At 44.6% G+C, this 56,840-nt stretch carries 59 protein-coding genes (1 of these 59 running past the window's edge); 20 read left to right on the top strand and 39 right to left on the bottom strand.

The annotated features are described in order from the left end of the window. From IE165_RS03335 to IE165_RS03290, 10 genes are all read right to left on the bottom strand, one after another. Positions 1–343 carry the 5' portion of an HYC_CC_PP family protein gene (locus IE165_RS03335; RefSeq protein WP_189625187.1) on the bottom strand. 98 nt of this gene lie to the left of the window's left edge, so 343 of the gene's 441 nt are visible here — the first part of the coding sequence; its start codon is at positions 341–343; the stop codon falls past the left edge of the window. Between the two features lie 117 nt (positions 344–460). Then, positions 461–1,231 (bottom strand): tryptophan synthase subunit alpha, encoded by a 771-nt coding sequence (gene trpA / locus IE165_RS03330; RefSeq protein ID WP_189625186.1) that lies wholly within the window; start codon positions 1,229–1,231, stop codon positions 461–463. 4 nt (positions 1,232–1,235) lie between these two features. Continuing rightward, positions 1,236–2,420, bottom strand: a complete 1,185-nt coding sequence (gene trpB, locus IE165_RS03325; RefSeq protein ID WP_189625185.1) for a tryptophan synthase subunit beta — start codon at positions 2,418–2,420, stop codon at positions 1,236–1,238. After that, the gene (locus tag IE165_RS03320; protein ID WP_189625184.1) at positions 2,401–3,036 is read right to left on the bottom strand and encodes a phosphoribosylanthranilate isomerase; all 636 of its coding nucleotides are present in this window, start codon (positions 3,034–3,036) and stop codon (positions 2,401–2,403) included. Before IE165_RS03320 ends, trpB begins: the two co-directional genes overlap by 20 nt. A 2-nt stretch (positions 3,037–3,038) precedes the next feature. Then, positions 3,039–4,028, bottom strand: coding sequence for an anthranilate phosphoribosyltransferase (gene trpD / locus IE165_RS03315; RefSeq protein ID WP_189625183.1), 990 nt, complete (start codon positions 4,026–4,028; stop codon positions 3,039–3,041). Between the two features lie 211 nt (positions 4,029–4,239). Continuing rightward, positions 4,240–4,704, bottom strand: coding sequence for a hypothetical protein (locus IE165_RS03310; RefSeq protein WP_189625182.1), 465 nt, complete (start codon positions 4,702–4,704; stop codon positions 4,240–4,242). Positions 4,705–4,793: 89 nt separating this feature from the next. Continuing rightward, complete coding sequence (locus IE165_RS03305) at positions 4,794–5,015, bottom strand: DUF2795 domain-containing protein (RefSeq protein WP_002996718.1); 222 nt, start codon at positions 5,013–5,015, stop codon at positions 4,794–4,796. 119 nt (positions 5,016–5,134) lie between these two features. Continuing rightward, complete coding sequence (locus tag IE165_RS03300; protein ID WP_189625181.1) at positions 5,135–5,893, bottom strand: ABC transporter ATP-binding protein; 759 nt, start codon at positions 5,891–5,893, stop codon at positions 5,135–5,137. A gap of 27 nt (positions 5,894–5,920) precedes the next feature. After that, entirely contained in the window at positions 5,921–6,664 is a 744-nt protein-coding gene (locus IE165_RS03295) for a lysophospholipid acyltransferase family protein (RefSeq protein WP_189625180.1), read from the bottom strand. Positions 6,665–6,783: 119 nt separating this feature from the next. Next, positions 6,784–8,154: a dipeptidase gene (locus IE165_RS03290; RefSeq protein WP_189625179.1), complete on the bottom strand. Its 1,371-nt coding sequence runs from the start codon at positions 8,152–8,154 to the stop codon at positions 6,784–6,786. 168 nt (positions 8,155–8,322) lie between these two features. Here IE165_RS03290 and IE165_RS03285 point away from each other — a divergent pair, with 168 nt between their 5' ends. Both IE165_RS03285 and IE165_RS03280 read left to right on the top strand, forming a co-directional pair. Then, the gene (locus tag IE165_RS03285; RefSeq protein ID WP_189625178.1) at positions 8,323–11,085 is read left to right on the top strand and encodes an outer membrane beta-barrel protein; all 2,763 of its coding nucleotides are present in this window, start codon (positions 8,323–8,325) and stop codon (positions 11,083–11,085) included. After that, positions 11,085–11,873: a GLPGLI family protein gene (locus IE165_RS03280; protein WP_189625177.1), complete on the top strand. Its 789-nt coding sequence runs from the start codon at positions 11,085–11,087 to the stop codon at positions 11,871–11,873. Before IE165_RS03285 ends, IE165_RS03280 begins: the two co-directional genes overlap by 1 nt. 78 nt (positions 11,874–11,951) lie before the next feature. Here the strand turns inward: IE165_RS03280 and IE165_RS03275 are convergent, their stop codons facing one another. Both IE165_RS03275 and IE165_RS03270 read right to left on the bottom strand, forming a co-directional pair. Then, complete coding sequence (locus tag IE165_RS03275; protein WP_189625176.1) at positions 11,952–12,134, bottom strand: BF3379 family histone-like protein; 183 nt, start codon at positions 12,132–12,134, stop codon at positions 11,952–11,954. Between the two features lie 122 nt (positions 12,135–12,256). After that, on the bottom strand, positions 12,257–14,395 hold the full coding sequence (locus tag IE165_RS03270; protein ID WP_189625175.1) for a S46 family peptidase: 2,139 nt from the start codon (positions 14,393–14,395) through the stop codon (positions 12,257–12,259). Positions 14,396–14,540: 145 nt separating this feature from the next. Between IE165_RS03270 and IE165_RS03265 the strand changes: the two genes are divergently transcribed. From IE165_RS03265 to IE165_RS03250, 4 genes are read left to right on the top strand one after another with little or no spacing between them, the layout of a single operon-like run. Continuing rightward, entirely contained in the window at positions 14,541–15,860 is a 1,320-nt protein-coding gene (locus IE165_RS03265; RefSeq protein WP_189625174.1) for a DEAD/DEAH box helicase, read from the top strand. Next, on the top strand, positions 15,857–16,099 hold the full coding sequence (locus tag IE165_RS03260; RefSeq protein WP_189625173.1) for a hypothetical protein: 243 nt from the start codon (positions 15,857–15,859) through the stop codon (positions 16,097–16,099). The genes IE165_RS03265 and IE165_RS03260 overlap by 4 nt, the downstream gene beginning before the upstream one ends. 1 nt (position 16,100) lies before the next feature. After that, positions 16,101–16,451, top strand: coding sequence for a gliding motility protein GldC (gene gldC, locus IE165_RS03255; RefSeq protein ID WP_189625172.1), 351 nt, complete (start codon positions 16,101–16,103; stop codon positions 16,449–16,451). 30 nt (positions 16,452–16,481) lie between these two features. Then, positions 16,482–16,889 (top strand): EVE domain-containing protein, encoded by a 408-nt coding sequence (locus tag IE165_RS03250; RefSeq protein ID WP_189625171.1) that lies wholly within the window; start codon positions 16,482–16,484, stop codon positions 16,887–16,889. A gap of 51 nt (positions 16,890–16,940) precedes the next feature. Here the strand turns inward: IE165_RS03250 and IE165_RS03245 are convergent, their stop codons facing one another. The 7 genes from IE165_RS03245 to IE165_RS03215 form a co-directional block, all read right to left on the bottom strand. Then, positions 16,941–17,465, bottom strand: a complete 525-nt coding sequence (locus IE165_RS03245) for an acyl-CoA thioesterase (RefSeq protein ID WP_189625170.1) — start codon at positions 17,463–17,465, stop codon at positions 16,941–16,943. A gap of 10 nt (positions 17,466–17,475) precedes the next feature. Next, positions 17,476–18,399, bottom strand: coding sequence for an SDR family oxidoreductase (locus IE165_RS03240; RefSeq protein WP_189625169.1), 924 nt, complete (start codon positions 18,397–18,399; stop codon positions 17,476–17,478). Next, on the bottom strand, positions 18,387–19,340 hold the full coding sequence (locus IE165_RS03235; protein ID WP_189625168.1) for a M20/M25/M40 family metallo-hydrolase: 954 nt from the start codon (positions 19,338–19,340) through the stop codon (positions 18,387–18,389). Before IE165_RS03235 ends, IE165_RS03240 begins: the two co-directional genes overlap by 13 nt. 143 nt (positions 19,341–19,483) lie before the next feature. After that, positions 19,484–20,134: a lipoprotein signal peptidase gene (locus tag IE165_RS03230; protein ID WP_189625167.1), complete on the bottom strand. Its 651-nt coding sequence runs from the start codon at positions 20,132–20,134 to the stop codon at positions 19,484–19,486. Between the two features lie 62 nt (positions 20,135–20,196). Then, positions 20,197–20,583, bottom strand: a complete 387-nt coding sequence (locus IE165_RS03225) for a TraR/DksA family transcriptional regulator (RefSeq protein WP_189625166.1) — start codon at positions 20,581–20,583, stop codon at positions 20,197–20,199. Positions 20,584–20,585: 2 nt separating this feature from the next. Beyond that, positions 20,586–23,999, bottom strand: a complete 3,414-nt coding sequence (ileS, locus tag IE165_RS03220) for an isoleucine--tRNA ligase (protein ID WP_189625165.1) — start codon at positions 23,997–23,999, stop codon at positions 20,586–20,588. A 197-nt stretch (positions 24,000–24,196) separates the two neighbouring features. Continuing rightward, positions 24,197–24,544, bottom strand: coding sequence for a HesB/IscA family protein (locus IE165_RS03215; protein WP_189625164.1), 348 nt, complete (start codon positions 24,542–24,544; stop codon positions 24,197–24,199). A gap of 113 nt (positions 24,545–24,657) precedes the next feature. Between IE165_RS03215 and IE165_RS03210 the strand changes: the two genes are divergently transcribed. The 9 genes from IE165_RS03210 (at position 24,658) to purE (ending at position 32,865) form a co-directional block, all read left to right on the top strand. Beyond that, positions 24,658–25,191, top strand: coding sequence for a DUF7935 family protein (locus tag IE165_RS03210; protein WP_189625163.1), 534 nt, complete (start codon positions 24,658–24,660; stop codon positions 25,189–25,191). A 103-nt stretch (positions 25,192–25,294) separates the two neighbouring features. After that, the gene (gene glyA, locus IE165_RS03205; protein WP_189625162.1) at positions 25,295–26,566 is read left to right on the top strand and encodes a serine hydroxymethyltransferase; all 1,272 of its coding nucleotides are present in this window, start codon (positions 25,295–25,297) and stop codon (positions 26,564–26,566) included. A 374-nt stretch (positions 26,567–26,940) separates the two neighbouring features. Then, complete coding sequence (locus tag IE165_RS03200; RefSeq protein WP_189625161.1) at positions 26,941–27,531, top strand: RNA polymerase sigma factor; 591 nt, start codon at positions 26,941–26,943, stop codon at positions 27,529–27,531. 214 nt (positions 27,532–27,745) lie between these two features. Further along, positions 27,746–28,432, top strand: coding sequence for a zinc metallopeptidase (locus tag IE165_RS03195; RefSeq protein WP_189625160.1), 687 nt, complete (start codon positions 27,746–27,748; stop codon positions 28,430–28,432). A 124-nt stretch (positions 28,433–28,556) separates the two neighbouring features. Next, positions 28,557–29,900: a signal recognition particle protein gene (gene ffh / locus IE165_RS03190; protein WP_189625159.1), complete on the top strand. Its 1,344-nt coding sequence runs from the start codon at positions 28,557–28,559 to the stop codon at positions 29,898–29,900. 180 nt (positions 29,901–30,080) lie between these two features. Continuing rightward, positions 30,081–30,677 carry an NADH-quinone oxidoreductase subunit A gene (locus tag IE165_RS03185; RefSeq protein ID WP_189625158.1) on the top strand — a complete coding sequence of 199 codons (597 nt, stop codon included), beginning with the start codon at positions 30,081–30,083 and terminating at the stop codon, positions 30,675–30,677. A 3-nt stretch (positions 30,678–30,680) separates the two neighbouring features. Then, positions 30,681–31,184: an NADH-quinone oxidoreductase subunit B gene (locus IE165_RS03180; RefSeq protein ID WP_189625157.1), complete on the top strand. Its 504-nt coding sequence runs from the start codon at positions 30,681–30,683 to the stop codon at positions 31,182–31,184. A 17-nt stretch (positions 31,185–31,201) separates the two neighbouring features. Further along, positions 31,202–32,344, top strand: coding sequence for a 5-(carboxyamino)imidazole ribonucleotide synthase (locus IE165_RS03175; protein ID WP_189625156.1), 1,143 nt, complete (start codon positions 31,202–31,204; stop codon positions 32,342–32,344). A gap of 11 nt (positions 32,345–32,355) precedes the next feature. After that, positions 32,356–32,865 (top strand): 5-(carboxyamino)imidazole ribonucleotide mutase, encoded by a 510-nt coding sequence (gene purE / locus IE165_RS03170; protein WP_189625155.1) that lies wholly within the window; start codon positions 32,356–32,358, stop codon positions 32,863–32,865. A gap of 51 nt (positions 32,866–32,916) precedes the next feature. Here purE and IE165_RS03165 read toward each other — a convergent pair whose 3' ends face one another. The 4 genes from IE165_RS03165 to bshA form a co-directional block, all read right to left on the bottom strand. Next, on the bottom strand, positions 32,917–33,891 hold the full coding sequence (locus IE165_RS03165) for a sugar phosphate isomerase/epimerase family protein (RefSeq protein WP_189625154.1): 975 nt from the start codon (positions 33,889–33,891) through the stop codon (positions 32,917–32,919). Positions 33,892–34,002: 111 nt separating this feature from the next. Then, positions 34,003–34,566 carry a ribosome recycling factor gene (frr, locus tag IE165_RS03160; RefSeq protein ID WP_189625153.1) on the bottom strand — a complete coding sequence of 188 codons (564 nt, stop codon included), beginning with the start codon at positions 34,564–34,566 and terminating at the stop codon, positions 34,003–34,005. A 25-nt stretch (positions 34,567–34,591) separates the two neighbouring features. Further along, entirely contained in the window at positions 34,592–35,296 is a 705-nt protein-coding gene (gene pyrH / locus IE165_RS03155) for a UMP kinase (protein WP_189625152.1), read from the bottom strand. Positions 35,297–35,363: 67 nt separating this feature from the next. Next, complete coding sequence (bshA, locus tag IE165_RS03150; RefSeq protein WP_189625151.1) at positions 35,364–36,500, bottom strand: N-acetyl-alpha-D-glucosaminyl L-malate synthase BshA; 1,137 nt, start codon at positions 36,498–36,500, stop codon at positions 35,364–35,366. 193 nt (positions 36,501–36,693) lie between these two features. On the opposite strand from bshA, the gene arfB reads away from it, so the two are divergent. The 4 genes from arfB (at position 36,694) to IE165_RS03130 (ending at position 39,817) form a co-directional block, all read left to right on the top strand. Continuing rightward, positions 36,694–37,104 (top strand): alternative ribosome rescue aminoacyl-tRNA hydrolase ArfB, encoded by a 411-nt coding sequence (gene arfB, locus IE165_RS03145; RefSeq protein WP_189625150.1) that lies wholly within the window; start codon positions 36,694–36,696, stop codon positions 37,102–37,104. A 137-nt stretch (positions 37,105–37,241) separates the two neighbouring features. Further along, positions 37,242–37,610: a BlaI/MecI/CopY family transcriptional regulator gene (locus IE165_RS03140; protein WP_189625149.1), complete on the top strand. Its 369-nt coding sequence runs from the start codon at positions 37,242–37,244 to the stop codon at positions 37,608–37,610. A 30-nt stretch (positions 37,611–37,640) separates the two neighbouring features. Next, complete coding sequence (locus tag IE165_RS03135) at positions 37,641–38,888, top strand: M56 family metallopeptidase (RefSeq protein WP_189625148.1); 1,248 nt, start codon at positions 37,641–37,643, stop codon at positions 38,886–38,888. Between the two features lie 110 nt (positions 38,889–38,998). Beyond that, entirely contained in the window at positions 38,999–39,817 is an 819-nt protein-coding gene (locus IE165_RS03130) for a hypothetical protein (protein WP_189625147.1), read from the top strand. Between the two features lie 87 nt (positions 39,818–39,904). On the opposite strand, the gene IE165_RS03125 is transcribed toward IE165_RS03130, so the two are convergent. The 12 genes from IE165_RS03125 to IE165_RS03070 form a co-directional block, all read right to left on the bottom strand. Further along, on the bottom strand, positions 39,905–40,171 hold the full coding sequence (locus tag IE165_RS03125; RefSeq protein ID WP_189625146.1) for a chaperone modulator CbpM: 267 nt from the start codon (positions 40,169–40,171) through the stop codon (positions 39,905–39,907). Positions 40,172–40,175: 4 nt separating this feature from the next. After that, a complete protein-coding gene (locus tag IE165_RS03120; RefSeq protein ID WP_189625145.1) occupies positions 40,176–41,093 on the bottom strand; it encodes a DnaJ C-terminal domain-containing protein in 918 nt (305 codons plus the stop codon). Between the two features lie 162 nt (positions 41,094–41,255). Next, on the bottom strand, positions 41,256–42,818 hold the full coding sequence (locus IE165_RS03115) for a M28 family peptidase (protein WP_189625144.1): 1,563 nt from the start codon (positions 42,816–42,818) through the stop codon (positions 41,256–41,258). Positions 42,819–42,830: 12 nt separating this feature from the next. Next, positions 42,831–43,268 carry a ribose 5-phosphate isomerase B gene (gene rpiB / locus IE165_RS03110; protein ID WP_189625143.1) on the bottom strand — a complete coding sequence of 146 codons (438 nt, stop codon included), beginning with the start codon at positions 43,266–43,268 and terminating at the stop codon, positions 42,831–42,833. Positions 43,269–43,275: 7 nt separating this feature from the next. Beyond that, positions 43,276–44,145, bottom strand: coding sequence for a twin-arginine translocase subunit TatC (gene tatC / locus IE165_RS03105; RefSeq protein ID WP_189625142.1), 870 nt, complete (start codon positions 44,143–44,145; stop codon positions 43,276–43,278). An 85-nt stretch (positions 44,146–44,230) separates the two neighbouring features. After that, positions 44,231–45,589, bottom strand: coding sequence for an acetyl-CoA carboxylase biotin carboxylase subunit (gene accC, locus IE165_RS03100; RefSeq protein WP_189625141.1), 1,359 nt, complete (start codon positions 45,587–45,589; stop codon positions 44,231–44,233). A 69-nt stretch (positions 45,590–45,658) separates the two neighbouring features. After that, the gene (accB, locus tag IE165_RS03095) at positions 45,659–46,147 is read right to left on the bottom strand and encodes an acetyl-CoA carboxylase biotin carboxyl carrier protein (RefSeq protein ID WP_189625140.1); all 489 of its coding nucleotides are present in this window, start codon (positions 46,145–46,147) and stop codon (positions 45,659–45,661) included. 59 nt (positions 46,148–46,206) lie between these two features. Beyond that, the gene (locus IE165_RS03090) at positions 46,207–47,205 is read right to left on the bottom strand and encodes a beta-ketoacyl-ACP synthase III (RefSeq protein ID WP_189625139.1); all 999 of its coding nucleotides are present in this window, start codon (positions 47,203–47,205) and stop codon (positions 46,207–46,209) included. A gap of 5 nt (positions 47,206–47,210) precedes the next feature. Beyond that, entirely contained in the window at positions 47,211–48,149 is a 939-nt protein-coding gene (plsX, locus tag IE165_RS03085) for a phosphate acyltransferase PlsX (RefSeq protein WP_189625138.1), read from the bottom strand. A gap of 105 nt (positions 48,150–48,254) precedes the next feature. Continuing rightward, positions 48,255–48,446 carry a 50S ribosomal protein L32 gene (rpmF, locus tag IE165_RS03080; RefSeq protein WP_189625137.1) on the bottom strand — a complete coding sequence of 64 codons (192 nt, stop codon included), beginning with the start codon at positions 48,444–48,446 and terminating at the stop codon, positions 48,255–48,257. A 14-nt stretch (positions 48,447–48,460) separates the two neighbouring features. Then, positions 48,461–49,009, bottom strand: coding sequence for a YceD family protein (locus IE165_RS03075; RefSeq protein WP_189625136.1), 549 nt, complete (start codon positions 49,007–49,009; stop codon positions 48,461–48,463). A gap of 55 nt (positions 49,010–49,064) precedes the next feature. Further along, on the bottom strand, positions 49,065–49,727 hold the full coding sequence (locus IE165_RS03070; RefSeq protein ID WP_189625135.1) for an epoxyqueuosine reductase QueH: 663 nt from the start codon (positions 49,725–49,727) through the stop codon (positions 49,065–49,067). 133 nt (positions 49,728–49,860) lie between these two features. Here IE165_RS03070 and IE165_RS03065 point away from each other — a divergent pair, with 133 nt between their 5' ends. After that, complete coding sequence (locus IE165_RS03065; protein WP_189625134.1) at positions 49,861–50,964, top strand: NHL repeat-containing protein; 1,104 nt, start codon at positions 49,861–49,863, stop codon at positions 50,962–50,964. Here IE165_RS03065 and IE165_RS03060 read toward each other — a convergent pair. The 4 genes from IE165_RS03060 to IE165_RS03045 all read right to left on the bottom strand — a co-directional run bounded on the left by IE165_RS03060 (position 50,948) and on the right by IE165_RS03045 (position 56,316). Next, on the bottom strand, positions 50,948–51,796 hold the full coding sequence (locus IE165_RS03060) for a transglutaminase-like domain-containing protein (protein WP_189625133.1): 849 nt from the start codon (positions 51,794–51,796) through the stop codon (positions 50,948–50,950). The two genes, IE165_RS03065 and IE165_RS03060, sit on opposite strands and share 17 nt — an antisense overlap. A 182-nt stretch (positions 51,797–51,978) precedes the next feature. After that, on the bottom strand, positions 51,979–52,644 hold the full coding sequence (locus IE165_RS03055) for an ABC transporter ATP-binding protein (protein ID WP_189625132.1): 666 nt from the start codon (positions 52,642–52,644) through the stop codon (positions 51,979–51,981). A gap of 138 nt (positions 52,645–52,782) precedes the next feature. Then, the gene (locus tag IE165_RS03050; protein WP_189625131.1) at positions 52,783–53,862 is read right to left on the bottom strand and encodes a hypothetical protein; all 1,080 of its coding nucleotides are present in this window, start codon (positions 53,860–53,862) and stop codon (positions 52,783–52,785) included. Between the two features lie 69 nt (positions 53,863–53,931). Further along, positions 53,932–56,316 carry an ABC transporter permease gene (locus IE165_RS03045; protein WP_189625130.1) on the bottom strand — a complete coding sequence of 795 codons (2,385 nt, stop codon included), beginning with the start codon at positions 56,314–56,316 and terminating at the stop codon, positions 53,932–53,934. Between the last annotated feature and the right edge of the window lie 524 nt (positions 56,317–56,840).

Genomic DNA, 56,840 nt, shown 5'->3' with positions numbered 1-56,840 from the left:
CGGCTGGAACAAGCAGTATCCAATGTAAGGTCGTAATTGCCGGAGACAGGGTTAGGAAAGACGGTGCGTTTGACGAATTTTCAATTTCCTGATTACCTTTCTTTAGGTCAATCCTTACATCTTTACAACAATCACTTTGGTCGCCACAACGGTGTTCTTTTCTCGTTTGGTTTTCGCTATGCTTGTCCGACTTATCGCAGAGCAGACAGCTGCCTTCAGTGCTGAGCTGTTCCGACTGTACGATCGCGATCGATCCATTTTTGCACAAGTGCATATATACGGAACTCCCTGTACATGTTAATGTATAGAGAAAAAGCAGCATATAAGACAAAAAGATCTTCATCGTTTTACAAAGATAGTAAATTAAAAAATGAACAGGCAACTTTAGCGATAATCTATCGGAACGCTTGTCGAGAAGAAACGCCCGTTCGTGCTATTCTTTGCACCAACGGGCGCCGTATTAGGATTTAATAGCCGCTATAAATCCGCGTATCTTCGATAGGTAATCGTCCTCGGCCAGCAGTTTAACAAAGGCTGTTCCAATGATAGCGCCCTTTGCATAATTCGTAGCTTGACCAAAGGTTTTTGCGTTAGATATGCCAAACCCGATCACCAGTGGGTTGCTAAGTTCCATGTCCTTCAGCCTTTTAAAATATGCGGAAGAGGACTCGCCAACCTCTAGGTTTTTGCCTGTTGTGGCGTTGGATGATAACAGGTAAATAAAGCTTTTTGACAGCTTATCTATTTTTCGTATTCTTTCAGTCGACGTTTGCGGCGTAACCAAAAAGATATTGCTTACACCATGTTTGTAGAATGTTTCCTGGTAGAGTTCTTCGTATTCGTACATCGGTAAGTCGGGGATGATTACACCATCAATGCCAACCGCTGCGCAAGATCGACAAAAGTTTTCCACGCCAAACTGTAATACAGGGTTGAAATAGCCCATCAAAAATACCGGGATCGACACCCGCGATCGTAAGGCTTTTAGCTGTTCAAAAAGTAAGGTAAGGGTCATGCCGTTACGTAAGGCCGTTTCCGAACTATGCTGTATGACAGGGCCATCGGCTACGGGATCTGAATAGGGAAAGCCAATTTCCAAAAAGTCTGCGCCGGATTTTTCGAGTTCCTCGGCGATGGTAACGGTGCTATCTAAATCGGGATAGCCCGCGGTAAAGTAAATAGAAAGCAGTTTGCGCTGCCCGTCTTGGAATATGTTTTTGTGTGCCAGCATCGTATTAAAATCCAAAATATTTCATGTAATTGTCAAGATCTTTATCCCCTCTTCCCGATAGGCATATCACCACATTCTCATCGCCTTTAAAAGACATCTTTTCCAAATAGGCTAATGCGTGCGAGCTTTCGATAGCGGGAATAATACCTTCTAATTTCGTTAAGAGCAGTCCGGCTTGCATGGCTTCATCGTCCGTAATGCTCACGTATTGCCCTCTTCCGCTTCTGAAAAGCCATGCGTGCTGCGGTCCAATGCCGGGATAATCTAACCCCGCGGAGATCGAGTAGGGCTCGATGACCTGTCCATCTTCAGTTTGCATAAGTATTGATCGGCTTCCGTGCAACACACCATCTTTTCCAAGCGCTGTCGTAGCTGCGCTTTCGCCGCTGTGTACACCATGTCCTGCTGCTTCTATGGCTATGAGCTTAACATCTTCCTCATCGAGGAAATGGTAAAACATACCCGCAGCATTAGAACCGCCTCCCACGCACGCCAATACGTAGTCAGGATTGCTCCGTCCTGTTTTTTCAATAAGTTGTCTCTTGGTCTCCTGGGAGATGATCGATTGGAAGCGTGCAACAAGATCAGGATAGGGGTGCGGGCCTACCACCGAACCGATGATGTAGTGGGTGTCAACGGGATTGTTTATCCAGTCGCGAAGGGCTTCGTTGGTTGCATCTTTCAAGGTTTTGCTGCCTGATTGTGCGGCCACAACGCTTGCTCCCATCATTTTCATCCGGGCTACGTTGGGTGCTTGGCGCTGTATATCCACTTCGCCCATGTAAACCACGCACTCCAACCCTTTCAATGCGCATACCGTGGCTGTCGCTACGCCGTGTTGGCCAGCACCGGTTTCTGCAATTATCCTTTTCTTACCTAAACGTTCGGCCAATAAAATCTGCCCGATGGTGTTATTTATCTTGTGTGCACCCGTGTGGTTCAGATCTTCTCTTTTTAGGAAAATATTGACGCCATATTTTTCTGAAAATCTTTTTGCATGATATAGCGGAGATGGACGCCCGACATAGTCTTTAAGCAAGTCGTGGAATTCCTTTTGGAAACTTTCTTCCTGCATTATTGCCAAGTATTTTTGTTGTAGCTCTTCCACGTTGGGGTAGAGCATCTCGGGCACATAGGCTCCGCCAAATGGGCCATAATACCCTTTTTCGTTAACGTGATATTTGCTCATCTTTAATGATTTTCAAAGCGTTTGTTATTTTGTGAATATCTTTCAATGCTGGGGCTATTTCAAAGCGTGAATTTAAGTCTAATCCGATCATACGCGGATCGGCAAGCGAGATTGCTTCTTGAATATTAGCTAACGATAAGCCTCCACTCAAAAAGTATGGCTTTTCAAAAGGGTAACTTGAAAGCTTACTCCAATCGAAGCTTTGCCCTGTCCCGCCGTGGCTACTACTTTTTGTGTCGAACAGAAAATAGTCCACGACATCAACATAGTCTACCAAGTGTTGCCAATCGAAATTGGCGTCAACGCCAAAGGCTTTGATCACAAACACATGCTGTTGTCGTATGGCCGCGCAGAACGACGGCCGCTCGTCGCCATGCAATTGCACACCATCCAGCCCTTCCTTGATTTTCTTTGTTACATATTCTTCTTCCGCATTTACGAATACACCAACTTTTTGGATATTCGCAGGAAGTTGTGGAAGCAAAGGTAGGTTTGCCGTGAAACGTGGCGATTTGGCGTAAAAAATAAAGCCTAAATAGTCTACAGGCAATGTGGATAGCTGTTGCACGTTGTCGATATCACGCATTCCGCAAACTTTAACTTGAAGGGCTGCCATAGCTATTGCTGCGTTAGTTTATTAAAACTCGCCAAAGCTTTTTTGCCGAGCAGCGCTGTCTCAGCCTCATAAAAGCAATCTCCAAATGTTTTCTCGGGGTGTATGGTTTTGATCGCAAACGCGGCATTGCTCAGCACAACGTTGTTCTGTGTCTCATTTCCGCGACCATGGATGATCTCGTTGAATATTTTTGCAGCCTCTTCGACATTGTTGCCTCCAGCAAGCTCGTTCCCGGAAATTTTTGCGAAACCGAGATCTTCGACTTGGTAATATTTTTCACCTTGGTTATCGATGATCTTGAAATCTCCAGTCATCGATATCTCATCGTATCCATCCAACGCATGCACAATGCTGTATTGTTTTTCTGTATGCTGATACAGGTAATTGTACAATCGCGCAAGCTCCAGACTAAAGACGCCCACGGCTTGGTATTTTGGATTCGCAGGATTGGTCAGTGGCCCTAGCATATTGAAAAATGTTTTAACACCTAAAGCCTTCCGGATCGGGGCAACGGTCTTCATGGCCGGATGGAACAATGGGGCATGTAGAAAGCAGATACCCGCTTCGTCTAGTTGCTGTTGCAGTTTCTGATGATCGTTGGTGAAACGATAACCTAGGTATTCCATAACATTGGAAGACCCGCACCCCGACGACACCCCGACGTTTCCGTGCTTGGCAACATGATATCCTGCACCGGCAACGACGAAAGACGCTAATGTGGAGATATTAAATGTGTTTTTTCCGTCTCCACCCGTGCCGCAGAGGTCAATCAAATCGTAACCGGAAAACTCCAGTTGTATACAAAGATCATACATGGCATTACGAAATCCACCTAATTCTTCGACACGAATGCTGCGCATGCCGTAGGCCGTCATAAAGGCAGCTATTTGGTGGCTGTCGTACTTGCCCGTCGCGATATTGGTCAGTATGGTGTAAGCCTCTTCCTTGGTAAATGTTTTGTATTCGAAAAGGTGCGTAAGGATATCTTTCATAGATATAGATAATATGCCGTATAATAAAAAAGGCTCGCCCATCTAGGCAAGCCACTATTTTTTGATGTAAAAAATTCAAGCAATAGGTTTTTGCCACAACTTTAATAGTTGTGCCACCACCATGCTTTATTTACTGTCGTTGAAATCATGTTAATTCGTTAAAAACAAATATCTATTATTTATTAGTGAACTGCAAATTTTTGTTGAAAAATTAATAGGTAACAAAATGAGCGGTCTTATTGCCCTTAGAAACGAGCGTGAACGACGCTATCTTGTTGTCCTCCAGATATAGGGCAAGCATTTGTCTATTTTTATACCGAAGGAAATACATGTTTTCTGTAGGTTTACCTTCTGGATCAATGTCGCGTATATCCTGTTTCGGTAAAGAGCGAAAAGGGATGTAAGCGATTTCGGCAATATTTTTTGTTTGGAGATTCAGCCTTATTTCGTTGATGCTTGCTTCAAGGTAGTCGTATTCTTCATTTGAGGACATCTCCTCGATGCGAACGTGCTTGCTTAATATCAGGTCTGGACGGATACTTTCGTCTGCGACATCCAGTAAGAAGGCTTTGATAATGGCTATGTCATGCTTTTGTTTTTCATGGTCGACTTGGGCAATACCCGATATCCAAGAAAGACTAAGGAGGAAGATAAAAAGGATAATTTTCTTTTGCATGCGATCACGTTATAATCCTAAGACGCTTATAGCGGCAAAAGGATTAATAAAAACATAAAAAACGCCCCAAGGGCGCTTTTTATGTTCAATTAGTACTCATCTTCATTGAAAAAGAAATCATCCTTTGTCGGATAATCGGGCCAAATCTCTTCGATGTTTTCGTATGGCTCGCCGTCGTCCTCTAACGCTTGAAGGTTTTCAATAACCTCTACCGGAGCTCCCGAACGAATAGCATAGTCAATTAACTCATCTTTAGTTGCTGGCCATGGCGCATCTTCCAAGTGCGATGCTAATTCTAGTGTCCAATACATATCTAATAATTTAAGTCGCTATTTTCCGCAAAAATAACATTATTATTAAGAAAAACAAGTCAAATGAGTGTTATCAATTAATTTACGTCTTAACTATCTTGTTTTCAGGTTTTTAATATTTAAATTTTCTCAAAATCTGTTCCTTTTTCTTTTAACGCGTCCAGTCTTGGGAGGACAGACTTGATATCCGGGTTGGTATAATCATCTTCAATAAGACCATCGCGCATCCGGACGATACGATGGGCATGCTGTGCAATGTCTTCTTCATGTGTTACCAAGATGATCGTGTTTCCCTTAGCGTGTATATTCTCCAAAAGACCCATAATCTCAATGGAGGTTTTCGTGTCCAAGTTTCCTGTCGGCTCATCAGCCAGGATAATGGATGGGTTGTTTATCAACGCCCGTGCTACGGCTACCCGCTGGCGCTGTCCGCCAGAAAGCTCATTGGGTTTATGGTCTACACGGTTTCCAAGACCCACATCTACCAACGCTTTTAGCGCTTGATCTTCGCGTTTTTTCTTGCTAAGGCCTGCATAAATCAAGGGAAGGGCAACGTTATCCAACGCCGTACTTTTCGGGAGCAGGTTAAATGTTTGGAATACAAATCCGATTTCTTTATTCCTCACCTCGGCAAGTTCGTTTTCACTCATGTCCGATACGTTGATGCCATTAAGGATATAGGTTCCTTTACTGGGCGTATCCAAACAGCCCAAAATATTCATTAGGGTCGACTTGCCGGAGCCAGAGGGGCCCATCAAGGCAACGAATTCTCCTTTATTGATGTTGAGTGACACGGATTTTAGCGCGTGGATTTCCTCTGAGCCGATGATATATGCTCGCCCGATGTCTTCTATTTGGATTAAAAAGTTATTTTCCATGCATGTTAGCTGTAGCGTGCCATGAAGTTACGATTTATTGTATAGATCCCAAGCGTCTTTCATTTTTCCGTACACCGTGGTTTCCAGTTGTTCTGCGTTTTCCTTTCCGTAATCTTGGGTATCGATCGGCGCCAGTACCGTCACCTGTATCACGCCTGGCTTTGTTCCGAACTTTCGCCCATCATCCCAAAAAACTTCCCAAGCATTTTGGATAATTACAGGTAATATCGGTATGTTGTGCTCTGTGGCAAGCCTGAATGCTCCCGATTTGAAGGGGTGGAGCGTGGGGGGGAAATTGTCATCTATCTTACCCTCCGGGAAAATAACCAATGATTTTTCCTCGGCCAAAAGTTCTAACGCTCTTTTATAGGCTTTAAAAGCCGAGACCTTACTGTCCCGTTTTACCGGGATATCAACAGTTTCGAAAAATATGCGGGTAACGGGATTGTCTAGCAGCTCTACTTTTCCCATAAAAGAAAATGGTTCACGGCAAAGAAACGTCAGAACGGTGATGTCAAGAAAAGATGTGTGGTTTGGGCAGATTACATAGTGTTTTCTCCAGTCTATCTCCCTTTCATAGGTCACTTTTATACGTATCCCCACGGCGTAAATTCCTGCCAAACTTATCCACCGCCGAAAAGATACTATTTTGTTATAGTTCTTTGTTGGTTTTTTGGCATAAAATAGGAGAAAGGGGTATGCCAAAGAAAAGAAAAAGAGAATGAACACAAAATACGCAGAGCGATGTAATTTTCTCAAGATCTTCAGCATGGTCAACTCTATATATTTATGTTAAGACACGACGGGTTAATTTACATTGCAGACACTCGGCCCGTAAAGGTTACACGTCGTCTGCGGCAAACAGAACCGTGACAGACGACGTGCACGCCTTACTTGCTAAGCTCGGCAAAATGTTTGAAAAATGAAGGAATGGTTTCAATACCCTTTAAGTAGTTTTCGATGCCGTACTTTTCATTTGGTGAATGCAGGTTATCACTATCCAAGCCAAAGCCCAGCAGCACCGTTTTCACACCAAGTTCCTTTTCGAACAATGCTACAATAGGAATGGACCCGCCGCCGCGCGTGGGAATAGGTTTTTTGCCAAAGGCCTCTTCTAGTGCTTTCTCTGCTGCTTTATATGCAATGCTGTCCGTCGGTGTGACCACCGGTTCACCGCCATGATGCGGTTTCACGGTTACCTGGACATAGCTAGGAGCTATTTTTTCAAAATGCTCCTTAAAAAGTGATGTGATTCGCTGCGAATCTTGGTTCGGTACCAACCGCATTGATATCTTCGCATGCGCTTTAGAAGGCAATACTGTTTTTGCGCCTTCACCGATATACCCCCCCCACATGCCGTTAACTTCCAATGTTGGACGGATACCGGTGCGTTCAATACTCGTATATCCCGCTTCTCCCCAAATTTCGGCTATGCCCAAGTCTTCTTTGTATGCTTCCACATCAAATGGTGCTTCATTTAAAGCCGCCCGTTCTTCGGCAGTCAAATCTACCACATCATCGTAAAAGCCAGGAATAGCAATATGGTTGTTTTCGTCGTGTAGGGAGGCAATCATCTTGGCTAAAATAGTCGCAGGGTTGGCTACCGCGCCGCCATATACGCCCGAATGCAGATCCCTGTTTGGACCGGTCACTTCTACTTCAACGTAGGATAGACCTCTCAATCCGGTCTCCAATGACGGTTGATCCATGCTAATCATTGACGTGTCCGAGATCACGATAACATCGTTTTGTAGTCTATCGGTGTTTGAACTGACGAAAGTACCCAAGTTAGCGGATCCCACTTCTTCCTCTCCTTCGATCATGAATTTGATGTTGCACGCCAATGCGTCATTTCTCATCATATACTCAAAAGCCTTGACATGCATGTAAAATTGTCCCTTATCGTCAGCGGATCCACGCGCATATATTTTACCATCACGTACTGTCGGCTCAAAAGGTGGTGTGTCCCAAAGCTCTAATGGGTCTGCAGGTTGTACATCATAATGCCCGTATACTAAGACAGTAGGCAAGCTGCTGTCGATGACTTTTTCACCATAAACAATCGGGTTGCCTGCAGTAGGGCATACTTCGACTTGGTCGGCGCCAGCCTCCCTTAACTTTTCCGCAACAAATTCGGCAGTTTTTACCACATCGTCTTTGTATTTCGGATCGGCACTGATCGAGGGAAAACGTAATAAAGCGAATAATTCTTCTAAGAATCTCTCTTGGTTGGATTGAACATATTCTTTTATTGTCTGCATATTTTTTGTTTTTTACAAAGCTACCAATTATAATGTTATTCCGTAGCTGGATATCTTTACTTAAGACATCTGGCAAGTTGTTAAATAAATGTTAAACATTTCAAATGCCTTTGAACGGTAGCTTAATTATGATATTTTCGTAGATATCTTGGATATTCAACCTATTTCATGAAAAAACTAACCGCATTTTGCACCTGTATGATCCTAATGTTTTTTATGGGTGCGTATGCGCAAACTAAAATTACGGGGGAGGTTGTCGATGAAACCGACCCAAAGATTAAACTCTCCAATGCCTCGGTCATGCTCTTGCGTGCTCAGGACTCTATTTTGATTCAGCATACACGTGCAGATCGACTGGGCAACTTTTCTGTGGTGCGACCGGATACCATTCCCTATCTATTGGTCATCACCTATCCGAAATATGGTGACTTTTACAAGGAAATCCTTCCGGAAAATGACCTGAGCCTTGGAACGATCCAACTGAGCAGCGTAAGCCAATTGCTGGAGGAAGTCATCGTCACAGGAAAGATTCCCGTAGTGATCAAAGGTGATACCACGGAGTACGATGCATCAAGTTTTGCTGTTGAAAAGAATGGCAAGGTAGAGGATTTGTTGAAAGTGCTGCCAGGCATATCGGTGGATGCCAGCGGTAAAATAACGGCGCAAGGCAAGACCGTGGAGAAAGTGCTGGTGGATGGAGAAGAGTTTTTCGGGAACGATCCTACGCTGGTGACGCGCAATGTGCGATCGGACATGGTGGACAAAGTACAGCTCTATGAAAAAAAGTCGGAAGAGGCGGAGCGCACCGGCGTCGACGATGGGCAACGTACACAGACAATAAATTTAAAGCTCAAGGAAGATGCGAAGAAGGGCATGTTTGGAAAAACGGAAGCTGGGAGTGGCGCCGATACCGATCGGGGATTTTATACCGGAACGTTAGCATTTAACAAATTTAATGGCAGCCAGAAAATCGGCGTGTTCGGCCTAACATCCAACGACGGTACAGTGTCGTTAAATTGGGAAGATCGCGACCGCTATGGTTTTTCGGATTTGAGTACAGACGTTTCCGACGATGGTTCGGTGTCCTTCTCTTGGCGAGGAGATGACATGGACTACTGGAACGGACGCGGACGTCCTCGGGCCCTTAGTACCGGAGCTTCTTTTTCCGATGCGTGGAAAGAATCCAGCCATAAGCTGAATGCAAGTTACAAATTTGGGATAATCGAAAATGAAGAAGAGAGTTCGCGCATTTCCCAGGAAAATTTGCCTAATTCCGTCCTGAATTCCAATGAGGAGACCTACAGTAAGGCGAAGAACCAAAAACACCGCTTCAACGGACGTTACGATCTAAAGATCGATTCCCTCACTACGTTGACCATGAGCGTTGGTGCTTCCAAAGGGGATACAGAAAGCAAACGCACGCAAGCGACCTCTACCTACGACGGAAGCGGTGATCAGATAAACGATAATAATGCCATGCAAGAAATGCAGTCTAACAATCAGTCTGTGGATTATAGTGCTTATTTAACGCGAAAGCTCAAGCGGGAAGGAAGGTCGTTATCCTTGCGTATCAATGGAAACCATAATAAAACAACGGGAGATGGCTGGCTGCAATCTACAGCCAACTTTTTTACCCTAGATAGTGTTTCCGAGATTGACCAACGTAAAGCCATGGAATCGCGCGGAGATAATTTCCGTACATCGCTTTCTTACACCGAGCCGCTGACAAAACGGTTAAACTCCAGTCTACAATATGAATTCAGCCGTGGCGTGTCTTCGTCCGTCAATGCGTCCTTTAATCGGTCTGCCGCAAGCGGTCTTTACGACGAGCTGGATCGCGCGTTCAGCAACGATTTCGACTTCAATACCACGCGCCATGCAACAAATCTTTCCTTTAATTATCGATCAGACCGATTTGATGCCAACCTGACCAACAATATCCGAAATGATGAATTGTATCAGGTGAACAACGATGAAGGTATGGATTTAAGCAGGAGCTTTCTGACCTATAACCCTGCATTATTTTTTCGGTACAAAATATCCAAGGCTAACAGCATTTCATTCCGGTTCAACCGCAATAATAATCTGCCTTCGTTAACACAGATACAGCCGCTACGGCAAAATACGGATCAGTTGAATATCGTGGTCGGCAATGAAAACCTGCGACCTTCGCAAAGTAATTCCTACGCTATAAGCTTTAATACATATGACATGTTAAAGAATCAATATGGCTACATCTCCTTGAATTGGTCACAACGGTTTAACAACATCCAACAAAATATAATGATCGAAAACGGACGTCGGACACTCTCTTTTGCCAACTTGGATCGAGTAGCCAACACGGTCAGTTTTTGGAGTAGTATAGGCCGCGATCTACTAAAAAAGCAAAAGGTGCGCGGCAACCTATTTTTTGATGGAACCTATAACAATTACTTTAACTACATCAATAGTGTGCTGAGCGAGAATGATAATATCGACCTCTCTCTGTCCTTGAGTTTTAGTCGAAGCGTAAAGAAAGGATTGGACTTCTCGATAGGCTTTACCCCAGGCTACAGCATGCTTCGTAACTCCCTACAGCCAGACTTGAACAGCAATGGCTTTGTGTACAGAAGTAACGCTAACCTGGAATATTTTCTGCCTTGGAAACTAAAAGTATACTCCAATATGGACTACCTGTATCAAGCTCCTACAAGCATATTTGCCGAGAAGTTAGATCGCTTCCTTTGGCAGCCCGGTGTGAGCAAGAAATTTTTAAAAAGTGAGTCATTGAACATTAACTTTTTTGTCAACGACGTCTTAAACCAAAATATCGGTTTTACCAGACAGCAGCGTGCAAGTACACTGGTTCAAGATCGCTACAACACGATTGCCCGATATTTTATGTTAAAGATAAGCTGGGATTTTACATCCATGAAAGGAGGAAACGAATAATGAAAAGATTGATATGGATAACGGCAAGCGTTTTGTTTTTCTCGGGCACAGCATTCGGGCAGCATGCTTATTTTCCGGAAGCAGGCATCATTCATTTTGAAAAGCGCGTTCATCTAAAAAACTTTATGAAACGCCGCATGGCGCTGTCGAAAGATGACAACTTTGACCGTTCTTACATGGAACAATTGATGAGCAAAGCACCCGAATCTTACGTATACAAAAGCAAATTGTCTTTCAACGCGAATGAATCACGTTATGATGCGGTGCAGGAGGAGCTTACGGGCATTATGCGAAACTTGGAATGGTATGGCTTTGATCATAACGGGAGCTATTATCAGGATATTGGAAAGGGGTTATTCAAAAACAAACTGGATTATAATGGGGGAAACATCCTGCTGGAGGACTCTTTGTTGAACATCAAATGGAAGATAACCAATGAGTACCGCGATATTGCAGGCTACACGTGCCGACGGGCAAATGGTGTGTTGTTGGATTCCGTATTTGTGGTCGCTTTTTACACCGATGTTATCCCGCTTTCGTCGGGGCCAGCATGTATGCATGGCTTGCCAGGCATGATACTGGGGCTTGTCGTACCTGAACAGCACTATAATATCTACGCCACCAAGGTGGAAATCGGACAGCCGCAGATTACCAGCGACTTTGCCAAAAAGCGCGATAAGCCGATGACGAGGGCTGCTTTCCAGGCCTTTATGCGTGATCGGTTGCGTGTGGGAGACTGGTATACGGAGCCGGAGTTTAACTTTCTGATGATCAATATGCTGTTGTAGGTCGTTCAGACGTATGCACTACTCAACAAAAAAATCCCCTTCAATCGAAGGGGATTTTTTATATTTCCGAGCAAAAAATTATTTTTTCTCGTCGTTTTTCTTTGATGTTACTTCGTTACGGATTTCTTGAGCTAAGGTTTTGATCTCTTGTAATCCTTTGCGTACACGTGTTCCAGCAGCCGAGTTACCATTGTTGAAGAACTTGTCTGCATCAGCTTCTATCGAAGCTACTAAGCTTTTTAATTTGTTGTAGTTTTCCATTTTCAATTATATAATTTTAGTTTCTATTAATTCTTGTTCTAAGTTAGAATAAATATACAAAAACAAAGAATGAATACCCAATTTTTGTATCCAAATATCCAAATTAATTTGGATTAAACGCCCTATTCGACTATTTTAAGTTCATTTATGATATTTTCTGCACCGGCAAACTTGTCGATTATAAAAAGTACGTAGCGGATGTCGACAGATATCGTTCTTTGCAAAACTGGATCGAAAATAACATCGCCTGCCATCGCTTCAATGTTTCCGTCGAAAGCTAAACCGATAAGCTCGCCGTTTCCGTTTAGCACGGGAGATCCCGAGTTTCCGCCTGTGATATCTTGGTCACTAAGGAAGTTGACTGGCATATAACCTTTTTTGTCGGCATAGCGGCCATAGTCCTTGGCTTCGTAAAGCTCGATTAAGCGTTTCGGTAAATCGAATTCTTCATCGTTTGGTTTGTATTTCGCAATCGTTCCTTTCAACGTTGTATAGTTGTTGATATCCGCATCGTTCCGTGGATCTGCAGGAAGCGCTCGGATTGTGCCATATGTAAGTCGTAACGTCGAATTTGCGTCGGGATAATATTTTCCTTTTGGATTTGCGGCCAATACGCCAGCAATATACTTGCGGTAGGCAGCTTGAAATTTATCTGTCATCGCATCCATTTCGGGCGATTTTTCCCGATATTTATCCATCAGCGACTTTGATATTGCATAGAGTGGATCTGCGTCGACCGTTGTGGTGGATGGGTCATTCAAGAAACCTTGTAGGTGATCCATAGACGAAAATATGCTTTGTTCGAACGCTGCCTTGACATCCTGTTGGAATGAACCGCCATTTTTCTGCGCCAATGCTTGGATATAGGGCGCTATCTCACCCGCTTTCTTCGTATAGAGATTCAGTTCATCTGCAAGCACATCGATCTCTAAGGGGATATAGATGTTTTCAAAGGTCTCTTGTATATTTTTTTCCAAAGCAGGTCGCATCTCGCCACGTTTCGCTTCGTTTGCTGCTGCATATTGTTTCAACGCGGCGCCCAAGCTGTAGGGTAATGCGGCAAACGTCGACGATCGGAGCATACCGATGAGGTAGTTGTCATGTTTTGCTTTTTCGTTCGTGGCTTTGTAAAAGGCATCTATGGTGGGTAGGACATCAGCATAGGTCGATTTATTCGCCTTTTTATTCGCCCATTTTTGGAATTTAGCTTCTTGAATACGCTTGGTCGCTGCGGTGTTGTGCTTGCTCAGGGCGTCAATCATACCTTGTCGGTTTTTCCAATAGTTGGCTACTCCAGAATAAGTTGATGCGTAGTTTAATTTTACAGCTTGATCTTTATCCATATGCTTTTTCATTGCATCCATGCCTACTTTGGACGCTTCTACCCAAGCTGGATATGCATAATGTACATTTTGATCGATGCCCGCTGCAGGCATCCAACGGTTGGTGCGGCCAGGGTAGCCCAAGATCATGGAGAAATCACCCTCTTGTACACCTTTCAAACTAACCGGAAGAAAGTGCTTCGGCTTTAGCGGTACATTTTCTTTGTCGTATGCAGCAGGGTTACCATCTTTATCGCCATACACGCGGAAAATAGAGAAGTCGCCGGTATGTCTAGGCCACTCCCAGTTATCAGTGTCGCCACCAAATTTCCCGATGCTGCTGGGTGGTGTGCCCACCAAACGTACATCTGTGTAATCTTGATAAACGAAATAATAATATTCGTTGCCGTTGTAGAATGACTTTACAGAAACTACGTATTTGCCACCCTCACTGTTTTCTTTTTCAATCTTTGCAATTTCTTGGTTAATGATCCGCTCGCGTTCTTTCTCGCTCATATTATCGTTCACCAAACCAAGGATGCGTTTTGACACATCATCCATGCGCACAAAAAAGCGTACGTAAAGGGATTTTGGCTTCAGCTCTTCATCAAAAGACTTTGCCCAAAAGCCATTGGTCAGATGGTCGTTCTCCGGCGTAGATAGTTCGGCAATGGCTCCATACCCGCAATGGTGGTTGGTAAATACCAATCCTTGTCCGGAAACGATTTCCGCAGTACAGCCTCCATTGAATTGTACAATAGCATCCTTTAATGAGGAATTATTGATGCTGTAAATTTCTTCCGCCGTTAGTTTGAGGCCTTTTTTCTGCATGTCTGCCTCATTGAGGCGTTTTAGGTGCATCAAAAACCACATACCCTCATCGGCGAAGGTGCTCATACTGAACGCAGTTAGCAGTATGAAAATCCAAATCTTTTTCATGTTATCAACCAATTAATACAGCACAAAGTTGATCTAATTCCTTTTCAAATCAAAATTTAACGGAAATTTAGTACGGTCGGGTATAGGAATGTCATATGTTAAGCTTTAGTAAAGCGATGTAGATTGAATTTTTTATCTTTGCGGGATGGCGTCATTTGAAGATTTTAAACTCAATAAGCAGCTCCTTCATGCAATCGCAGAAGCGGGGTATGAAATACCAACCCAGATTCAGCAAAAGGCGATCACGCCGATTTTAGCGGGACAGGACGTAATGGGCATCGCGCAGACCGGAACAGGAAAGACTGCAGCCTTTGTACTGCCGTTGTTGATGAAGCTTAAATATGCCCAAGGAAAGGATCCTCGCGCGCTCATCCTGTCGCCCACGCGAGAGCTGGCCATGCAGATCGAAGAAAATATTCGCACCTTTTCAACCTATTTAGACCTGCGTACCGTGGTGCTTTACGGTGGGTTAGGACCCAAAGCGCAAAAGGAGCAATTGGCATTAGGCTGTGATATTATCGTGGCTACTCCGGGACGCTTTCTAGACCTATATTTGGAAGGCGAAATAAATACCAAATCGTTGAAGTTTTTGGTCATGGATGAAGCCGACAAAATGATGGATATGGGCTTTATCGGCAAGATTCACCGTATTTTGGAAATCGTTCCCCGTAAGCGGCAAAACCTGTTGTTTTCGGCGACAATGAGTGAATTGGTGCGAAAAATATCGGGTGATTTTTTGGCTTTTCCGACACTTATCGAGATCACTGAACAGGCCACCCCGGCGCAAACGGTCACACAGACACTTTATGAAGTGCCCAATCTCCGAACAAAACTCAACCTCTTGCAGTATCTCCTGTTGGACCACGAGTCTTTTCACCGCATTATTGTTTTTTGCAAGACTAAGGCCGTGGCAGATAACGTTTTTCACTATTTGGAACGTAAATATGGCGATGAACAGGTGCGTGTTATACATGCTAACAAAGGTCAAAACACGCGGATCAATTCCATCAATGCGTTTAAAGAAGGGAATATTCGGATTCTGGTTGCAACCGATGTAGCCGCACGCGGTTTGGATGTTTCGAATGTGAGCCACGTGTTTAATTTCGATGTGCCGATTGTCATCGAAGATTACGTCCATCGCATCGGTCGGACGGGACGCGCCTTTAATAGGGGCGATGCTATTACTTTTTGCAATCCCGCGGAAGCCTATTATATCGCTAAAATTGAAAAGCTGATTCGTCAGGAAATTCCCAAGAAGGATATTCCCACGAATGTATTTGTCGAAGACACTGGATTTGAAGAGCGCCAAGCCATAGCACGCGAAATTGATATGCAAAAGAAAAAAGAAAATCCCGATTTCAAAGGTGCTTTTCATGAGAAAAAACATGCGATCAAATTTGCATCTCGACCAAAATCAGTTAAGAAAAAGACGACAGCGAACCCTAAAAAAAGACGATCTAAATGAAGCTGACACCTTTAAATATTGTTGTTGCCTGTTTCTTGACGTGGATCGTTTCCGAATGGGGAAATGCGCAACTTCGGTTGGAATGGTGGCAAGTTGTCTTATTTCTGGTTGTTATATCGTTGGCAGACGTGGTGTTTCGCTTGTTTGTTAAAGATTTGAAGAAATTGTGGATTAATGAGATTGGCTTCATCCTGGTCTCGGGAATCCTAGTGATAGTATTAAAAATTTTATGGAGATAATATGAAAAATGCAGAAATAAAGCTTAATGTGACGCTGGACGAGAATAACGTGCCCGATAGCATCGATTGGTCTTCGACAGATGGTGAAACAGCAGATCAGATGCCTGCTAAGGCCATGTTTTTGGCACTTTGGGATGCGCAATATAAAAACTCCTTGCGTATCGACCTATGGACCAAGGATATGCCCTATGATGAAATGAAGCGGTTCTTTTATGAGACCTTGCAGACCTTGGGCGATTCGTTCTTGCGTGCCTCAGGAGGCGATCCAATGGCAGAAAAAATCATTGCTGATTTGCGCGACTATTGTGCGCACTTTGGTGATAAAATGGAAGTGTTAGAGCAAGAATCATAATCCTATTTTCAAATCTAACTGGGAGCTAGTATGAATTATTTTCTAGTCAAATCGGAACCGTTTAAATATAGCTGGGAACAGTTCAATAAAGATGGGCAGACTTTTTGGGACGGCGTGCGTAACTTTCAAGCACGAAACAATCTTAAAGCTATGAAAAAAGGTGATCTCGTTCTTTTCTATCATAGCAATGAAGGAAAAAATGTAGTTGGAATCGCCGAGGTCGTTAAGGAATTTTACCAAGATCCGACGACAGATGACGAACGTTGGGTTGTGGTGGATTTGGCGCCCGTTGAAACATTTAAAACACCGGTAACCTTGGAGACCATCAAGGCCGACGAGTTTTTGCAGGATATCGCTTTGGTGAGGCAAGGACGTCTTTCGGTCATGCCGCTCAAAGCGGAAGAGTTTGATCGTATTGTCGCGCTCGGTAACGCTTAAATAGATAAAACAGGGAAACATCTTGTTTCCTTGTTTTACCAAAAAAACAGCTTATCCCTTCAAGGCTGCATTGACGATATTTTTAAGCTCAAGGGCATCCTCCGGTTTTACTTTACCGCCCAAGATCAATCGCAAGGCTCTCCGTTGCGAAGCTTTTTCAAAAAGCTTTTGTTCCAATGTTGTTTCCGGTATCAATTCAGGAACCTTGCTGGGACGGTTGTCTTTATCTATTGCCACAAAGGTATAATAGGCCTCATTTGATTTTTCTTTAGTCCCCTCGGGTAGGTTTTGAGCAAAAATTTCCATGCGTACTTCCATCGAGGTAGAAAAAGCACGCGTAACCTGCGCCTGTATGGTGACCACTTCACCCAATTTGATGGATCGTTTAAAAGATACATTGTCTACGGATACCGTCACAACCGGACTGTTGGAGTGCTTTTGTGCGGCCATCGCCGAACAAATATCCATCCAATAAAGCAAACGTCCGCCCATCAGGTTTCCGAAGGTATTGGTGTCGTTGGGAAGAACAAGTTCGTTCATCTCCGTATAGGACTCTCGTGCAAATTTCGTCGTCATAGTTGCTGTATTATGCTAATTGTTTTTCTATTGCCCGAAATGATAACGCCAACGGGGTAGGGCGGAATCCAAGTTCATCCGTAGCCTTCCGAATGATAAAACCTGTTTTTCGAGGCCGATTTTCCCCCTGACCTATCTCGTCTGCAGCGATCGGCTTTATATAACGCTTATCTAGCTCCCAATACGCTGCCACCTCAAGCGCAATCTCTAAGATGCTCATCAGCGTATCGCCCGATATATGGTATGTGCCTTTTGCTTTTTTTGATGCAGCGATGATGCAGGCATCTGCCAAATCATCCACCCAAGTTGGCATCCGCCACTGGTCTTTCACCACCGTTATCGTTTGCGCGCTACTTAGTTTTTCCCTTACCCAACTGACGAAGTTAGACCGACTGGGATCCTGTATATGGCCATACACCAGTATCGTCCGGAGAATAGCAGCTTGACATCCACTTGCCCATATAGCCTGTTCAGCAGCCAATTTGCTTTGTCCATAATTATTGCAAGGATTTGGCGTATCTTCCTCCCGATAAGGGCCGGCTTTCCCATCGAATACAAAATCGGTGGATAGGAACGTCAGGTGTATGTTGTTTTCCAGACAACATGAAGCAAGACGTTTGACCAAGGTCACATTCGTCGCTTCACATAACTCCCTGTTTTTTTCGCAAGCTTCGACGCTGGTCATAGCAGCGGTATGTATGATATGTGTGGGGGTATACATAGCCAACAAGCTGGATAGCAAACCTTCTTCGTTCAAATCGCCTTGTACAAAGGTGTAACCTTCCTTATTAGGGTTTCGATTGGGGCCTTTCGATGTTGCGACTACGGTGTATCCCCCTTCAAAGGTCAATTTATCAACCAATTTTTGCCCTAAAAAACCATTGGATCCCGTTACAAGTATACAGGTATTCCCGGTGTTCGTTAATTTGTCCATATGAAATCCATCTTATCTTGATGCATTGACTGATCGATGATTTTGCGTTCCAGCTCTACGATCGATCGGAGTGACGGATAGTCAATTTTATCGGGATCGTCTCCTGGCATATGATAATCCTCATGCCCGCCAGTGTGAAAGAACAAGACAGGGATGTTTTTTCGGTAAAAAGATGTTTGATCAGAACCCCCGTTCCCATCCCTGCTGGTGTAAAATTTAATATCACTAGTAATACCCGCAAATATGTCCGGGAATTTGGAACTCGTGCCGTAACCGATAATAGCTACGCCGTTGTCCGGATTATAGCGCCCGATCATATCCATATTGAGCATCCAATGCAGTTCCGTCAGGGGAATCGTGGGGTTGTTCGTGAAATAAGTCGAACCCACGAGCCCGAGTTCTTCAGCACCAAAAGCGATAAAAAGCAAGTTGTAGTTTTCCTGCGTATCGTTTTGCGCATAATGTCTAGCGAGCTCGAGCAATCCAGCCACGCCAGAGGCGTTGTCGTCGGCACCATTGTGGATTTTTCCGACGCCAAGAGAGTCTTTAGAGCTACCTTGGCGTCCTTCTCCCAAGTGGTCGTAATGTGCACCAATCACGATCGTATAGGGCGCACCGTTGTCCAAAAAGCCGATGATGTTTTCTGCTATTCGGATGCTATCCTTTACGATAACTCGACGGACCTTCGCTTGGAACGGTTGTCGGTAGCCTTGCTTTCCTTTAGGTGCTAAACCGTAGCGTTTAAATTCCTTTTCAATATATCTGGCGGCTTTTTTCACATGCTTGGATCCCGTTCCTCGACCTTTCATTTTATCATCTGCGAGGAAATAGACGTGTTTTCTCAAGCGATCCACATCAATCTGCGCAAAAGCAGTTTTCGTAAAGCATAAAATGGCTAAAAAGAAGGCAATACGCTTAAAATGGCGGGTATTTTCTTTCATGTCCAAACTTAGATAAATTCGTGATGATATACAACTTCCAGCGCAGGGTAGGATGGCGTTGGTTTGATCGGCAATTTTTGCAAAAAAAATGGATAAGAGCCGGCGACATCCCGGTACTTATCCATTTGTGCGGGTAGCGGGTTTCAATCCTCTAGTATTTCACTGTTTGCATATTCCCGCTCTACATGTTCCTCTTTGAAATAGCGACGCTGAAAGATCAGGATCAGGAATACCCCGACAGAAATTGCGGCGTCAGCGATATTGAAAACGGGTCTAAAGAATAGGAAATGTTCGCCTCCCCATATGGGAAACCAGGAAGGGAAATTGCCTTCAATAAGTGGGAAATAAAGCATGTCGACTACTTTTCCGTGAAACAAGGATGAGTAACCCCCACCTGCGGGGAAAAGCGTAGCCTTTTCGTAAAATGTACTTTCACTAAAAATAAGACCGTAAAAAGTGGAGTCGATGATATTCCCCAGTGCACCCGCAAATATCAAAGCAACATTCAGGATGAAGCCTCTATGGTATTTATTTTTCACCATATAATAAAGGCCATAACCTATACCTGCGACAGCGATTATTCTAAAAAGAGTCAAGAAAAGCTTTCCAAATTCGCCGCCAAACTCCATACCCCAAGCCATGCCATTATTTTCGATGAAATGGATCAAGAATTTGTTCCCGATTACTTTAAAGTCTTGACCGATGGTCATATGCAGTTTAACCCAAAATTTGGACAACTGATCCACTAAAAGAATTATTACAATAAGCAGCAGTGGTCTTGTGTAGCCTTTCATATATAGAAAAAATGAGTAAACCCCGTATGCGGAGGTTTTCTCATTTTATAAAATCTTAAAAATTAATACTGTTTGTTTTTTGCTTCAATACTGAGGGTTGTATGAGGAACGGCTTTCAGACGCTCTTTCTGAATCAGTTTTCCTGTTTCCCGGCAGATACCATACGTCTTGTTCTCGATACGAACCAATGCTGCTTCCAAGTTGTCAATAAATTTCTTTTGACGGGCCGCAAGTTGATTCACTTGTTCCTTCTCCAACGTGGCCGAGCCATCTTCGAGTGTTTTGTATGTGCCCGCTGTATCATCGGTACCATTGGCATTACTGTTACTCAGTGTGGACGTGAGTGCGGATAATTCCTCTTTTGCTATACGGAGTTTCTCAAGAATGATATCTTTAAATTCTTGAAGTTCGGCATCGCTGTAACGTGTTTTTTCGTAAGTCGTTCCCATAATTAAATTTTAACAATAAATACCTTTAATTCTATACCATCAATATCGATAGTATCTCCGGACTCCACCGATTCTTTAAAGTCTAAAGAGTCTGCTAGAATTTCGGTGCAAATATACGACAAATTATCGTTGACAGCTTCTTGTATTTCAGTATTTTGTGTTACGTTTACGTGAATTCTATCCGTAACCTCCAGCCCCTTATCTTTACGCAGGTTTTGTATTCTATTTACAAGTTCCCTGGAAAGACCTTCTTTCTTAAGCTCGGCTGTAATATTGACGTCTAATGCTACGGTTAATTTCCCTAAGTTCGCTACCTGCCATCCGGCAACATCTTCTGCGATAATCTCTACATCCTCCGGTTTGATACTATATGCTGTGCCAGCTAGATCCAAAACGCCAAATTGCTCTAAGGTGCTGATTTGCGTATCATTCAGTGCTTGGATTGCTGCCGCAACAATTTTCATATCCTTACCAACTTTCGAGCCAAGAACTTTAAAATTTGGTTTTATTTTCTTTTTTACAATACCGGTGGTGTCTGAAATGAAGGAAATGTCTTTGATGTTAGTTTCGGAAAGGATAAGCTCTTTGACTTTCTCGACCTTTTCTTGAAAGGTTGCATCCAGTACCGGAAGTAAAATCTTGTTCAGCGGCTGTCGCACGTTGATCCCCGTCTTTTTTCGTAATGACAAGGTGAGCGAAGAGATTTGCTGCGCCAAGGCCATGCGCTCTTCCAGGTCTTCGTCTACCAGCTCTTCGTGAAAGGTTGGGAAATTTGCTAAATGCACGGATTCATGATCTTCGCGTCCCGTCCCTGCATGCAGGTCTAGGTACAATCTATCGGAGAAGAATGGCGATATCGGAGACATCAGTTTGGCAATACTATCCAAACACGTGTATAGCGTTTGGTAAGCAGAAATCTTATCCTCGCTATACTCGCCTTTCCAAAAACGACGACGGCATAAGCGCACATACCAATTGCTGAGGTGCTCGTCAACAAAGTTTTGGATGGCGCGTGCCGCTTTTGTTGGCTCATAGTCGGCATAGCAGGCGTCGACCTCTTTGATCAGGCTGTTCAACAACGATATAATCCAACGATCAATTTCTGGCCGGTTTTTCAACGGGATATCCGCTTCGCTGTAGCTGAAGTTGTCTATATTTGCATACAAGGCAAAGAACGCATACGTGTTGTATAATGTGCCGAAGAATTTACGGCGAACTTCATCTAGTCCTTCTGCGTTGAATTTAAGATTATCCCAAGGCGCCGCATTACTGATCATATACCAGCGTGTTGCATCGGCGCTGTAGGTATCGATCGCGGCAAACGGATCAACTCCATTTCCAAGACGTTTGGACATCTTGTTGCCATTTTTGTCTAAAACCAAGCCGTTGGACACCACGTTTTTAAAGGCTACAGAACCGCGGATCATGGTCGATATGGCATGTAGCGTGAAAAACCAACCGCGCGTCTGGTCGACGCCTTCCGCGATGAAGTCTGCCGGAAAGGCTTGGTCGTATCCCTCTTTAAAAGGGTATGCATCGCCCCGTTCGAGTTTCTCGTGATCCAGTCCCCACTGTGCATATGGCATCGCCCCAGAGTCAAACCAAACATCGATTAAATCTAGTTCACGGAACATCTTTTGGCCATTTTCGGAAACCAAGACGATATTGTCGACGTATGGACGGTGCAAATCCAGCGCTTCTGTGTCAAACTTGTCTAGATATTCCTGATTGATGGCTTTTTCCTCTGCTGTTAAAATTGTAGAATCAACAGCAGAACGTAATTGCGCCTTTAGTTCAGGTAAAGATCCGATGCAGATTTCTTCATTTTCATCAACCGAACGCCAAATTGGCAAGGGTGTTCCCCAATAGCGCGAGCGCGAAAGGTTCCAGTCCACCAAATTCTCCAACCAATTGCCGAAGCGGCCGGATCCGGTCGCTTCCGGTTTCCAGTTTATGGTTTTATTTAAATCAACCAATTGCTCCTTAACGGCGGTTGTTCGGATAAACCAGCTGTCCAACGGGTAATATAACACGGGCTTGTCGGTACGCCAACAGTGTGGATAGGTGTGTTCATATTTTTTAACGTCGAACGCTTTGTTTTCCTCCTTCAGTTTGATCGCAATAAGGACGTCGGTCGGTCGGAAATCCTTATCCGCACGTTCCTCGGCTGAATAATATTCTTCTTTGACGAAGCGACCGGCAAAGTCCGTAATTTCTTTCACGAATTTACCTGTCCGATCTACGGTAGGCACATCTTTGCCGTTTTCATCCCGAACTAAAATAGCGGGGATGCCATTTTCTTTACTGACACGAAAGTCATCGGCGCCATAGGTTGGGGCGGCATGAACGATACCCGTTCCATCTTCGGTGGTGACGAAGTCGCCGGGGATAACCCGAAAGGCGTCTCGTTGCAGTTCTTCGCTGGTCACGTAGGGCAACAGTTGGTGGTAGCGTAAGCCCACCAAAGCCTCCCCTTTGAATTCGCCGGCCAACTCCCAAGGGACAATTTTTGCGCCTACTTGAAAATCCTGAAACGGCGCAGCTTCGCCTTCGGCCTTGAAATGTTTGCCGATCAAGCTTTTTGCTAACACAACGGATACCGGTAAGCCGGTGTATTGATTGAAAGTTTTGATCTTTACATAATCAATATTCTTCCCGACCACTAGGGCTGTATTACTGGGTAGCGTCCAAGGGGTGGTTGTCCACGCGATGAACGCAACGTCTTCGTCTTCCGAATCGACCAGGGCGCTGGTCATCGGATGTACCTGCGTTTTATCCAATCGGAACTCTGCCACGATCGTGGTATCCTTCACATCTTTATACGTGCCGGGTTGGTTTAGCTCATGAGAGCTTAACCCTGTTCCTGCTGCAGGGGAGTAGGGCTGAATGGTGTAGCCCTTGTAAAGAAGCCCCTTTTTATAAAGCTCTTTTAATAAATACCATAAGGTCTCGATATATTCGTTCTGGTAGGTGATGTATGGGTTTTCAAGGTCAACCCAGTATCCCATTTTTTGCGTTAGGTCATTCCACACATCGGTATACTTCATGACCTCTTTTCGGCACGCATCATTGTAAGCTTCTACAGAGATCTTTTTGCCAATGTCTTCCTTGGTTATTCCCAGCGTTTTTTCAACAGCGAGCTCGATAGGCAGCCCATGTGTATCCCAACCGCCTTTCCGTTTGACTTGGTAGCCTTTCAGTGTTTTATAACGGCAAAAAATATCTTTGATTGAACGTGCCATGACATGGTGAATACCCGGCATGCCATTGGCCGACGGCGGGCCTTCATAAAATGTGTATGGTTTACTTGCAGGGCGATTTGCGATACTTTTCTCAAAGATGTTATTCGATTCCCAACGCGTCAATATTTCTTTCCCTATTTCAGGCAGGTTTAACTGCTTATATTCCTTATACATCCGAACGTACTATTATTTTCTTAAAGGTCGCTAATTTAGCGATTTTTAATTTAAGAATAAATAGCGAAAATGTGCCGAAGGAATCTTGCTATATGGTGGAGATGACTCGGGGATTGGTAGACATTTTGGGGAGGAGGGGTAACGGGATGAGGTAGAACAGCACGGTTTTCCAACCCGCGCTGTTCCGTTTTCCACTTTTAGGCAGAAAAAGAGCTTCCGCAGCCACAGGTGCTGCTTGCATTCGGATTGTTGAACGTAAATCCACGTGCATCCAACCCGTTTTTGAAATCGATTTCCATTCCCGCCAGGTACATGCCATGTGCTTTGTTCATAAAAACACGGATTCCTGCAATGGTGTATTCGCTATCGCCGTCTTTCTTTTGATCAAAGCCCAATAGGTAACTCATCCCCGAACATCCGCCACCTTCCACACCCACACGTAGGCCAAAATCGCTGCCGATTTCCTGTTGATCAATGAGTTTTTTTAATTCATTTACAGCGCCTTGGGTCAAGCTTACCGGAGCTGTTGCAGTTGCTGTTTCCATATCTATATCCTTCAAATTTGGTACTCTTGTTAACGAACAAATTTACATTTTTTTGAAGACATTTTTCGGTAATGACTATTTTTGACACGAATAAAACATTAATGATCTGTACGATGAGCAAGGAGTTTGTATCTTTTTTTATGCAAGTATGCGCATTTGCCTTGGGTGGTTTCGCAGCTTTTCTTTTAGGTTTCAAGCTTGTTTGGCCGCGAGTCGAAGCGTTTTTGTTAAGGCTGAAGATTATGCATCGTGATGTTGCATTGGAAAAAGATGCACGACAGATGCAATTCGCGGCCTATGAGCGTCTTTTGGTGTTGGCTCACCGGATGGAACCTATGCTCGTGCTGGCTCGGCAGCACCAAGAAGATTTGATTTTGCCATTGTTCGTATCGCGTGCTATTCAGGATATCGAATCCGAGTATCAACATAATTTCGCGCAACAGCTTTATGTTTCGGATGAAGCGTGGAACGCCGTTACGAAACTAAAGGTCAATACGATACTTCTTTTGCGAAACGTTTTGGATAAGCAGGATGGTGAAGTTTCTGTCGATCAGTATGTTGCGGATGTTTTAGGGCATGTGCGTAGTCAAGAGCAAAACCCCTACCAGGCCACACAAAAGATCTTAAAAAGGGAGATCAACGGGTAAGTAACGAAGATATACGCTTGTGGTTGAAGTCTTTTGTTGGATTTATACTATCTTTGCATCGAATTTAGAAGTTTAATAGAATTTACTCCTTAAGAATAAAATAATGGAAAGAGATCAGGTGATTTTTAACCTAATAGCTGATGAGCTAAAGCGCCAAGAAGAGGGTGTCGAGCTAATCGCTTCTGAGAACTTTGTTAGCAAACAAGTGATGGAGGCCGCTGGTTCCGTTTTAACAAACAAATATGCAGAAGGCCTGCCAGGTAAGCGTTACTATGGGGGGTGCGAAGTTGTTGATGAAATTGAAACGATAGCTATTGATCGCGCGAAGGAGCTTTTTGGTGCGTCATGGGTCAATGTGCAGCCACATTCTGGTGCGCAAGCAAACGCCGCTGTTTTCTTAGCTATTTTGAAGCCGGGCGACAAGATCTTAGGATTTGATTTGTCGCATGGCGGTCACTTGACTCATGGTTCGCCGGCAAATTTTTCCGGTAAATTATACGAGCCATTGTTCTATGGTGTGAAGGAAGATACAGGTCTAGTCGATTATGAGAAGCTGGAAGAGATTGCCTTACAGGAGAAGCCGAAGGTTATTATCTGTGGTGCTTCCGCTTATTCGCGGGATTGGGATTATGCGCGCATCCGCAAGGTGGCTGATGAAATCGGAGCACTTGTGGTTGCTGATATCTCTCATCCTTCAGGTTTAATCGCTAGGGGGTTGTTGAGTGACCCGCTTCCGCACTGTCACATCGTTACGACGACTACGCACAAAACACTGCGCGGACCACGTGGTGGAATGATTATGGTGGGGCAAGATTTTGAGAATCCGTGGGGCATCAAAACGCCTAAGGGGGAAATCCGTACCATCACACAGCTATTGGATCTCGCAGTTTTTCCTGGCACACAAGGCGGGCCATTAGAACACACCATCGCGGCAAAAGCTGTAGCCTTCGGCGAAGCGTTGTCCGATGAGTATTTGACATACATCAAGCAGGTAAAAAAGAATGCCGCAGTGTTGGCGCAGTTCTTCGTCGACAAAGATTATAGCATTATCTCCGGCGGAACAGATAACCATATGATGTTGGTAGATCTGCGTAATAAGGATATTTCCGGTAAGGAAGCAGAGGCGGTACTCGGGAAAGCGGGTATTACAACAAATAAAAATATGGTGCCTTTTGATACACGTTCCCCATTTGTTACGTCGGGTGTTCGTTTCGGTACAGCAGCTATTACCACACGCGGTGTGCAAGAGAAAGAGGTTGTGCAGATTGGCGAGTTTATTGATGAAGCGTTGACGAACCGCTCGGATGACGCTGCTTTAGCAAAAATTCACGACAAGGTGCGGGAATTGATGTCCGGATTTCCGCTATATACCTAACCCCTGTGTGAAAGATACAGTAGCCCGCCAATCTAGCCAAGGTTGGTAGGTTTCCATGCCCCCAGAAGCCTCGCGCTGTTGGGGGCATAATTTTAAGAGATAGCATACACGATATCCGAAAATTTTGAAAATAATTTTAGATTTTTGTAGAACATTTTTGTGCTAGATTGTTCTACACGGGAGGATCAATAGATTTTTCCGAAAACAGCTTCACAGCAGAGTGTGAAGAAATGTTAAATATCTGGATGTGAATTTGAATGTTCGTATATTTTCATTTGATTTGGATCGAAATCTTAACAACGTAATCAAAAAAGGAGCGCCTATAAAACACTTTACTCTTACAAGTAATTCAAACTAAATCCGGGAGATTTATTATGAAAGCATTAAAAGAACAAAGTGATCTTGAATTGATTCAAGCTTATATAGCAGGGGAAGAAGCTGGAATTGAAATTCTGCTGAATAGATATAAGAGCAAAATATATACGTCAATCTATCTTCAGGTGAAAGACGAATACCTCGCTGAGGATATATTCCAAGAGACATTTATTAAAGTGATCAACACACTAAAGTCTGGTCGCTACAACGATGAGGGTAAATTTTTGCCTTGGGTGGTGCGGATTGCACAAAATATGGTGATCGATCATTTCCGGAAGGCCAAGCGTAGTCCAACAGTTGTTAGCAGTGACGGCTATGATATTTTTGGAGTTTTGGATTTTGCGGACGAAAGTGCGGAATCCAAATTGATGCTTAATCAACGGAATGTCGACTTGCGGAAAATCATTCAGCGCCTTCCTGACGATCAAAAAGAGGTGCTTATTATGCGTCATTTTTGCGATATGAGTTTCAAAGAAATTGCAGACATCACGGAAGTAAGCATCAATACGGCGTTGGGGCGGATGCGCTACGCACTTAGTAACCTGCGTAAAATGATCGAGGAACATAATATGATGTTAAACCTTGGGTGAAAGCTAGCCCCGCTTCATGGCGTACAGTCATGTCGATACTAGCGTTTACTTCGTTTCGTTGGCATTTACCGCAAAAATGGCAGGCCACACCCGCATCTGTCGTACCGGTCGATGACAAAATGGGTCAAATTAATAGTATTTAACGAACCGTTGCTCTTGTGGAATGTGATTTGATAGGTAGTCATAAATAGGAAGTTTACAAAGATCATAAGATATGTATTGGATTATATTTATTGGAATAGCATTGATCAGTTGGATCGTGCAGTCACGGTTTAAAAACAAATTTAAGAAGTATTCGGAATTCCCGTTGAGCTCCGGTTTGTCGGGAGCGGAAATTGCACAGAAAATGTTGCACGAGAACGGTATTTATGACGTGCAGATTCTCGTGGCCAATGATGGGCAGCTATCAGATCATTATAATCCGGGCAACAAGACCGTGAACTTAAGTCCAGAAGTTTACCATGGTCGTAGCGTCGCCGCTGCGGCTGTCGCCGCGCACGAATGTGGACATGCCGTACAACATGCGACGGCTTATTCTTGGTTGCAATTTCGTTCCGCGATGGTTCCCGTTGTTAGTGTCGCTTCGCGCCTGACATCGTGGGTGTTGATGGCCGGAGTTTTACTGCTTGTCTTTACGAAAAATCCGCTGATCCTCGCTATCGGGGTGGGCGCACTTTTTTTGACCACGGTGTTTTCTTTCATAACGTTACCTGTAGAATTTGATGCTTCAAACCGAGCGCTGGCCTGGTTGGAAAAAGCCAACGTGACGCATGCGCGTGACGAGCATGATGGTGCAAAAGATGCATTGAAATGGGCAGCAATGACGTATGTTGTGGCAGCCTTATCGGCACTTGTTACACTGCTATATTACGCATATATTCTCTTCGGGCGAAGAGACTAATATCCACCATTACCGCTTGCGATGCGACTTCTTCAGGAGGTCGCATTTTTTTCTGCTGACAAATGGGTGTAGCATCAGCAGTATTTTGTAACTTTGGCACTTAGCATACTAAGAAAATAAATACATGTTTCAGAATTTACAGGATAAACTGGATCGGGCCTTTAAGGTATTAAAGGGACAAGGAAGTATCACTGAAATAAACGTCGCAGAGACGATGAAAGAGATTCGCAAGGCTTTACTGGATGCCGACGTGAATTATAAAACAGCAAAGACGTTTACCGACGACGTCAAACAGAAGGCTTTGGGAGAGAATGTATTGACAAGCATATCTCCTGGACAACTGTTGACCAAAATAATGAACGATGAGCTTACCTCGTTAATGGGTGGTTCGGTAACAGAATTGGATACCGCAAAAAATCCGACGGTCATTTTAATTGCCGGGCTGAATGGTGCGGGTAAAACGACTTTTTCCGGTAAATTGGCCAATTTTTTACGCGAGAAAAAGGGCAAAAAGCCGCTACTGGTCGCCGGAGACGTGTACCGTCCCGCTGCGGTGGATCAATTGCAGGTATTGGGAGGGCAGGTGAATGTTCCTGTCTATGTAAATCGAGAATCGAACGATCCCATTGCGATTGCTCGCGAAGGCGTGGAAGAAGCGAAGCGCAACGGAAATAACGTGGTGATCATCGATACGGCTGGTCGGCTAGCCATTGACGAAGCCTTGATGCAAGAGATCTCGGCAGTTAAAGAAGCAACAAGCCCACATGAAATTCTCTTTGTGGTGGATGCCATGACCGGACAGGATGCCGTTAATACGGCGAAAGCGTTCAATGACCGCCTAGACTTTACCGGTGTGGTGTTAACGAAGTTAGATGGCGATACGCGCGGAGGTGCCGCTTTATCAATCAAATCTGTCGTTAATAAGCCGATCAAATTTATCGGTACCGGCGAAAAAATGGAAGCATTGGATGTTTTCTATCCAGATCGTATGGCTTCCAGGATTTTGGGCATGGGCGACGTTGTTTCGTTGGTAGAACGCGCCCAACAGCAGTTTGACGAAAAGCAAGCTGCCGAGCTACAGAAAAAAATCCGGAAGAATAAATTTGATTTTAACGATTTTAAAAGCCAAATACAACAGATCAAAAAGATGGGTAACATGAAAGATCTGATGGGCATGATTCCTGGCGTGGGAAAAGCGATTAAAGATGTTGAAATAGATGACAATGCCTTTAAACCCATTGAGGCTATTATCGATTCCATGACGCCATTTGAGCGTGAAAACCCTGATGCTATTGATACTAAAAGACGCATGCGCATAGCTAAAGGATCTGGAACTGATATCAATGAAGTGAATAAGTTGATGAAGCAATTCGCGGATATGCGAAAGGTGATGAAGCAGATGTCGAATCCCGGTATGGCCGCAAAGATGATGCGTAATATGCCGAAGATGCCTGGCCAACCTTTTTAACAACGATAATAAGGTGTCAAGAAAAAGAGAAAAGTCGAAGCTTTTCTCTTTTTTTATGGCATCGCCAACTAACCGGCGGCTAGTTGGTCGATGTTGAAGCAAGGGGGTAGGAAGGCATCAAGGTTTTATTTTTGCAAATGTTTGGCTATTTTTACGGTTAATATTTATTATTTTTGCTTTATGGATGATCCCGCGCAGCTTTCGGAATATGGAAAGATATTATTGATTGCCCTCGTAGGCATGCTGCTTGTGTGTATGACCATTCTGCTGGCGAAAGTGCTTTCTCCTAAAAAACCTAATCCTGAAAAACTAAGTACTTATGAATGTGGCGAAGAAGCGATCGGAAGCTCTTGGGTACAGATAAATCCGCGTTTCTACGTGATTGCCTTGGTTTTTCTCTTATTTGATGTGGAGCTTATTTTCATTTTTCCATGGGCCACCGTATTCGGTCATAGCGAGCTAATAGGAGCAGACGCACGATGGGGATGGTTCACATTGGCCGAGATGGCTGTTTTTCTTGGGATCTTAGTGATTGGTTTGATCTACGTTTGGAAGAGGGGAGATATTTCCTGGATTCGCCCAACTCATCAAAAGCCGATTGTATCCACCGGCATTCCCCCGGCAGCCTACGATGTGGTTAATTCGAAAAGCTATGCAATTCGCGATTACAAGGCCGCTCATGATCCGCAAGCGGATTTAACCGAAGAAAGCACGGCAGCGATAAAGCCTAAGCCATCTTTCGGATTTCGGCCTAAATTTAAGACCTCAAAAGATTAACATATGAGTACAGCAGTACAAGCACAAAGTGGGGGCGTAATTGTCGCAAAGATGGACGATCTTCTTAATTGGGCAAGATTGTCATCGATGTGGCCGGTCAGCTTTGGTATTGCTTGTTGTGCAATCGAGATGATGGGGGCAATGGCCTCCACCTATGATCTGGATCGGCTGGGCGTTTTTCCAAGGCCTTCCCCACGACAGTCTGATGTGATGATCATTGCAGGAACAGTAACGTTTAAAATGGCGGATCGCATCAAGAAGCTTTACGAACAGATGCCGGAGCCTAAATATGTCATCTCTATGGGGTCTTGTTCAAATTGTGGCGGACCCTACTGGCAGCATGGCTATCATGTCGTGAAGGGCGTGGACAAGATCATTCCGGTGGATGTTTATGTGCAAGGCTGTCCGCCGCGTCCCGAAGCGCTAATCGGTGCTTTTTTAGAGCTTCAGAAAAAGATAGAAAAAGAAAGCGTGCTACAGGATCAATATTTTTCTGAGCAGGTTTAATATAGTTTTAAAGTATTATGGCAAAAGATTTTTATGGTGAGTTGCAATTAGGAATTCTTGGCGGTGGACAACTGGGGCGAATGCTTATTCAAGAGGCAATTAATTACAACGTCAATGTGCACGTGTTGGATCCCGACAAAAATGCGCCATGCCGTAAGTTGTGCAACCGTTTTGAGTGCGGTTCGTTAAGTGATTTCGAAACAGTCTACAATTTCGGAAAGGATTTGGATATGATCACGATCGAAATCGAAAAGGTAAATGTGGACGCCTTGGAAAAGTTGGAGGAAGAAGGTGTCGTCGTCTATCCCCAGTCGCGCGTTATCCGGCTGATACAGGATAAAGGGATGCAGAAGCAATTTTTCAAACAAAACGATATACCCACTGCAGCTTTCCAGTTAATTTCTACGCGGGACAATCTGTATGAGTCTGTCATTGCGTTGCCTTATATCCAAAAGCTTCGACGCGACGGCTATGACGGCAAAGGGGTGAAGCGGATCAATAGTGTGCAAGACATTGAAGATGCATTTACGCAGCCATCCCTCGTAGAAGAATTGGTCGATTTTGAAAAAGAGATCGCGGTAATCGTTGCGCGGAATGATCGTGGCGATGTGGCTACCTTTCCGCTTGTGGAGATGGAATTTAATCCAGAAGCCAATTTAGTAGAGTTTCTGATATCCCCCTCCGTGCTACCTTTTGAAGTACAGACGCAGGCAGACGACATTGCACGGAAAATCGCTGCTGATCTGCAGATCGTTGGCTTATTGGCCGTCGAAATGTTTTTGACCAAAGATGGACAGATATTGGTTAACGAGCTTGCACCCCGGCCGCACAATAGTGGGCATCAAACGATTGAAGGGAACTTGACATCGCAGTTTGCACAGCACCTTCGTGCGATATTTAATTTACCTTTAGGCTCCACGGCAGCGCGTTCCACCGCCGTCATGATCAACCTTTTGGGGGAGGGGAAATATGAGGGACTAGCAAAGTACGACGGCGTGGAAGAGGTTTTGGGTAGAGAAGGTGTTTTCGTGCATTTGTATGGAAAGAAATATACAAAGCCATTCCGTAAAATGGGACACGTATGTATCATTAACGACGACCGGGAAGCCGCGATCAAGAATGCGCGATGGGTACAAGAGACGTTGAAAGTAAAAGCTTAAGAGAAATATAGATGAGTTTAGAAAAGAAAGCCATTGTGGGTATCATTATGGGAAGTAAATCAGATCTCCCTGTCATGCAAGATGCCATCGCTATATTAAAGAAATTGGAAGTACCGTTTGAGGTTTCCATCGTGTCTGCCCACCGTACACCGGAGCGCATGTTTCATTATGCCAAATCGGCCGGCGATCGTGGTCTGAAGGTTATTATTGCTGGCGCCGGCGGTGCCGCACACTTGCCGGGCATGGTGGCATCTATTACGCATCTTCCGGTAATTGGTGTGCCTGTAAAATCATCCAATTCTATCGACGGTTGGGATTCCGTCTTGTCGATCTTGCAAATGCCTAATGGTATTCCCGTGGCGACGGTTGCGTTGAATGCAGCAAAAAATGCAGGCATTCTCGCCGCACAGATCTTAGGTACATCATCTGAAGATCTCGCCGCCCGTATTTTGGCGTACAAAGACGAGTTACGGCAAGCTGTGGAAATGAATGCACAGGACGTAGAGACTACGACATTTTAAGCACACAAAAGATAAAGGAATCGTTAGATTCCTTTATCTTTTGTGTTTTCGTTATTTGGTTAAGAATTTTTGCACGTAGTCGTAGCTTTTCTTAATGCTTTCAAACTTGTTCGGCATATAAATGTCATCCTGTTCGACAAAAGCATACTTTAAGCCCGCCTTATCGGCATAGTTAGCGATGTTGATGAAATCTATGGCTCCTGTACCTACCTCCGTGTACTTGATTTCTTTCATGATATCCATAAATCCTGCCTTGTCGTAGGCTTCACCTACAACAGGGGTCGTGAAACGTTTGTCCATATCCTTGATGTGCCACATCGTAAAGCGCCCGGGATACTTCTCAAAGTAAGACTGTGCCGTGTAGCCCGCTTTTTCTATCCAAAAGAGGTCAAGTTCGAAATCCACCAGTTCCGGTTGTGTAAATGCCAAAAGGATATCCAGGCCCTTCGTACCATTTCCAAAGCCGCGAAATTCCCAAAAATGATTATGATATCCGACTTTGATTCCGGCTTTTTTAGCCATTTCGCCAGCTTTGTTTAGCTGATCGGCAGCGAACTGGTAATCTTCCACTTTGAGGTTGTTAATATCGTCCATTGGTGTGACCGGAGCGACGATGTGCGATTGCCCGAGATCATGTGCAATTTCGATATAGCGCTCGATGTTTTCTTTTTGGCTTTGCGAACGGCTCAGGTATTTCGACATGTCATAGTGCCCACTATGGCTTTTCAGACCGTTATCGTCCAGCACTTTTTTTAACTCGGGTACTTTCAGGTTCCAAAATGAAGCCGCGGAAGCATCCACACCAAATGTTTCGACGTGTTTGTATCCAATCTTCCCCACGGTTTCTAAGGTCTTAACCGGATCTTCCGCTATTAAATCGCGAATGGAAAACAATTGTATCCCGATGTTGTGAAAGGGGCCACTCCCCAATGCTTCTGCTCCGCAGGAATATAGATAGCGGCTTAGGAAGGCTGCCGATACACCTAGGCCTGCCTGTTTCAGGAATTTTCTTCTACTATGTTGCATAGTCTGTTTGTTTAAATTGGTGATTGCAAGGGGAAGTTAATCAAAAAATGAAAATAAAAAAAGGATTCTCCCACAGAGAATCCCTTTTTGAAATGGTATTGAATAAGGCCGTTAAACGGTCATTACGTCTTTTTCTTTCAGCTCAGCCAATTGGTCCACCTTAACAATAAAGCTGTCTGTCAATTTTTGAACTTCAGCCTCTCCCGATTTTATTTCATCCTCGGAAGCACCATCGTTCTTCAGTTTTTTTATCGATTCGTTGGCGTCTTTTCTTATATTACGAATAGCGATACGTCCTTTCTCCGCCTCTTCCTTTACCTTCTTAACCAAATCCCGGCGGCGTTCTTCAGTTAACACAGGGATGGCAAGGCGTATAATCGTACCGTCATTTTGGGGATTCAACCCAAGGTTTGAATCCATGATAGCCTTTTCGATGGCGCCTAAAATATTCTTTTCCCAAGGCTGGATAACGATTGTACGTGCATCCGTTGTATTGATATTACTTACCTGTGAAAGCGGTGTCATGCTACCGTAATAGTCTACGGAAATACCGTCCAACATCGAAGGAGATGCTTTCCCTGCTCTGATTTTCGTTAACTCAGATTCTGCATGAGCAACAGCTTTTCCCATGCTCTCTTTACAGTCGTCTAGTTCTAAGGAAATTAGTTCGTTCATATTTTTGTTATTTCTTTACAATAGCTTAACTAACAATAGTTCCGATATGCGCACCGTCGGCTAATTTTTTCAAATTACCGGGCTTATTCATGTCGAATACAATAATAGGGAGGTTGTTTTCTTGGCACAGTGTAAAAGCCGTCATATCCATAACGTTTAAACCTTGCGCATACACTTCTTGGAAGGAAATGGTGTCGTATCTTTTTGCGGAAGGATCTTTCTCCGGATCTGCTGTATAGATGCCATCTACGCGTGTTCCTTTCAGAACAGCATCCGCATTGATTTCGATGGCGCGTAAAGATGCGGCGGTATCGGTCGTGAAATAAGGATTTCCCGTTCCAGCACCGAAAATCACGATTCTGCCTTTTTCCAAGTGGCGTACCGCTCTACGACGGATAAAGGGCTCACAGATTTGCTCCATTTTTATAGCCGTTAAAAGTCGCGTTTTAAGTCCCACCTTTTCTAACGCATCTTGGAGAGCCATACTGTTGATCACCGTGGCCAACATGCCCATGTAATCCGCTTGCACGCGATCCATGCCAGCCTTCTCTGCACTTAAACCCCGATAGATATTGCCTCCGCCAATGACGATTGCAATTTCTAGCCCTTGACTATGGATTTCTTTGATGTCGTTTGCATATTGCATCACGCGGTTGATGTCGATGCCGTAACTTTGTTCGCCCATTAAGGCTTCACCACTAAGTTTAAGTAAGATACGTTTATATTTCATGTTTGTTTTTTTGGAGCATTCCCAAAAGCCAAAGATAAAACTTTTTTTTCACGGTGTGGCGATTATCTTAGCCTTTTTTCGTGGCCGAAACGACTTCTTCGTAATAACTTTCGTATAGCGGGAGGATTTTTGCGATATCAAATTCCTGCGCCCGTGCAAAAGCAGCATTTTTAAATGCTTGTAGCCGCTCGCAATCTCCTAATATATGGATCGCGTGCTTCGCCATATCGTCCACATCACCGATATCACTCAGAAAACCACTTACACCTTGTACATTTAATTCGGGAAGACCGCCGGTATTCGAAGAAACGACCGGCACGTGGCAGGCCATGGCCTCTAAAGCAGCCAAGCCAAAGCTTTCCGACGAAGAGGGCATGAGAAAGAGATCCGAAACGGATAAAATCTCTTCAATAGCATCTTGCTTACCCAAAAAGCGAACATCCTGACTGACACCAAGCTCACGCGCGAGCTCTTCGGTGTTATGGCGCTCGGGTCCATCGCCGACCATCAACAGCTTGCTCGGTAACACATCATTCACCCGTTTGAAAATACGCACTACATCCTGTGTGTTTTTGACCTTCCGAAAATTAGAGGTGTGTGTGATAACACGCTCGTTGCCAGGAGCGATAGCGCGTTTAAAATGTTCCTTGCTCTTGTTGTGGAAACGCGAAAAATCAATGAAGTTGGGAATCACCCGGATGTCACGGTCTATGTCAAAATAGGCCAAGGTCTGTTCCTTGAGGCTTTCCGAAACTGTTGTAACGCCGTCCGATTGGTTGATTGAGAAGGTAACTACAGGACTAAAGCTTTTGTCCTTTCCCACTAAGGTAATATCGGTACCGTGCAAGGTCGTCACCACCGGGATGCTGATTCCATAGGAGGCTAAGATTTGCTTGGCCAGATAGGCGACAGAAGCGTGCGGAATCGCGTAATGAACGTGCAGAAGATCGAGCTGTTCAAATTTCACGACATCGACAAGCTTGCTTGCCAAAGCAGACTCGTAGGGTGAAAAGTCGAACAATGGATATTGTGCCATAGCGACTTCATGGTAGTAGAGGTTTTCAGAAAAAAAATCTAAACGGGCAGGCTGCGAGTAGGTAATAAAATGTATTTCGTGCCCATTCGAGGCCAAAGCTTTTCCAAGCTCGGTAGCGACAACACCGCTCCCTCCAAATGTGGGGTAGCACACGATCCCAATTTTCATATGAATAGTTTGTTTTTTGTCATGGAGCTGATCCAATGATTTTCGTAGGTGAAAAATCCGTCATGCAGAAGCAAATAAAACAACAAAATGTGTATATTGACTGATGCATATGCCGTTAATTAACTGCGTAAATATAAGGATGGTTTTATAATTGTTTTGCAATAATTTTTTTGTATACCTCATCGCCACGCTCATGTCTATCGATCATACATTACTGTTAAAGGAAGTTGTGTTCAGCACATCGCGCTCGGGCGGAGCCGGCGGGCAACATGTGAACAAAGTGGAATCTAAAGTCTCCTTGTACTGGAACCTCCTGGCGTCCCCCTCCGTCACCGCTCGTCAACGTACACAGTTGAGCTCCAAGTTAGCCAATAGGCTCAACAAAGAAGGTGTCTTGCAGCTGGATGCTTCCGATACCCGAAGCCAGCTGAAAAACAAGGAACTGGTCATACAGCGTTTCCTAACCTTAGTGGAAAGTGCTCTTAAAGTCGATAAAAAACGTATCGCAACGAAAATTCCCAAATCCAAGGTGCTAGATCGGCTGGATAGAAAGAAAAAGAATGCACAAAAAAAATCCATGCGTGGCAAGATTGATTTTGATTAATTTCAGTGCATTGTCATTCAGCTTAATACGTTCTAAATTTTAAAAACTAAAAAATTAGTTGCAAAACTAAAAAATTAGTTTTAGATTTGTTGTATAATCGATTATAGACAATATTGTCTGCGTTAATACAAAGAATCATGGACGAATTAAAAGAACTTACGAAAGCCGAAGAGCAGATTATGCAAGAGCTGTGGGAGATGGGTGGTGGATTTGTAAAAGATGTGATAGCCAACTTGCCTGATCCGAAGCCTGCATACAATACCGTATCAACTATTATTCGCATCCTCGAAACCAAGGGTTTTGTGGCGCATGAATCTTTTGGCAAAAGCCACCGCTATTTGCCGAAGATCAGTAAAGAAGAATACAAGAAATTAATTACCGGAAAACTACTGCATAACTACTTTGACAATTCCGCTAAAAGCATGTTATCTTTCTTCTTGGAAGAGAAGAAGATGGATGTGAAGGAACTGGACGAAATTATGCAAATCATTGATAAAAACAGGTAAAGTTTAACCCCCTTTATAAACATCATTATTATGGTCTATCTTATTCTCGTGAACGTTAGTTTGCTGTTATGCTACGCCTTGTACAGTATCTTTTTGAAAAAGCTCACCTTCTTTCAGCTGAATAGAATCTATCTCCTTGGGGCGGTTATCGTATCGCTATTGGTCCCGATCGGGCTATTTGTCGATATGCCTCGCGGCTTGATTGCGGAAGAAACGCTTCCAAATATTGATCTGAATTTATTCCTCGGAGAGGAGATCTTGCTGGCTCCACAGGCAGATCGAGCAGTATCCATGCAGGATATCCTGCAGGTCGTTTATTGGATAGGAGTGGGCTTGGCGCTGCTGTGGTTATGTTTTCGATGTTCGCGGGTGCTGACGCTGTTACGATCGGGGAACAATACGTTTAGCTTTGCTTTTTTCAGAAGTGTCGTATTGGCGGATCAAGTGTCGGATAACCGAGTTATTGCAGCGCATGAACAAATACATGTTGAACAGGGACATAGCTATGATCTCGTTTTTGTCGAGTTGGTTCGGGTGTTCAACTGGTTCAATCCGGTCTTGCTACGCTACCTTAAAGAGCTCAAATTTCAGCATGAATGCATCGCGGATGAGGAGAGCTCGGTGGATCGAGTCGCCTACGCAGAACTTCTCGTGGCGCAAGCGATGCAGGTGGAACAAAACCATTTTTTTCATGGGTTTTCCCAAAAATCATTTTTAAAAAATCGAATTGTTATGTTATTTAAAGATAAAACACAGAATAGATATAAATTTCTATACCTCTCCGTAGCCCCCGTGCTGGGCTTGACCCTGTTGTCCACGTTGCTGTTCAACAGCAGCAACGCAAAAAGTATGGTGCACGATATAGAAAATAAGGTAGCGCAGACGACGATGGTCACGTCCTCACAGGACACGACGAAAACCCAAAGGGAAGCGACCGATGAAAAGCAAAAGATCTTTACAGCAACGGAGGTGAACCCAGAGCCTATTGGAGGGATGGCCAACTTCCGGAAATGGATCGGTGAAAACTATAGCTATCCACAGGAAGCGATCGATGCCGAGGTGAAAGGACAAATCATTATCTCCTTTATCGTGGAAGCAGATGGAGCGCTTACCAATTTTAAATTGATCAAAGACTTAGGATATGGAACGGGCGAAGCGGCCTTAGATCTTTTACGTAAGGCGGAGAAATGGATGCCCGGTGTCCAAAATGGCAGAAAGGTTCGAGTAGCTTACACCTTGCCGATTACATTAGATTTAGAAGGAGAAAAGAAGGGATAAGGTTACGTCCTAGGAGGGCCTGGCGACATGGTACATGCCACCTGGTTTATGTTCAAATCGCTTGGCCCCCTTTGTTGACTTTGATTTAGGTGATATCGCTAGAAATTTTTATGAGGGTTCTGTTTGTACTATTGGCTGTCTCGGTGATGGCATCCTGCAGGAATTATCCATTTGCAAAAAACGGTCATTTTATCGATGGTGTGGATGAATATTTTAATTTAACATGGCAGTCCAACGTTTGGCTTTATATGGACTACCTTCCTTACAATGGCGATTATGGAGTTCGTCTGGATAGCCTCTATCCCAAAGATCGACACATATTCCAGTTGTTGGGTTTAAAAGGTAGGGCTGTGCAGGTGCTTTTTACGGCCAAGCCCAAGAATAGGTTGAACTATCATCTTGCCGTATTGCGACATCGAAGGAAGGGCTTCGATTATAGCCATTACGAAAAATTTCAGGGCAAGGATGCATACTACTATTATCGGGATTTTGAGCATGATTTTCTAGTCGTTCGACATGTGGTCATTCCGAGTAAGGATAACCGATTAACCAGTATGGTCTACTATGTCGATAAGGACAAGCATATGGGCGATGGGTTTAAGATGCTGAACTATTTGGCGGAGATCAATGCCCAAGAGTTGCAGCTGGATGAGGGCTTCCGTAATTTTTGGCAAATCACCGATTGTCATGAAGATAAGGTTGATCTGACCTTTAAAATTAGGCAGGAGCTGACAAAGAAGGAAAAAATTGTGTATCTGCAAATGTATACGCTGTACGAGAACAGTCGGGGCATTTCGTACGCGAAGATCTTGACCAGAAAAGACCCCGATTCGCTTTCGCTCGCGCTCTGTCCTAATATTTACGCCCTGGAATACCGGAACGGACGCGATCAATTGCTACATACCGATACGCTGTACTTGGCAGAGTAATGGCGGGGGATGAGACGTACGTTTAGTTTCTATTTTGGTATCCTGTCCCGATTGTTGAGGGTGTTATCGCCAACATCCCACTAATTGTTACTTCAGGAGGTCAAGCTCACGTTGTAAGCGCTCGATTTTCGTCAACAGGTGCCGCGCTACCTCGATGCCTTGTATGTTAAGCTCCAGCTCATAATGCCAGTTGGCAAATTGCTCCAATAAATACAACTGCTCTTCATCGATGAATTCCATTTCTTCCTCGGTTATCAGTTCAATCAAACCGCTAGCGGAAAGCTCGCGCACAAATTGAATTTCTATTTGATGAGAGCTGCATACATCGTATATCTTTATCCAAGTACGTTCCATAGTTTTATTTTCGTTTGTTGGCCAGTTGTTGGAAGAGGGCTATTTCTTCCGTCGACAAATCTGTTGGCAGCTTTACTTGCAGGCTGATAAATAGATCGCCAAACTCTTTTTCTTTTTTGTATACCGGAAATCCTCTTCCTTTGAGCCTTATCCTGCTGCCGTTCTGTGTTTCTGGTTTCACCTTCACTTTGATCTTGCCTGCGAAGGTCTCGACCAGTAGCTCGCCACCGAGCAGCATGGTGTAAAGGTCTACCTCCTGCGTCTTATGGAGATCGTTGCCTTGACGCTGAACCTGCGGATCTGTTTTGATATCGAATTGGATAAATAGATCGCCAGCGGGTCCTCCGTTTATACCTTCGGCACCCTGGCCTTTGAGTCTGATTTTTTGACCATTTTCTACGCCAGCCGGAATGGTGATCCGTATGTTCTTACCATTCACCGTGAAGGTCTGCTGATGGGTGCTGTAGGCTTGCTGTAAGGTCAGTTCCAACACCGAGTTGTAGTCGTTCCCTCTAAATTTAGCTTGCCGCCCACCACCAGAACGACTTCCAAACATCTGTTCGAAGAAATCGGAAAACTCGCCAGCGTCGTAATTACCATTGTATCCATCGAAGTCAAAACCCTCAAAAGGATTACCCGTTGTTTGTCCGCTTTGTTGACTGCGTTGTTGACGTGAGGCTTGTTCATAGGCTTCGCCATGTTTCCAGTTTTCTCCATATTGATCGTATTTCTTACGCTTCTCGGAGTCGGTTAGCACCTCATTGGCCTCATTGATTTCCTGAAATTTTTGCTTGGCAGCTTCATCATTGGGGTTCATGTCCGGGTGATACTTTCGTGCCAGCTTCCGGTAGGCCTTTTTAATGTCATCTGCTGATGCGCCTTTGTCCAACCCCAATACCTTGTAATAATCTACAAATGCCATAAATATATGTTGTATAGGCATAAAACAATCGATCAGGCATATTGTTCGCACGAAAGTGCCGGCACCGATGGGCAAAAAAAATCCCACCTCGCAGAGATGGGATTTTTTGCGGTGGAAAGCCCACCTATATTACGGCGCAACAGCCAAAGCTGTCAAGCTTGATTATTCTTTGTTGCTGTCCACGGCGAGGCGTTTATCACGATTTGCAATGTCCCAAGCCGCATGGAAGACCAATTTCTCGCGCTTGACCATCATCGGGAAGTCGATCTTATCGACCGTGTCTTCTGGCGTGTGGTAGTGCGGATGCAGTCCCGAGAAATAAAAGGTCACCGGGATGTTGTGCTTGGCAAAGTTGTATTGATCCGAACGGTAGTAAATCCGCAGAGGATCTTTCGGATCGTCATACATATAATCCAGCTCCATTTTCGTGTATTGCTCGTTGGCCTTTTTGTTGATGGCATACAACTCCGAACTCAACTTATCCGATCCGATAATATGGAGATAATCGTGGTTTCCGTTTAGGTGCTTATCATCGATGCGACCAATCATATCCATATTCAAACAGGTGACGGTGTTGGCCAATGGAAACACCGGGTTTTCGGAATAGAACTGTGAGCCCAAAAGCCCTTTCTCTTCTGCCGCGAAGGCAATGAAAAGAATGCTTCTACGAGGTCCTTTGCCATCTTTTTTTGCCTGCGCGAAAACGCGAGCCAATTCTAAGACACCTGTTGTTCCCGAGCCATTATCGTCCGCGCCCGGAAAGATCGTGCCATCGGCAGTAATGCCATCATGGTCATGGTGACCAGAAATAACGACGATTTCATCTTTCAAATCGGTACCTTCTAGAAGTCCCAAAACATTCGGATCGGCGAAGTGTTCCTGCGTTATCCCCATTTTTGCATTTACCGTTATCGGGATAGCGAAGCTGCTGGGTTTCTTCTTTTGTTGATCAACTGTTGTTTGCTTCTTTGCCAAGATGCTGTTGGCGATATCAAGCGTGATGTTAACGACTGGAGGGCTTTGCGTTCCCTCGTTGGCAGCTTTGGCATTGTCGAGCATAAATCTGCCTGCCGTCAATCGATCGCTGAATCGCGAAATCATCTGTGCCACGGTGCTGCTGGTGGCTAAGATCATTTTCGGCTGCGCCTTGGCCAGCTCTTGCAAACGTTTGAAGCGGCTGCTGGCCCACTCTGAGGGTTTGTCCGTTCCGGTGATGAGGGAGTTGCCTTTCTCGTCTAGTGGTTCACCTTCATTGATTAGCAAGACGATCTTTCCCCGAATATCCAGCCCGGTTAGATCATTGTGTTTGGCATCTTGAATGCCGTATCCAATAAATACGATTTCAGCGGCATCAAAGACATTCTCTTTGTTATCACCCTGCACGAAAAGATCCTTACCGTTGGTATAGGCTTTTCCATCGATGGCAAATTGCTGCACCTTATAGGAAGAGCGAACAAGTTTTAAAGGTTGGAAGTAGCTGCCTTGAACCGGAGCCGTTAAACCAAAAGATTTGAACTGTTCTGCAATATATTGAACCGTTTTCTCGCCTCCTTTTTGTCCAGTACCACGGCCTTCAAAGGCTGGCGATGCTAGCAAGGTAAGGTGTGTCTTTGCCGATTCTTGCGTAAGTAGATTAGCATATTTGACCTGTACGGGGTCTTGCGCAATAGCACAGCTGTATAGGGCAGGTACTAATGCGATGGCCTTGATCAAGTTTTTAAACATCTTATCTTAAGTTTAGCTACAAGCGATTTTATTTACACGGGTGGCATGTCGTCCGCCTTCGAAATCAGTCGTCACAAACGTATTCACGATTTTTTTCGCAAGGGCAATGTCGATGAAACGTGCGGGGATACAGATCACATTAGCATTGTTGTGTTGACGCGCTAAGGCGGCAATCTCGTTTTGCCAAGCGATAGCTGCACGTATGCCTTGATGCTTATTTGCCGTGATGGCTACGCCATTTGCGCTTCCGCAGATCAGTACACCAAGCTCATTATTTCCGTCTTCCACACTCGATGCTACAGGGTGTGCGAAATCTGGATAGTCCACAGAGTCGCCTGTCGCTGGCCCAAAGTCTTCAACCTCAAAGCCTTCCGCTTTTAGAAATTCTACCAAGGCTGTTTTGTATTCAAATCCAGCGTGATCACTTCCTATTGCAATTTTCTTTGACATGTTATGGTTATTTTTTATAAAATTCTTTTTCCGCTTGTAGCTTTTTCTTTTTGACATTCGCCGATACCATAATACTCAACTCATAGAGTAGGAACATCGGCGCACTTACGGTCAACAAGGTGATCACGTCTGCCGTAGGCGTGATGATGGCCGCTATAATTAAGATGATAACGGTGGCATAGCGGCGACTTGCGCGCATGAATTCCGGTGTCATCAAGCCTATTTTCGAAAGAATGAAGATCAGGATGGGCAACAGAAAAACGACACCACAGCCCAAGGTCAATGTGGCAATGGTTGACAGGTAAGAGTCTATCGTGATCTGGTTGGTGATTTCTTCGCTCAAGGAAACATTCGCCAAGAAGTTGACCGAAAGCGGTACCACGATGTAATAGCCAAATAGTGCTCCTAATATGAATAGGATGGATGCGTAAATGACGAAGCCTTGTGCCGATTTACGTTCAATATCCGTTAATGCCGGTTTGATGAAAAGCCAAACCTCAAACAAGAGGTAGGGGAAGCCCAAAGCCAATGCCATCAACAAGCAGGAGTTGATCTGCAGCATGAACTGCCCAGCTAATTCGGTATTGATGATGTTGAACGGTATTTTCTCCACACAGAAGCCGTCGAGGCTCAGCAGATCACCTACTTTGCACATCATGCGATAGGTCCAAAAATCGAGATTCTTGGGACCCATAATGACATCATTAAAAACAAAATCGTAAAACGTGAATGAAAGGATGGCGAAGACCGCTATCGCGATTACTGAACGTATAATGTGCCATCTCAGTACCTCCAGGTGGTCAAAGAAAGACATTTCCGCTTCTAGACTTTTTCCTTTATCTTTTATTGCTTTGATTAGATCGTTAGATTTCGACATCGTAAAATTTTAAATCCGGATAGAAACAAAAATACCATTCTTATTGATAAGAATGGTATTTTAAAACGATGTAAAGGAAATTTTATCAAATTTCTTCTTCAGGATATTCCGTCAAGTCGAAAGTCTCCATGAATTTAGTCGTAAAGTTGCCTGCCCGGAAGTTAGGGTCGCGCATTAAGCGTAGGTGCAAAGGAATCGTAGTTTTGATACCTTCAATCACAAATTCGCTGAGGGCACGCTCCATCGTATTGATGGCTTCTTCCCTTGTCTGCGCTACCGTGATCAGCTTCGCAATCATAGAGTCATAGTTCGGCGGAATGGTATAGCCGGCATATACATGCGTATCTACGCGAACACCATGTCCGCCCGGTGAATGAAAGTTCGTGATCTTCCCTGGTGACGGACGGAAGTTATTGAACGGATCCTCGGCATTGATACGGCACTCGATGGCGTGCATCGTCGGTTCGTAACTTTTTCCGGAGATCGGAATACCTGCGGCAACTTTTATCTGTTCTTTGATCAAATCGAAGTTGATTACTTCTTCCGTCACTGGGTGCTCTACCTGAATACGGGTGTTCATCTCCATAAAGTAGAAGTTGCGATGTTTGTCCACCAAGAATTCGATGGTTCCTGCTCCTTCATAATTAACGGCTTGTGCACCCTTGATTGCAGCTTCGCCCATTTTGGCGCGCAACTCGGGCGTGATGAAAGGGGATGGTGCCTCTTCTACCAGTTTTTGGTGACGACGTTGGATGGAACAATCGCGTTCGGAAAGGTGGCAAACCTTGCCGTATTGGTCACCAATTACTTGGATCTCGATGTGGCGTGGCTCTTCCACGAATTTCTCCAAATAGATACCATCGTTGCCGAAAGCGGCAGCTGCTTCCTGACGCGCCGAATCCCAGTTGGGTTCAAACTCTTCATCTTTCCAAATGATGCGCATGCCACGGCCACCGCCGCCAGCCGTTGCCTTGATAATAACCGGATAGCCGATCTCTCCTGCAAGCTTGATGCCCGTTTTGACATCGGGGATAAGGCCTGCCGACCCGGGAACAGTAGGGACGCCCGCCTGTTTCATGGTGTCTTTGGCTGAGGCTTTATCGCCCATCTTCTCAATCTGCTCTGCCGTAGCACCAATAAACTTGATGCCATACTCGGCACAAATAGCTGAAAACTTGGCGTTTTCAGACAAGAATCCGTATCCGGGGTGTATAGCATCTGCGTTCGTTAACTCGGCCGCCGAAATAATATTGGGGATGTTTAAATACGAATCTTTACTGGCAGGAGGGCCAATACAAACGGCTTCATCGGCAAAACGTACATGTAGGCTGTCCCGATCGGCGGTAGAATACACCGCGACACTCTTAATACCCATTTCGCGGCAAGTACGAATGATACGAAGGGCTATTTCGCCTCTATTGGCTATTAATATTTTTTTAAACATAGATAAATAATGTTGTTACTGTATGCGACTATTCGCGATGAATTGGTTTTCTGGAAGAAAACACAATTTTTAGCTAGGATCAACCAAGAACAAAGGTTGGTCGAACTCTACAGGCTGTGCATCATTTACTAAAATTTTCACGATTTTACCAGATACTTCTGATTCGATCTCATTGAAAAGTTTCATGGCCTCTACGATACATAATACTTTACCGGGCGCCACCTCATCGCCTACATTGACAAAAAGTGGCTTCTCAGGTCCTGCTGCACGGTAGAAGGTACCGATCATCGGTGATTTGATGGTGATAAGATTGGATGACTCTGAAGCAGGAGCAATTGGAGCCGCAGGCGTCGTTGCTGCAGATGTTGCTGTCACTGCTGGAGCGGCTACTGGTGCTTGTACTGCTACTGGGCTAGGAACCGTCGCCGTTACATAGGTAGGCTCCTGATTCGTCTTTATGGTAATTTTAAAGTCCTTTTCTTCGATAGCGACTTCATTCACGCCTGATTTTGAAACGAATTTGATCAGATCTTGAATTTGTTTGATATCCATACTCATAGTTCTAGTAGGTTTTATGTATAAATTTCTTTCGATGAATTTTTAAAGTTAAGCAAATATTATGATTTTGTGTAGGCCCATTTAAGGTATATAGAACCCCAGGTGAAGCCTCCGCCGAAAGCGGCCAAAATCAGATTATCTCCTTTTTTAAGTTTGTCTTCCCATTCCCATAGACAAAGCGGAATGGTTCCGCTCGTGGTGTTTCCATATTTTTGGATATTTACCATCACTTTTTCTTCCGGTAAGCCCGCGCGTTCGGCGGTCGCGTCTATGATCCGTCTATTCGCCTGATGAGGAACCAAATAGCTGATATCTTCCGATTTTAGGTTGTTACGTTCCATTACCTCAACGGCTACATCGGCCATATTGGTTACTGCAAATTTAAATACTGTACGCCCTTCCTGATAAGCGTAGTGCAATCCTGCATCCACCGTTTGGTGCGTAGCGGGATTCAGTGAGCCGCCCCCCTTGATATTTAGGAAAGGGCCTCCAGCTCCATCTGTTTTCAAGACGGCGTCAATCAAGCCGTTGCCTTCATCGTTGGGCTCTAGCAACACACAACCGCAGCCATCACCAAATAGGATGCAGGTGTTGCGATCTTCGTAGTTGACAACTGAAGACATCTTATCGGCACCCACCACCAATACTTTTTTGTGTTTACCAGATTCGATGAATTGGGCGGCAGTTGTTAAGCCAAATAAAAATCCAGAGCAGGCCGCCTGTAAGTCGTAGCCCCAGGCTTTCTTTGCGCCAATTTTTTCTGCAAGGACATTGGCCGTTGCCGGAAACAGCATGTCGGGCGTGCTGGTGCAGAAAATAATAAGCTCAATATCATTGGCCGTGATGCCCCTTTTCTTCAACAAACCTTCCACAGCAGGAACCGCAAGATCGGAAGTGGCCTTTCCTTCTCCTTTAAGAATCCTTCTCTCCTTTATTCCTGTGCGCGATACAATCCATTCATCATTGGTGTCAACCATTGTTTCCAATTCCTGATTGCTCAAGACGTAGTCGGGCACATAGCCGTTTACTGCTGTGATTGCAGCATGTATTTTAGACATATAAATTAATTGAAAGCAGACTTGATCTTGTCGATAAATTTCGATTCGATCATGTCTTTTGAAAGTAAAACCATGTTTTTGATAGCTTCAGGGGTCGATATCCCATGCCCGATAATCACGGGGGCATTCACACCCAAGATGGGGCTACCGCCATATCGTTCGTAGTTAAATCTATCAAAAAAATCATCCTTCATCCCCTTTTTAAGGGTAACCACATAAAAAGACTCGGCCAATTTCAAGACCACGTTGCCCGTAAAGCCGTCACATACGTATACATCGGCGAGGTCTGTGAAAAGATCCCGACCTTCGGCGTTCCCAATGAAATTGATTTTTGCGTTTTCTTTTAGTAGGGGGTAGGTCGATATTGTTAAGTTGTTTCCTTTTTCTTCTTCTTCGCCAATGTTGAGCAATCCGACTTTTGGATTTGTCAAGCCATACACATACTCGGCGTATAAACTTCCTAAAAGGGCAAACTGGTTCAGCATCTCGGGCTTGCAGTCTGCATTTGCACCCACATCCAATAGGATGCCGTAACCACTTTTTATTTTAGGAACATTGGTTGCAATAGCCGGGCGCAGGACACCGGGAATAGTTTTTACACTGAACATCGCGCCAACCAACATCGCGCCGGTATTGCCGGCTGACGAGAAAGAATCAATCGCTCCGCTTTTTAACAGTTCAAAACCCTTCGCAATACTGGAATTCGGTTTTTGGCTGATGGCCTTTGTTGGATGCTCATGCATACCAATGTTGTCTGGGGCGTGTATGTAATCAAAGGCCGCAGGATCTGCACCGGCTTGTTTCAATCGCTCGATGGTATCGTTTTGATCGCCGATAAGAACAAGACGTTGATCATCTTGCAATAATTTCTGCGCCTCCACAGCGCCAGTTATTGTAGAGTTGGGGGCATAATCGCCTCCTAAAACGTCTAAACCAATCTTCATCCGTTATTATTTTTAAACCAATAATACGCAAAAACATCCCAAATTAAAGTATAAAAATCGAATTTTATACCTATTTGGGATGTTTAGTTTCTCTGAATGATGTCGCTAGACAGTAGCAGTGTTTTCAATAATTAACTTACCGTTGTAGTATACATTGCCATCTACTGTATAAGCACGGTGTGGAGTGTGAACTGCTCCTGTTTCTTTACAAACCGTCAAAGTAGGTCTTTCTGCTTTATAATGTGTTCTTCTTTTATCTCTTCTGGATTTCGAAGTTTTACGCTTTGGATGTGCCATCTCGTATTTCTGTTTTAGTTATTTTTAATATTCTTTAATATATCCCAACGGGGGTCTATTTTTTCTTCGTTATTATCTTCCTGCTCCTCCGTGCTATCCACATTTATTTTCGCCAGCATCTCAGGGTCACAGCTCAAATTTACGCCCTGCTCTGTACACTTGCTGTAGTACGGTACGCGAACGTTGATGTATTCATAAAGTAGCTCTGCGATATCCAATTCGTAATCGGTTTTGGACAGTACCAAGACCTCCTCAGTATTGCTTTCCCAATCTTCATCCGTAAACTTGACGAGCGCCCGCTCTTCAAAATCCAATGGGGCATCAAAATCCGCCAAACATACATCACAGCTCAGCTGAATGATGCCATAAATATGGAAATTGACAACCAGCATATTCTCCTGCTTTTGCAAATCCACTTTTGCGTCCAATTTCCCTTTTTTTACAAGGCTATGCGCATAACAATCAAAGAACTTATCATCAATCTCAAAATCGAATTCATGTTTTCCTGCGGAAAGGCCTGAAAATGGAATTCTATACTGTTTTAGATATTTTGAAACCTGCATTTGAGCCTGCAAAATTAATTATTAATTTGTTAAAATGGAAACTTTTTTTACAAAATTATTGCTCCTCGTCTCCATAGTAGTATTTGCCTAATTCGATTTTAGGTCGGCCATTTGCCATCCGCCATTTATTGGTATCGCGCAGGGAGTAGGCACAGCCGCAGTATTCCTGCATGTAGAACTTCTCTTTTTTGCTGATTTCCAACATGCGCGCAGATCCGCCTTTCTTGCGCCAGTTGAACGTCCAGTATTCCATGTCGGGATGCCGGGAGGCGGCACGAAGGCCACAGTCATTGATCTGCTCCATGGTTTTCCAGCGGGAGATGCCCAAGGAGCTGGATATGACGTCGAAGCCATGGGCCGCAGCATATTCGGCCGTTTTTTCGAAACGCATGTCAAAGCACATGGTGCAGCGGATGCCCCGCTCGGGTTCCTGCTCCATGCCCTTGGCCAAGTCAAACCAGTGGTCTACATCGTAGTCGGCATCGATAAACGGGATATTGTGTTTTTCGGCAAAGCGTATATTCTCTTCCTTGCGCAAGTCGTATTCTTTACGCGGATGTATGTTGGGGTTGTAGAAATAGATCGTAAAATTAATATCCGAGGCGATAAGCGCCTCCATGACCTCGCCCGCGCAAGGCGCACAGCAAGAGTGCAACAGTAGTTTCTTGCCTTCCTTAGGAAGGGTCAGTTTCTCTCTTTTGAATTCCTTGTCGCTCATATTTCCTTGTAATTACTCTGCAATTTTACGGAAAACCTAAAGATTTTACAAAACTTAACAGCTGTTAATGGCAGGAAGCGACTTATCTAGCCGTTTATTTTTATATTTTTGTAACATTATAATCGTGTAATTTATGTGGAAAAGCGCTCTATTAATTAAGGCCTGCTGTGCGATAGCACTGCTTATCGGATTTTATGCCTGCGAACGGAACGATGCAGAGCCTAATCTGGAGATGCGAAAATTTACCCGCTTATATGTTTCTTTTGAACAGTATAATACCTCCAGCCTGGGTGTTCCAGATACGAATATGCGTACCATCTATCCGGCAGATTCTTCGGAATTCAACTTTACATTGAAACATGTTTCTCAAGCAAAAGGAGGTGGCCCTATTTATTTCCATCCCCGGCTGGAAGCCCTTTTTCAAGCAAGTGCAAACTTGAATGGCATCAATGATACCGCGGTGTACAGTATGAGCGTGGGAGCGACGAATGGCGTGCTTCAGAATCTGACAGCGATGGAGAACAGGACCTATAGTGCCGTGCGTGGACTAGCCTTTCATGAGCCAACCAATAGCCTGTTTATCGTGAATGGAAGCGGGATAAATGCGGGTATTTATGTCGTGAATAGCCCGAAAAGCAGGAGGGGTTATGTTCCGCCATTGAAGCGCCTACGCACACCTGGGCTACAAATGTGGGGAGCTGCCTATGCTAACAACAGGCTTTTTACTTCGCGCTTGGGAAGTGGTCCCGGTATCAACGTTTTCAATAATATAGCGGCAGTTTCCGTTCCAGAATCAGATTCTACCATCAATAATTTTGCGCCAGCCCGTGTCCTTCAAATCGCTGATGCCCGTAATTTACGCGGCATATCTTATGACACCGTAAAAAACGTGCTTGCCGTGGCTGAATTTGGGGGAGACGGTAGCGTTGTTGGCTCAGGCCGTATCTTGATTTTCGATAATTTCTCTTCGCTGATTGATCAAGAGGGTTCGACCATTACGCCCACCCGCATCATTACAGGGGCTGCTACGAAGTTGCAAGCGCCGGTGGATGTGGTGATCGACCCCCGCGAATCGGGTGTCTACCTGTATGTGGCCGATCGCTCGGCGCGAGCAGTTTTTCGCTTCCGCATCGATGACCAAGGCAATACAGCGCCCAACCAAGAGGTCAGCACCGGATCGCGAACCCCGGTAGGCCTAGCGTTGGATGCGCGGGACTATCCTAGTCTCGGTCAATAAGATCCAGCAGCAGCTGCACTTCTTGGCGTTTTTCCACATTGTCGATATGATCATACGCGGCGACAAGGTTGCGAAGCACGCGCTTGATAACGGCCAAGTTGTTGCAGGGCTTGATGTAATCATCGCTTGCGGGCAGGTTCAGCTGTTGGAGAAACGATCGGATATCGTCTTCCCGCATAATCTGACCTCGGTTGAATACGTTGATATAGAATAGCACTTCTTCCGGATTTTCCTCGTTCATATAGGCCAAAACAAAATGCTTGGGTAGGTTGACACCATAAATTGGTATATCCAGACGCTGGGCAACAAGGCTGTAGATACAGGCTAACGATATCGGGTTGCCTTTTTTCGTTTCCAAAACTTTATTGATGAAAGAGTTGTGTGGAGCGTGATAGTCCGAGGTGTTGCCCGATAAGCCGTATTCACGAAACAGAATATTGTTCAACAGCTTTACCTTCTCTACGGGGCTCATCTCATACATCAAATGATACCAAGCACTACGCTTCAATTCCGCCAGCTTGGTATAAACCTCTTCCTCGGCCAGGTTCGGGTATTGGTATCGATTGACGATCAGCAAGCCCTCCAATAAATCTGCTTGATTGCTTAATTTCCACAGTTGCAGGTCGTTTTGCACTTCGTTGAACTGTATCTTATGGATAATCTGTTCCACGCGGCTTTGCAGTAGCATATCAAACGACTCTTCCCACGATTCCTCTAAAAGCGGGATAACCTCGGGACCGCAGGTGATCAGCTTGTCTTCGAGTGCTTGGTATATTTCCGTGTCAGGATCGTCCAACAGGGAAATGAGCGCTTTTAATTCCTGTTCCTTCATCAAGACCAATTTACTAATTTTTCGGAGGAATGGAAAGTGTGTCCACAGATTTACGTGGGATGTTGGCTGAGCGACAGGTTCTAAGCGGAGGTTAGCTTGAGGAAAGCCGCAGGGCGCAACGTCAGTTATCCGTGGTTGCGCCCTACGGCTTATTGTATTTTCCGCTTCTTTATGGCTTGCGCTTAGTCGAGTTTTAGCTGTCCATCCAGCATATTGATGATGCGTTTGCCATACTCGGCATTTTTCTCCGAGTGGGTTACCTGAATGATGGTCACGCCGTCGTCATTGAGCTGTTTGAACAGCTGCATCACCTCTTCCCCCTGCTTGGAATTGAGGTTTCCGGTGGGCTCGTCGGCAAGTAGTAGTTTAGGCGAACCGGCTAATGCACGGGCAATGCCCACGATTTGTTGCTGACCGCCCGATAACTGCGCCGGGAAAAGGTCTTTCTTCCCAACAATACCGAAGCGGTCAAGCATATCGGCAACGATCGCTTTGCGCTCTTTGCCCGACAGATCTTTGTAGATCAGGGGCGTTTCGATATTCTCATATACCGTCAACTCGTCGATCAAGTGGTAGGATTGAAAAACATAGCCCATGTGTGATTGAAAGAGCGCCGTGCGCTTCTTCGGCTTCATGGCCAACACATCTTCGTCCATAAAGTAATATTGGCCTTCATTGGGTTCATCAAGAAGGCCTATGACATTCAGTAGGGTTGATTTGCCCGATCCCGACGGTCCCATAATGGAAACAAAATCGCCCTCTTCAATATGGAGGTTAATGTCCTTCAAAATAAAAGAGCGTGTTCCGCCGACATTATACCATTTAAAAATGTTTTCTAGTTTTATCATCGTTTGAGATTCAAATTGAGTATGCAGTTTGATGCGTGTAGTGTTGGCAAAGTGACTGATCAAAGTTACAAAAGCTAATGAAATTAAACCATCTGTTGTTCGGTTATATCGGCCTGTTGGTGATCAGGATTTATGGAATCAAGATGCCGCAATTTTCCGCATCAGCTTCCCGTAGTAATGCTCTGATTTTATTCCTTTGGCCGCCTCAAACAGGATTTTTTTTAAGTTTTCGTTGTCGGGCATTTTTTCGGCAATGTTCAGTAGCAGCTCGGACTGGTAATAGTCGGAGCCGACTTTGTTGGCATAGCCGATGAGGCGTGTCCAATCCGCTTCCGTCAGCGATCTTTTAATCATATTTTTGATGATCTCGGTTTTGTAATAATCGCTTTTCATAGCAAAGACAAGATCCAAGGTTTCGTTAAAGGCTGCACCGCCAAACGATTCCTGTTTTAATAGGTCTTTGTACACTTCGGATTGGTAATAGTCTGATTTCATCGCTTTGATGATTCCGACGACGGATGCTGTTTGCTCGCTGTTGAGTTCATTTTTCATCAACTTCTGTAAGGTTGCATGTTGGTAGTAATCCGACTTCATGTTGGCAACGAGGTTGAGGTAGGCCTTGGAGGTGGCGTCTTCCAATAGATAGTTTTTCATCACGTCAGACAAGAGCTCGGCAACGTAGTAGTCGCTGGATAGGTAGCTGCCGCTGCTTTCTAGGATGCTCTTCATTTCAGACTTACTAATACCGAGTGTCAACAGTGTGGAGAGGTATTTTTGACGGGCATAATCGCCATGCAGTTTGGGAAGTTCGTTGAGCACGCCTACCGTTCCTTTTTTCGCATAGATACGTTTTGTGCGCGCTTCGGCATTCATACCGCGGCTGATCATCAACTCCAATGCGTTTTTAAGGAGTTTTTCATCATTGGCGTCCAGCGTATTCTTTTCCTTTCTATTGATGCGATAAATCAGTGTGCCATCCGATGCAGCGCTAATCTCCAATTTATTGGACTTTTGCTCAAAGCTGATGGATCCATTTTTGGAGAGCGATTCGATATGTTGGTCATCGTCGCCGATGTTTACATCACCCTTCACGGTGAGCTTCGTTTTGCCGTTGTCATCACTGGTCTCCCAAGTAAAGACCTTTTTACTTATGGTTTGCGCCAAGGAGCATGTGCTCAGGGCCAAAAATAGCAATCCTGCTAGGGTTATATTTTTCATATTGGTTGGTTATTATGGATAATATTATATGTTTTAAGGTGTGTCATCGTGTTTACTGATGAAAATATGTTATTCGTCGCGCAGGCTGTTGATCGGGTTGGTGCGTGCCGCACGGAAGGCACGTCCGCTGATGGTGATCAGGCTTACGCACACCGCCAAGACGCCCGCGATCAGGATCGTCCACCATGCTACCGATATCCGAAAGGCAAAATTATGCAGCCAGTTCTGCATGATCCAGTAGCCTAGGGGCGCTGCCAATAGAAAGGCGATGATGACCAGCTTCACAAAATCAGCCGTCAGCAGTATAACGATCTTGCCCGTCGATGCGCCCAATACCTTGCGGATGCCAATTTCTTTGATGCGTTGCTGCGCTTGGAAAGCGGCGAGCGCAAAAAGACCTAAGCAGGCAATGCCGATGGTGATGAACGAGAAGAGCAACATGGTGCGGCTGGTTTGCCTTTCCAGTTGGTAGAGGTTGGCAAAGTCGTCATCCAGAAAATGGTAGTTGAAAGGAGCCTGTGGTTTTACCTCTCTCCATACCGATTGAATATCGCCAATGGACCGCTGCATATTGCTCCCCGAAGCAACCTTTACATAGATGTTTCCAAAGTAGTTATATTCCGGGAAAAGAACCACAGGCTTGATGTCTTCACGTAGCGATGCAAAATTAAAATCCTGGACTACGGTCTTGATGCGCCCTAGGCGGCCATTTAAATTGATCTGTTTGCCAACGGCTTGCTGTGGCGTCCATTGCAATGATTTGACTAGCTGTTCGTTGACAATAAAGCTGTAGCTGCGTGCATTGCTCGTATCACGCGCACGTGCGATATCGCCGTCGTTCAGGTTTTCTCCGGCCAGCACAGGAATTTCAAAAACCGGAACGAAATCTTTTTCGATCGGGATGGCGGTGACGCTCATTTGAAAGTCAGCCTTTTTCCCTTCCACATAGCCGATGTTGTATCCACCCTGGATATTTACTGGAGAATCATAAGATGCGGTGAATCCCTTAACGGATGGTTGGGCAAGCAGTTTGTTTTTTAAGGTTGTCCTTTCGCTATCGGTGAGCAGTTCGCCATCAAGCACAACAATCTGCGAACGGTCCAATCCGGTATTTTTGGTTTGTATATAGTGCAGTTGCTGCATGGTTACCAAGGTGGCGATAATAAAGAGCGTAGAGATGGTGAATTGGATGACGACAAGTACATTTCCCAATGCAAAACCGCTTTTATTTGCTTTTGTGGTTCCTTTTAAACTTTGTATAGGCTTGAATGCGGAAATGACCAAGGCCGGCCAGCTTCCGGCGAGCAAGGCTAGGGTCAGTGCGAAAATAGGGATACCAAGGAACAGCATATTGCTGGAGCTGATATCGAGTGCGATGGACGTTCCTAAATATTGCGCAAAAAATGGCAGTAACACATGGGCTAGGCACAGTGAAATGGCAAATGCGATAAGCACCAAAAGACCACATTCGATCAGGAAATGAAAGAATAAGTTGGTGCGGGTGGCTCCCAATACCTTCTTTACACCAATTTCTTTGGCGCGCTCTGTGGATCGGGCCAGGGATAGATTGGCGAAGTTGACGCCCGTTATCAGGATGATGCCTATGGCTAGACCTGCAAATATATAGACGTATAGCAGATTTCCGCTACCGATCTGGGAATGTAGGTGGATATCTGTAATAGGTTCTATTTTCAGTTTTAAGGCGGCTCCGCTTTCAAAAACGTCGGCAAAGATTGTTTTTATGTAAGCGTTGCTCTTGCTTTCTAGGGCAGGAATTGCGTTTTTATCCTTCAGCAAAACCAAGGTGATGTCGTTGGCACTGTGCCATACAGGTTCTTGGTAGCGCGTCAGATGTTTATTCGACAGTATGGCAGCAAAAGGAAGTTGCGTGTAGGACGGTGGGTTGGGGACTACACCGCTTACTTTCCAAGGCTGCCCATCGATTTGCAAGATTTGCCCTAGGGCTTCTTGGTTGGGGAAGTATTTGTCGGCGTAGGCTTGGGTCAGCACGATTTGGTAGGGCTCGGCAAGGGCAGTCTTGCTATCGCCCTGCACGAACATATAGTCGGCCACTCGGAAAAAGGCTTCGTCGGCAAAACGGAACTGTGTTTCCTTGATCTCTTGGTTTCCTTTTTTTACTAAACCTTCGCTATTGTAGGGATAGATGCGAACAGCAGTTTCCACCTCCGCAAACTCCTTTTCAAGCGTCGGCGCAACGGCCGTGGGGGTGGTGGAAGCTTGGATAAATTCGTTGTCATCGGCAGACTTGTAGGCATAGGATACGTAGGCTATTCGCTCTGCATTGGGCAAGAATTTATCATAACTTAGCTCATGTAGGATATACGCACCCAGTAACAGAAAAGAGGTAATGCCTATGGTCAACCCGCTGAGATTCAGTAGCGAGAATCCTCTATTTTTTCGAATATTGCGCCATGCTATGGAAATACTGCTCATAAACCCCTTTGTTTAGTACTTGTTAGTTTACTGAATTGCTGTCAACTGCTGCGCCACTATTTTAACAGCTTTGTTTTCAGTGTTTTGTGTTTGATTCGGCTGCCGTTAACTGTCCGATATCGAACAGTAGGCGTTCGTCTGCGGACAACCTCCAACAAAAACGAGGGCGTCGATTTCTTTTTCCAGAGGGAATACTACTTTTCCGTATGCATCTGTTTGACTTCTATATGAATATGTAATATTTCCTATAGGAGATGTGTTGATGCGGTTGTGAAGCTTACTGTCTACCCATGGAAAGAAGACAAAAGATATGGATGAACAGGCAAAACTTATGGGAAATGCGTCAACTGCATAGTGAAAAGAGATAAAACATATTGGAAAGGTGCTTTTTCATGTTGTAAAGCCGCTTTTTCAATTGTGATCTTTTGGAAAAGGGTATCAAATTGCGCCAAAAATTTCGACCGAAGCCGAAAAAATTGGCACGATTTGACCCCCTTTCTTCTGTTACGTGTGTTTAGCTTTGT

Source organism: Sphingobacterium griseoflavum, assembly GCF_014653155.1.
Lineage (GTDB): Bacteria > Bacteroidota > Bacteroidia > Sphingobacteriales > Sphingobacteriaceae > Sphingobacterium > Sphingobacterium griseoflavum.
Note: the sequence above shows the minus strand (reverse complement) of the source record. Positions and strands in the feature narration are given on the sequence as shown.

What these genes read in the sequence shown, in the direction of transcription:
- trpA (WP_189625186.1), bottom strand. Translation starts at nt 1,231, where the DNA reads ATGCTGGCACACAAAAACATATTCCAAGACGGGCAGCGCAAACTGCTT.
- trpB (WP_189625185.1), bottom strand. Translation starts at nt 2,420, where the DNA reads ATGAGCAAATATCACGTTAACGAAAAAGGGTATTATGGCCCATTTGGC.
- IE165_RS03320 (WP_189625184.1), bottom strand. Translation starts at nt 3,036, where the DNA reads ATGGCAGCCCTTCAAGTTAAAGTTTGCGGAATGCGTGATATCGACAAC.
- trpD (WP_189625183.1), bottom strand. Translation starts at nt 4,028, where the DNA reads ATGAAAGATATCCTTACGCACCTTTTCGAATACAAAACATTTACCAAG.
- IE165_RS03310 (WP_189625182.1), bottom strand. Translation starts at nt 4,704, where the DNA reads ATGCAAAAGAAAATTATCCTTTTTATCTTCCTCCTTAGTCTTTCTTGG.
- IE165_RS03305 (WP_002996718.1), bottom strand. Translation starts at nt 5,015, where the DNA reads ATGTATTGGACACTAGAATTAGCATCGCACTTGGAAGATGCGCCATGG.
- IE165_RS03300 (WP_189625181.1), bottom strand. Translation starts at nt 5,893, where the DNA reads ATGGAAAATAACTTTTTAATCCAAATAGAAGACATCGGGCGAGCATAT.
- IE165_RS03295 (WP_189625180.1), bottom strand. Translation starts at nt 6,664, where the DNA reads ATGCTGAAGATCTTGAGAAAATTACATCGCTCTGCGTATTTTGTGTTC.
- IE165_RS03290 (WP_189625179.1), bottom strand. Translation starts at nt 8,154, where the DNA reads ATGCAGACAATAAAAGAATATGTTCAATCCAACCAAGAGAGATTCTTA.
- IE165_RS03285 (WP_189625178.1), top strand. Translation starts at nt 8,323, where the DNA reads ATGAAAAAACTAACCGCATTTTGCACCTGTATGATCCTAATGTTTTTT.
- IE165_RS03280 (WP_189625177.1), top strand. Translation starts at nt 11,085, where the DNA reads ATGAAAAGATTGATATGGATAACGGCAAGCGTTTTGTTTTTCTCGGGC.
- IE165_RS03275 (WP_189625176.1), bottom strand. Translation starts at nt 12,134, where the DNA reads ATGGAAAACTACAACAAATTAAAAAGCTTAGTAGCTTCGATAGAAGCT.
- IE165_RS03270 (WP_189625175.1), bottom strand. Translation starts at nt 14,395, where the DNA reads ATGAAAAAGATTTGGATTTTCATACTGCTAACTGCGTTCAGTATGAGC.
- IE165_RS03265 (WP_189625174.1), top strand. Translation starts at nt 14,541, where the DNA reads ATGGCGTCATTTGAAGATTTTAAACTCAATAAGCAGCTCCTTCATGCA.
- IE165_RS03260 (WP_189625173.1), top strand. Translation starts at nt 15,857, where the DNA reads ATGAAGCTGACACCTTTAAATATTGTTGTTGCCTGTTTCTTGACGTGG.
- gldC (WP_189625172.1), top strand. Translation starts at nt 16,101, where the DNA reads ATGAAAAATGCAGAAATAAAGCTTAATGTGACGCTGGACGAGAATAAC.
- IE165_RS03250 (WP_189625171.1), top strand. Translation starts at nt 16,482, where the DNA reads ATGAATTATTTTCTAGTCAAATCGGAACCGTTTAAATATAGCTGGGAA.
- IE165_RS03245 (WP_189625170.1), bottom strand. Translation starts at nt 17,465, where the DNA reads ATGACGACGAAATTTGCACGAGAGTCCTATACGGAGATGAACGAACTT.
- IE165_RS03240 (WP_189625169.1), bottom strand. Translation starts at nt 18,399, where the DNA reads ATGGACAAATTAACGAACACCGGGAATACCTGTATACTTGTAACGGGA.
- IE165_RS03235 (WP_189625168.1), bottom strand. Translation starts at nt 19,340, where the DNA reads ATGAAAGAAAATACCCGCCATTTTAAGCGTATTGCCTTCTTTTTAGCC.
- IE165_RS03230 (WP_189625167.1), bottom strand. Translation starts at nt 20,134, where the DNA reads ATGAAAGGCTACACAAGACCACTGCTGCTTATTGTAATAATTCTTTTA.
- IE165_RS03225 (WP_189625166.1), bottom strand. Translation starts at nt 20,583, where the DNA reads ATGGGAACGACTTACGAAAAAACACGTTACAGCGATGCCGAACTTCAA.
- ileS (WP_189625165.1), bottom strand. Translation starts at nt 23,999, where the DNA reads ATGTATAAGGAATATAAGCAGTTAAACCTGCCTGAAATAGGGAAAGAA.
- IE165_RS03215 (WP_189625164.1), bottom strand. Translation starts at nt 24,544, where the DNA reads ATGGAAACAGCAACTGCAACAGCTCCGGTAAGCTTGACCCAAGGCGCT.
- IE165_RS03210 (WP_189625163.1), top strand. Translation starts at nt 24,658, where the DNA reads ATGAGCAAGGAGTTTGTATCTTTTTTTATGCAAGTATGCGCATTTGCC.
- glyA (WP_189625162.1), top strand. Translation starts at nt 25,295, where the DNA reads ATGGAAAGAGATCAGGTGATTTTTAACCTAATAGCTGATGAGCTAAAG.
- IE165_RS03200 (WP_189625161.1), top strand. Translation starts at nt 26,941, where the DNA reads ATGAAAGCATTAAAAGAACAAAGTGATCTTGAATTGATTCAAGCTTAT.
- IE165_RS03195 (WP_189625160.1), top strand. Translation starts at nt 27,746, where the DNA reads ATGTATTGGATTATATTTATTGGAATAGCATTGATCAGTTGGATCGTG.
- ffh (WP_189625159.1), top strand. Translation starts at nt 28,557, where the DNA reads ATGTTTCAGAATTTACAGGATAAACTGGATCGGGCCTTTAAGGTATTA.
- IE165_RS03185 (WP_189625158.1), top strand. Translation starts at nt 30,081, where the DNA reads ATGGATGATCCCGCGCAGCTTTCGGAATATGGAAAGATATTATTGATT.
- IE165_RS03180 (WP_189625157.1), top strand. Translation starts at nt 30,681, where the DNA reads ATGAGTACAGCAGTACAAGCACAAAGTGGGGGCGTAATTGTCGCAAAG.
- IE165_RS03175 (WP_189625156.1), top strand. Translation starts at nt 31,202, where the DNA reads ATGGCAAAAGATTTTTATGGTGAGTTGCAATTAGGAATTCTTGGCGGT.
- purE (WP_189625155.1), top strand. Translation starts at nt 32,356, where the DNA reads ATGAGTTTAGAAAAGAAAGCCATTGTGGGTATCATTATGGGAAGTAAA.
- IE165_RS03165 (WP_189625154.1), bottom strand. Translation starts at nt 33,891, where the DNA reads ATGCAACATAGTAGAAGAAAATTCCTGAAACAGGCAGGCCTAGGTGTA.
- frr (WP_189625153.1), bottom strand. Translation starts at nt 34,566, where the DNA reads ATGAACGAACTAATTTCCTTAGAACTAGACGACTGTAAAGAGAGCATG.
- pyrH (WP_189625152.1), bottom strand. Translation starts at nt 35,296, where the DNA reads ATGAAATATAAACGTATCTTACTTAAACTTAGTGGTGAAGCCTTAATG.
- bshA (WP_189625151.1), bottom strand. Translation starts at nt 36,500, where the DNA reads ATGAAAATTGGGATCGTGTGCTACCCCACATTTGGAGGGAGCGGTGTT.
- arfB (WP_189625150.1), top strand. Translation starts at nt 36,694, where the DNA reads ATGTCTATCGATCATACATTACTGTTAAAGGAAGTTGTGTTCAGCACA.
- IE165_RS03140 (WP_189625149.1), top strand. Translation starts at nt 37,242, where the DNA reads ATGGACGAATTAAAAGAACTTACGAAAGCCGAAGAGCAGATTATGCAA.
- IE165_RS03135 (WP_189625148.1), top strand. Translation starts at nt 37,641, where the DNA reads ATGGTCTATCTTATTCTCGTGAACGTTAGTTTGCTGTTATGCTACGCC.
- IE165_RS03130 (WP_189625147.1), top strand. Translation starts at nt 38,999, where the DNA reads ATGAGGGTTCTGTTTGTACTATTGGCTGTCTCGGTGATGGCATCCTGC.
- IE165_RS03125 (WP_189625146.1), bottom strand. Translation starts at nt 40,171, where the DNA reads ATGGAACGTACTTGGATAAAGATATACGATGTATGCAGCTCTCATCAA.
- IE165_RS03120 (WP_189625145.1), bottom strand. Translation starts at nt 41,093, where the DNA reads ATGGCATTTGTAGATTATTACAAGGTATTGGGGTTGGACAAAGGCGCA.
- IE165_RS03115 (WP_189625144.1), bottom strand. Translation starts at nt 42,818, where the DNA reads ATGTTTAAAAACTTGATCAAGGCCATCGCATTAGTACCTGCCCTATAC.
- rpiB (WP_189625143.1), bottom strand. Translation starts at nt 43,268, where the DNA reads ATGTCAAAGAAAATTGCAATAGGAAGTGATCACGCTGGATTTGAATAC.
- tatC (WP_189625142.1), bottom strand. Translation starts at nt 44,145, where the DNA reads ATGTCGAAATCTAACGATCTAATCAAAGCAATAAAAGATAAAGGAAAA.
- accC (WP_189625141.1), bottom strand. Translation starts at nt 45,589, where the DNA reads ATGTTTAAAAAAATATTAATAGCCAATAGAGGCGAAATAGCCCTTCGT.
- accB (WP_189625140.1), bottom strand. Translation starts at nt 46,147, where the DNA reads ATGAGTATGGATATCAAACAAATTCAAGATCTGATCAAATTCGTTTCA.
- IE165_RS03090 (WP_189625139.1), bottom strand. Translation starts at nt 47,205, where the DNA reads ATGTCTAAAATACATGCTGCAATCACAGCAGTAAACGGCTATGTGCCC.
- plsX (WP_189625138.1), bottom strand. Translation starts at nt 48,149, where the DNA reads ATGAAGATTGGTTTAGACGTTTTAGGAGGCGATTATGCCCCCAACTCT.
- rpmF (WP_189625137.1), bottom strand. Translation starts at nt 48,446, where the DNA reads ATGGCACATCCAAAGCGTAAAACTTCGAAATCCAGAAGAGATAAAAGA.
- IE165_RS03075 (WP_189625136.1), bottom strand. Translation starts at nt 49,009, where the DNA reads ATGCAGGTTTCAAAATATCTAAAACAGTATAGAATTCCATTTTCAGGC.
- IE165_RS03070 (WP_189625135.1), bottom strand. Translation starts at nt 49,727, where the DNA reads ATGAGCGACAAGGAATTCAAAAGAGAGAAACTGACCCTTCCTAAGGAA.
- IE165_RS03065 (WP_189625134.1), top strand. Translation starts at nt 49,861, where the DNA reads ATGTGGAAAAGCGCTCTATTAATTAAGGCCTGCTGTGCGATAGCACTG.
- IE165_RS03060 (WP_189625133.1), bottom strand. Translation starts at nt 51,796, where the DNA reads ATGAAGGAACAGGAATTAAAAGCGCTCATTTCCCTGTTGGACGATCCT.
- IE165_RS03055 (WP_189625132.1), bottom strand. Translation starts at nt 52,644, where the DNA reads ATGATAAAACTAGAAAACATTTTTAAATGGTATAATGTCGGCGGAACA.
- IE165_RS03050 (WP_189625131.1), bottom strand. Translation starts at nt 53,862, where the DNA reads ATGAAAAATATAACCCTAGCAGGATTGCTATTTTTGGCCCTGAGCACA.
- IE165_RS03045 (WP_189625130.1), bottom strand. Translation starts at nt 56,316, where the DNA reads ATGAGCAGTATTTCCATAGCATGGCGCAATATTCGAAAAAATAGAGGA.